The organism is Microbacterium sp. RD1 (assembly GCF_052220165.1).
In the GTDB taxonomy this organism is placed as follows: domain Bacteria; phylum Actinomycetota; class Actinomycetes; order Actinomycetales; family Microbacteriaceae; genus Microbacterium.
The window spans coordinates 1,178,105-1,234,273 of record NZ_JBQPOL010000001.1; the positions used below are offsets into that span (position 1 = coordinate 1,178,105).

General features: G+C 70.4%; 52 protein-coding genes and 1 pseudogene (2 of these 53 only partly in view). 30 read left to right on the forward strand and 23 right to left on the reverse strand.

Features of this window, described 5'->3' with window-relative positions; translation table 11 throughout:
- The 3 genes in view from ACTU3I_RS05680 to ACTU3I_RS05690 are tightly spaced (at most 42 nt apart) and all read left to right on the forward strand, a layout consistent with a single transcriptional unit that may run on beyond the window.
- A protein-coding gene (locus ACTU3I_RS05680; RefSeq protein ID WP_442924684.1) for an oligopeptide/dipeptide ABC transporter ATP-binding protein crosses the window boundary here: on the forward strand, positions 1-202 show its final stretch. Its footprint begins 878 nt before the window's first position; 202 of the gene's 1,080 nt are visible here — the last part of the coding sequence; its start codon lies beyond the left edge, outside the window; its stop codon occupies positions 200-202.
- Positions 199-1,140 (forward strand): carbohydrate kinase family protein, encoded by a 942-nt coding sequence (locus tag ACTU3I_RS05685; protein ID WP_442924685.1) that lies wholly within the window; start codon positions 199-201, stop codon positions 1,138-1,140. The genes ACTU3I_RS05680 and ACTU3I_RS05685 overlap by 4 nt, the downstream gene beginning before the upstream one ends.
- A gap of 42 nt (positions 1,141-1,182) precedes the next feature.
- The gene (locus tag ACTU3I_RS05690) at positions 1,183-1,878 is read left to right on the forward strand and encodes an alpha/beta fold hydrolase (RefSeq protein WP_442924686.1); all 696 of its coding nucleotides are present in this window, start codon (positions 1,183-1,185) and stop codon (positions 1,876-1,878) included.
- 114 nt (positions 1,879-1,992) lie between these two features.
- Here ACTU3I_RS05690 and ACTU3I_RS05695 read toward each other — a convergent pair whose 3' ends face one another.
- From ACTU3I_RS05695 to ACTU3I_RS05715, 5 genes are read right to left on the reverse strand one after another with little or no spacing between them, the layout of a single operon-like run.
- The gene (locus tag ACTU3I_RS05695) at positions 1,993-2,700 is read right to left on the reverse strand and encodes a DJ-1/PfpI family protein (RefSeq protein ID WP_442924687.1); all 708 of its coding nucleotides are present in this window, start codon (positions 2,698-2,700) and stop codon (positions 1,993-1,995) included.
- Between the two features lie 23 nt (positions 2,701-2,723).
- Positions 2,724-3,830 (reverse strand): o-succinylbenzoate synthase, encoded by a 1,107-nt coding sequence (menC, locus tag ACTU3I_RS05700; protein ID WP_442924688.1) that lies wholly within the window; start codon positions 3,828-3,830, stop codon positions 2,724-2,726.
- Positions 3,827-4,693, reverse strand: a complete 867-nt coding sequence (locus ACTU3I_RS05705; RefSeq protein WP_442924689.1) for a hypothetical protein — start codon at positions 4,691-4,693, stop codon at positions 3,827-3,829. Before ACTU3I_RS05705 ends, menC (ACTU3I_RS05700) begins: the two co-directional genes overlap by 4 nt.
- Positions 4,686-5,819 carry a M20/M25/M40 family metallo-hydrolase gene (locus ACTU3I_RS05710; RefSeq protein ID WP_442924690.1) on the reverse strand — a complete coding sequence of 378 codons (1,134 nt, stop codon included), beginning with the start codon at positions 5,817-5,819 and terminating at the stop codon, positions 4,686-4,688. Before ACTU3I_RS05710 ends, ACTU3I_RS05705 begins: the two co-directional genes overlap by 8 nt.
- A gap of 5 nt (positions 5,820-5,824) precedes the next feature.
- Positions 5,825-7,351, reverse strand: a complete 1,527-nt coding sequence (locus ACTU3I_RS05715; protein WP_442924691.1) for an amidohydrolase family protein — start codon at positions 7,349-7,351, stop codon at positions 5,825-5,827.
- A gap of 117 nt (positions 7,352-7,468) precedes the next feature.
- On the opposite strand from ACTU3I_RS05715, the gene ACTU3I_RS05720 reads away from it, so the two are divergent.
- Positions 7,469-8,086: a DJ-1/PfpI family protein gene (locus ACTU3I_RS05720; protein ID WP_442924692.1), complete on the forward strand. Its 618-nt coding sequence runs from the start codon at positions 7,469-7,471 to the stop codon at positions 8,084-8,086.
- On the opposite strand, the gene ACTU3I_RS05725 is transcribed toward ACTU3I_RS05720, so the two are convergent.
- On the reverse strand, positions 8,071-8,592 hold the full coding sequence (locus ACTU3I_RS05725; protein WP_442924693.1) for an Lrp/AsnC family transcriptional regulator: 522 nt from the start codon (positions 8,590-8,592) through the stop codon (positions 8,071-8,073). The genes ACTU3I_RS05720 and ACTU3I_RS05725 overlap by 16 nt on opposite strands.
- A gap of 171 nt (positions 8,593-8,763) precedes the next feature.
- Here ACTU3I_RS05725 and ACTU3I_RS05730 point away from each other — a divergent pair, with 171 nt between their 5' ends.
- The 9 genes from ACTU3I_RS05730 (at position 8,764) to ACTU3I_RS05770 (ending at position 18,115) form a co-directional block, all read left to right on the forward strand.
- A complete protein-coding gene (locus tag ACTU3I_RS05730; protein WP_442924694.1) occupies positions 8,764-9,159 on the forward strand; it encodes a hypothetical protein in 396 nt (131 codons plus the stop codon).
- Positions 9,156-10,271: a thiamine pyrophosphate-dependent enzyme gene (locus ACTU3I_RS05735; protein ID WP_442924695.1), complete on the forward strand. Its 1,116-nt coding sequence runs from the start codon at positions 9,156-9,158 to the stop codon at positions 10,269-10,271. Before ACTU3I_RS05730 ends, ACTU3I_RS05735 begins: the two co-directional genes overlap by 4 nt.
- On the forward strand, positions 10,268-11,281 hold the full coding sequence (locus tag ACTU3I_RS05740; protein WP_442924696.1) for an alpha-ketoacid dehydrogenase subunit beta: 1,014 nt from the start codon (positions 10,268-10,270) through the stop codon (positions 11,279-11,281). The genes ACTU3I_RS05735 and ACTU3I_RS05740 overlap by 4 nt, the downstream gene beginning before the upstream one ends.
- 10 nt (positions 11,282-11,291) lie before the next feature.
- Positions 11,292-12,587, forward strand: coding sequence for a dihydrolipoamide acetyltransferase family protein (locus ACTU3I_RS05745; protein WP_442924697.1), 1,296 nt, complete (start codon positions 11,292-11,294; stop codon positions 12,585-12,587).
- Positions 12,588-12,746: 159 nt separating this feature from the next.
- Entirely contained in the window at positions 12,747-14,243 is a 1,497-nt protein-coding gene (locus tag ACTU3I_RS05750; RefSeq protein WP_442924698.1) for a CoA-acylating methylmalonate-semialdehyde dehydrogenase, read from the forward strand.
- 2 nt (positions 14,244-14,245) lie between these two features.
- On the forward strand, positions 14,246-15,388 hold the full coding sequence (locus ACTU3I_RS05755) for an acyl-CoA dehydrogenase family protein (RefSeq protein WP_442924699.1): 1,143 nt from the start codon (positions 14,246-14,248) through the stop codon (positions 15,386-15,388).
- Positions 15,385-16,425: an enoyl-CoA hydratase/isomerase family protein gene (locus ACTU3I_RS05760; protein ID WP_442924700.1), complete on the forward strand. Its 1,041-nt coding sequence runs from the start codon at positions 15,385-15,387 to the stop codon at positions 16,423-16,425. Before ACTU3I_RS05755 ends, ACTU3I_RS05760 begins: the two co-directional genes overlap by 4 nt.
- Positions 16,425-17,345: a 3-hydroxyisobutyrate dehydrogenase gene (gene mmsB / locus ACTU3I_RS05765; RefSeq protein WP_442924701.1), complete on the forward strand. Its 921-nt coding sequence runs from the start codon at positions 16,425-16,427 to the stop codon at positions 17,343-17,345. Before ACTU3I_RS05760 ends, mmsB begins: the two co-directional genes overlap by 1 nt.
- On the forward strand, positions 17,342-18,115 hold the full coding sequence (locus ACTU3I_RS05770) for an enoyl-CoA hydratase-related protein (protein WP_442924702.1): 774 nt from the start codon (positions 17,342-17,344) through the stop codon (positions 18,113-18,115). Before mmsB ends, ACTU3I_RS05770 begins: the two co-directional genes overlap by 4 nt.
- 4 nt (positions 18,116-18,119) lie before the next feature.
- Here ACTU3I_RS05770 and ACTU3I_RS05775 read toward each other — a convergent pair whose 3' ends face one another.
- Entirely contained in the window at positions 18,120-18,647 is a 528-nt protein-coding gene (locus tag ACTU3I_RS05775) for a MarR family winged helix-turn-helix transcriptional regulator (protein WP_442924703.1), read from the reverse strand.
- 96 nt (positions 18,648-18,743) lie between these two features.
- On the opposite strand from ACTU3I_RS05775, the gene ACTU3I_RS05780 reads away from it, so the two are divergent.
- The 5 genes from ACTU3I_RS05780 (at position 18,744) to pntB (ending at position 25,469) form a co-directional block, all read left to right on the forward strand.
- Positions 18,744-19,520 (forward strand): electron transfer flavoprotein subunit beta/FixA family protein, encoded by a 777-nt coding sequence (locus ACTU3I_RS05780; protein WP_442924704.1) that lies wholly within the window; start codon positions 18,744-18,746, stop codon positions 19,518-19,520.
- Between the two features lie 11 nt (positions 19,521-19,531).
- Positions 19,532-20,512: an electron transfer flavoprotein subunit alpha/FixB family protein gene (locus ACTU3I_RS05785; RefSeq protein ID WP_442924705.1), complete on the forward strand. Its 981-nt coding sequence runs from the start codon at positions 19,532-19,534 to the stop codon at positions 20,510-20,512.
- Between the two features lies 1 nt (position 20,513).
- The gene (locus ACTU3I_RS05790) at positions 20,514-22,268 is read left to right on the forward strand and encodes a cytochrome b/b6 domain-containing protein (protein WP_442924706.1); all 1,755 of its coding nucleotides are present in this window, start codon (positions 20,514-20,516) and stop codon (positions 22,266-22,268) included.
- Positions 22,269-22,524: 256 nt separating this feature from the next.
- Positions 22,525-24,069: a Re/Si-specific NAD(P)(+) transhydrogenase subunit alpha gene (locus tag ACTU3I_RS05795; RefSeq protein WP_442924707.1), complete on the forward strand. Its 1,545-nt coding sequence runs from the start codon at positions 22,525-22,527 to the stop codon at positions 24,067-24,069.
- Positions 24,066-25,469 (forward strand): Re/Si-specific NAD(P)(+) transhydrogenase subunit beta, encoded by a 1,404-nt coding sequence (gene pntB, locus ACTU3I_RS05800; protein ID WP_442924708.1) that lies wholly within the window; start codon positions 24,066-24,068, stop codon positions 25,467-25,469. The genes ACTU3I_RS05795 and pntB overlap by 4 nt, the downstream gene beginning before the upstream one ends.
- A 105-nt stretch (positions 25,470-25,574) precedes the next feature.
- Here pntB and ACTU3I_RS05805 read toward each other — a convergent pair whose 3' ends face one another.
- Genes ACTU3I_RS05805 through ACTU3I_RS05850 form a run of 10 tightly spaced genes read right to left on the reverse strand, consistent with a single transcriptional unit; the run spans position 25,575 to position 40,259 of the window.
- A complete protein-coding gene (locus ACTU3I_RS05805; protein ID WP_442924709.1) occupies positions 25,575-27,203 on the reverse strand; it encodes a PucR family transcriptional regulator in 1,629 nt (542 codons plus the stop codon).
- A gap of 17 nt (positions 27,204-27,220) precedes the next feature.
- Positions 27,221-28,327 carry an o-succinylbenzoate synthase gene (gene menC, locus ACTU3I_RS05810; RefSeq protein ID WP_442924710.1) on the reverse strand — a complete coding sequence of 369 codons (1,107 nt, stop codon included), beginning with the start codon at positions 28,325-28,327 and terminating at the stop codon, positions 27,221-27,223.
- Entirely contained in the window at positions 28,324-29,136 is an 813-nt protein-coding gene (locus tag ACTU3I_RS05815; protein WP_442924711.1) for a GNAT family N-acetyltransferase, read from the reverse strand. The genes menC (ACTU3I_RS05810) and ACTU3I_RS05815 overlap by 4 nt, the downstream gene beginning before the upstream one ends.
- On the reverse strand, positions 29,124-30,269 hold the full coding sequence (locus ACTU3I_RS05820) for a M20 family metallopeptidase (RefSeq protein ID WP_442924712.1): 1,146 nt from the start codon (positions 30,267-30,269) through the stop codon (positions 29,124-29,126). Before ACTU3I_RS05820 ends, ACTU3I_RS05815 begins: the two co-directional genes overlap by 13 nt.
- Positions 30,269-33,628 (reverse strand): serine hydrolase, encoded by a 3,360-nt coding sequence (locus ACTU3I_RS05825; RefSeq protein ID WP_442924713.1) that lies wholly within the window; start codon positions 33,626-33,628, stop codon positions 30,269-30,271. Before ACTU3I_RS05825 ends, ACTU3I_RS05820 begins: the two co-directional genes overlap by 1 nt.
- Before the next feature lie 17 nt (positions 33,629-33,645).
- Positions 33,646-34,395 (reverse strand): ABC transporter ATP-binding protein, encoded by a 750-nt coding sequence (locus ACTU3I_RS05830; protein WP_442924714.1) that lies wholly within the window; start codon positions 34,393-34,395, stop codon positions 33,646-33,648.
- A complete protein-coding gene (locus ACTU3I_RS05835; protein ID WP_442924715.1) occupies positions 34,392-36,206 on the reverse strand; it encodes a dipeptide/oligopeptide/nickel ABC transporter permease/ATP-binding protein in 1,815 nt (604 codons plus the stop codon). The genes ACTU3I_RS05830 and ACTU3I_RS05835 overlap by 4 nt, the downstream gene beginning before the upstream one ends.
- A complete protein-coding gene (locus ACTU3I_RS05840) occupies positions 36,206-37,198 on the reverse strand; it encodes an ABC transporter permease (RefSeq protein WP_442924716.1) in 993 nt (330 codons plus the stop codon). Before ACTU3I_RS05840 ends, ACTU3I_RS05835 begins: the two co-directional genes overlap by 1 nt.
- A gap of 44 nt (positions 37,199-37,242) precedes the next feature.
- Complete coding sequence (locus tag ACTU3I_RS05845) at positions 37,243-38,829, reverse strand: ABC transporter substrate-binding protein (protein ID WP_442924717.1); 1,587 nt, start codon at positions 38,827-38,829, stop codon at positions 37,243-37,245.
- Positions 38,826-40,259 (reverse strand): serine hydrolase domain-containing protein, encoded by a 1,434-nt coding sequence (locus ACTU3I_RS05850; protein WP_442924718.1) that lies wholly within the window; start codon positions 40,257-40,259, stop codon positions 38,826-38,828. The genes ACTU3I_RS05845 and ACTU3I_RS05850 overlap by 4 nt, the downstream gene beginning before the upstream one ends.
- 279 nt (positions 40,260-40,538) lie before the next feature.
- On the opposite strand from ACTU3I_RS05850, the gene ACTU3I_RS05855 reads away from it, so the two are divergent.
- Positions 40,539-40,691: a hypothetical protein gene (locus ACTU3I_RS05855; protein WP_442924719.1), complete on the forward strand. Its 153-nt coding sequence runs from the start codon at positions 40,539-40,541 to the stop codon at positions 40,689-40,691.
- Here ACTU3I_RS05855 and ACTU3I_RS05860 read toward each other — a convergent pair.
- Positions 40,682-41,795: pseudogene (locus tag ACTU3I_RS05860) on the reverse strand (DUF222 domain-containing protein). The gene ACTU3I_RS05855 and the pseudogene ACTU3I_RS05860 overlap by 10 nt on opposite strands.
- 352 nt (positions 41,796-42,147) lie before the next feature.
- On the opposite strand from ACTU3I_RS05860, the gene ACTU3I_RS05865 reads away from it, so the two are divergent.
- From ACTU3I_RS05865 to ACTU3I_RS05900, 8 genes are all read left to right on the forward strand, one after another.
- Positions 42,148-43,344 (forward strand): amino acid deaminase, encoded by a 1,197-nt coding sequence (locus tag ACTU3I_RS05865; RefSeq protein WP_442924720.1) that lies wholly within the window; start codon positions 42,148-42,150, stop codon positions 43,342-43,344.
- A gap of 26 nt (positions 43,345-43,370) precedes the next feature.
- Positions 43,371-44,072 (forward strand): DJ-1/PfpI family protein, encoded by a 702-nt coding sequence (locus ACTU3I_RS05870; RefSeq protein WP_442924721.1) that lies wholly within the window; start codon positions 43,371-43,373, stop codon positions 44,070-44,072.
- Between the two features lie 173 nt (positions 44,073-44,245).
- Positions 44,246-45,604: an ABC transporter substrate-binding protein gene (locus ACTU3I_RS05875; RefSeq protein ID WP_442924722.1), complete on the forward strand. Its 1,359-nt coding sequence runs from the start codon at positions 44,246-44,248 to the stop codon at positions 45,602-45,604.
- Between the two features lie 62 nt (positions 45,605-45,666).
- Positions 45,667-46,617 (forward strand): carbohydrate ABC transporter permease, encoded by a 951-nt coding sequence (locus ACTU3I_RS05880; protein WP_442924723.1) that lies wholly within the window; start codon positions 45,667-45,669, stop codon positions 46,615-46,617.
- Positions 46,614-47,477 carry a carbohydrate ABC transporter permease gene (locus ACTU3I_RS05885; protein ID WP_442924724.1) on the forward strand — a complete coding sequence of 288 codons (864 nt, stop codon included), beginning with the start codon at positions 46,614-46,616 and terminating at the stop codon, positions 47,475-47,477. The genes ACTU3I_RS05880 and ACTU3I_RS05885 overlap by 4 nt, the downstream gene beginning before the upstream one ends.
- Before the next feature lie 46 nt (positions 47,478-47,523).
- Complete coding sequence (locus ACTU3I_RS05890; RefSeq protein ID WP_442924725.1) at positions 47,524-48,150, forward strand: helix-turn-helix domain-containing protein; 627 nt, start codon at positions 47,524-47,526, stop codon at positions 48,148-48,150.
- A 53-nt stretch (positions 48,151-48,203) separates the two neighbouring features.
- On the forward strand, positions 48,204-49,427 hold the full coding sequence (locus ACTU3I_RS05895) for a M20 metallopeptidase family protein (RefSeq protein ID WP_442924726.1): 1,224 nt from the start codon (positions 48,204-48,206) through the stop codon (positions 49,425-49,427).
- 25 nt (positions 49,428-49,452) lie between these two features.
- Positions 49,453-50,319 carry an EamA family transporter gene (locus tag ACTU3I_RS05900; RefSeq protein ID WP_442924727.1) on the forward strand — a complete coding sequence of 289 codons (867 nt, stop codon included), beginning with the start codon at positions 49,453-49,455 and terminating at the stop codon, positions 50,317-50,319.
- A gap of 93 nt (positions 50,320-50,412) precedes the next feature.
- On the opposite strand, the gene ACTU3I_RS05905 is transcribed toward ACTU3I_RS05900, so the two are convergent.
- Genes ACTU3I_RS05905 through ACTU3I_RS05915 form a run of 3 tightly spaced genes read right to left on the reverse strand, consistent with a single transcriptional unit; the run spans position 50,413 to position 52,620 of the window.
- Positions 50,413-50,847, reverse strand: a complete 435-nt coding sequence (locus tag ACTU3I_RS05905; protein ID WP_442924728.1) for a hypothetical protein — start codon at positions 50,845-50,847, stop codon at positions 50,413-50,415.
- Positions 50,848-50,878: 31 nt separating this feature from the next.
- On the reverse strand, positions 50,879-51,532 hold the full coding sequence (locus tag ACTU3I_RS05910; RefSeq protein ID WP_442924729.1) for an NADPH-dependent F420 reductase: 654 nt from the start codon (positions 51,530-51,532) through the stop codon (positions 50,879-50,881).
- Complete coding sequence (locus tag ACTU3I_RS05915; RefSeq protein WP_442924730.1) at positions 51,529-52,620, reverse strand: LLM class flavin-dependent oxidoreductase; 1,092 nt, start codon at positions 52,618-52,620, stop codon at positions 51,529-51,531. The genes ACTU3I_RS05910 and ACTU3I_RS05915 overlap by 4 nt, the downstream gene beginning before the upstream one ends.
- A gap of 37 nt (positions 52,621-52,657) precedes the next feature.
- Here ACTU3I_RS05915 and ACTU3I_RS05920 point away from each other — a divergent pair, with 37 nt between their 5' ends.
- Positions 52,658-53,107, forward strand: coding sequence for a MarR family winged helix-turn-helix transcriptional regulator (locus ACTU3I_RS05920; protein ID WP_442924731.1), 450 nt, complete (start codon positions 52,658-52,660; stop codon positions 53,105-53,107).
- A 143-nt stretch (positions 53,108-53,250) separates the two neighbouring features.
- Positions 53,251-53,883: a TetR/AcrR family transcriptional regulator gene (locus ACTU3I_RS05925; RefSeq protein ID WP_442924732.1), complete on the forward strand. Its 633-nt coding sequence runs from the start codon at positions 53,251-53,253 to the stop codon at positions 53,881-53,883.
- 113 nt (positions 53,884-53,996) lie between these two features.
- Here the strand turns inward: ACTU3I_RS05925 and ACTU3I_RS05930 are convergent, their stop codons facing one another.
- Positions 53,997-55,331, reverse strand: coding sequence for an MFS transporter (locus ACTU3I_RS05930; protein ID WP_442924733.1), 1,335 nt, complete (start codon positions 55,329-55,331; stop codon positions 53,997-53,999).
- Between the two features lie 114 nt (positions 55,332-55,445).
- Positions 55,446-55,844 carry a PaaI family thioesterase gene (locus tag ACTU3I_RS05935; RefSeq protein WP_442924734.1) on the reverse strand — a complete coding sequence of 133 codons (399 nt, stop codon included), beginning with the start codon at positions 55,842-55,844 and terminating at the stop codon, positions 55,446-55,448.
- A gap of 117 nt (positions 55,845-55,961) precedes the next feature.
- On the opposite strand from ACTU3I_RS05935, the gene ACTU3I_RS05940 reads away from it, so the two are divergent.
- Positions 55,962-56,169, forward strand: partial view of a thiolase family protein gene (locus ACTU3I_RS05940; protein ID WP_442924735.1) — the 5' end (the start) only. It continues 983 nt past the right edge of the window; only the first 208 of its 1,191 coding nucleotides appear in the window; its start codon is at positions 55,962-55,964; its stop codon lies beyond the right edge, outside the window.

Sequence of the window (56,169 nt, forward strand, 5' to 3'; positions counted from 1 at the left end):
GCGCGACGGGGTGGGATGTCCGTTCGCCGACCGCTGCCCGTTCGCGCAGCCGAAGTGCGTCGCCACGACGCCGCCGCTGGTGGACGTGGGAAACGGCCGCAAGGTCGCGTGCGTGCGCATCGATGAAATCCCGCCCGCCGACGACGTGCCGGGGCTCGATGAGGTGCCCGCGGCCGTCTCCGACGCCACGGGTGCACCGTGACCCCCACCTCCCCCCGCGTTCTCGTCGTCGGGGAGTCCGTCGCCGACGTGGTCGTCCCGCAGGGGAACGGGAGCCCGCGCACCCACGCCGGCGGGAGCCCCGCCAACGTCGCTCTCGGTCTCGCAAGGCTGGGCGAGAGCGTCACGTTCCTGACGCAACTCGGGGACGACGCCCATGGCGAGCTGCTGCGCGCGCATTTGACGGCGGCGGGCGTCGACCTCGTCGCCGCATCCGCTCTCCGCACCCCCTCGGCGACGGCGCATCTGCAGCCCGACGGTTCGGCGCGGTACGACTTCGACATCGAATGGACCCTCCCCGCGGAGGTCGCGGTCCCCGCGGCCGCGCACCTGCACACCGGCTCGATCGCCGCGCTCCTGACCCCCGGCGCTGACACGGTACGAGCGCTCGCCCGGGGAGCGCGGGAATCGGGCACGGTGAGCGTCGACCCGAACATCCGCGCCGACCTGCTCCCCGACCACGCGGATGCCCTGGCACGCCTCGAGCGTCTCATCGCGGTCGCGGACATCGTCAAGGCCAGCGACGAGGACGTCGCCTGGCTGTATCCCGGCGCTTCCCTGGAGGAGGTCGAGCGCCGCTGGCTCGACCTCGGCGCCGCACTGACGGTGATCACCCGTGGGGGCGAGGGCGCGCGCGCGGCGACCCCGGAGTCGTCTCTGACGGTCGCGCCGGTGCCGGCCACCGTCATCGATACCGTGGGCGCCGGCGACTCGTTCATGGCAGCGCTCCTGGACGGCCTGAACCGCCTCGGCGCCCTGGGCGACCGCCGCCGCGTCCGCGCGGTGCAACCGACGGCGCTCCAGCTCGTGCTGGAACGCAGTGCGCACGCGGCAGCGCTCACCGTGTCGCGGGCGGGCGCCGACCTCCCGACGGACGACGATCTGCGCGCTGCATCCGCCCCCACCTTCCCGTCGGCCTGATCGCCCTGACCGGGCCGCACTCGCACGAAAGGCACAGAAGAGATGAAGTTGTGGACGACCACCGTCGGAGACGGCCCCAAGAGGGCGGCACTCGTGCACGGGATCACTGGAGACGGCGGCACATGGTTCGAGCTGGCGCCGTGGATCGCGGAGCAGGGCTACACCGTGACCCTCGTCGACCAGCGCGGGCACGGCAAGAGCGGGCGCGCAGAAAGCTACACGCCGGAGGAGCTCGCCGATGACCTCGTCGAGACGCTCGGCGAAGGCTTCGACGTCATCGCCGGTCACTCCCTGGGAGGGCGCACGCTGACCATGGCGGTGGACCGGCTGCATCCCCAGCGCGCCATCTACCTCGACCCGGGCTGGGTCATCCCGGAGAACCTCGTGATCACTCCGCCGGTCCACGCGGACGGCTCCTGGTTCCGTCTCGAGGAGCTCGCCGAGATCCTCCCCGGATACAGCCAGGCACACCTCGAACAGGGGCTGCGCTCCGTGCAGGCGTTCGACCTGACGTTCCTCGACGCCCCGACCTTCCCGCTCGCGGCCGTCCTGCCGCCGGATGAGCCGGTCGTGCCCTCGCTCATCATCGCTCCCGACACGTCGCCCCTGGTGCCGGAGTCGCTGCGAGAGCGTCTCACCGCAGGCGGCTACGAGATCCGCCTCATCCCGGGCGCACACCACGACCTGCACATCGTCAACCTCGAGGAGACGAAAGCCGCCCTGCACGGCTGGATCTGAGGGAGCTCTCGTCGCCCCGCGGGTTTGGGGCGGTGAATGTGGTTCGGGGCGCACATCGGTCGCCCCAGAGCACATCCGCCGCCCCGAACCGCGAGCGAGATGCGACCGAGGGGCTTACAGCGCCGCGCCGTCGTCCGCGGCACCGAGGCGCGTCGCCGTCTCCCGGACGACGGCGGCGTAGGTGCTCCGGATCCGCTCGATCGAGTCGCTCACCTGCTGCTGGTCGGCCCCGGGACGCGACGGCGACCCGGCATCGAAAGGCGGATGCGGGTCGTACTCCATCGCCAGCTGCAGCCGGCGGGCGGTGTCGTCGTCGTACACCTCGGCTGCGAGAGCAAGGGCGAAGTCGAGACCGCTCGTGATCCCGCCGCCGGTGATGATGTTGCCGTCGCGGACGATCCTCTCGTTCACGCGGATGACGCCGAGTTCGTCGAGCAGCGGATGCGTCGACCAGTGGGTCGTGGCGCGCTTACCCTGCAGCAGCCCCGCGGCGGCCAGGACGAACGAGCCGGTGCAGACGCTCGTGACATAGCGCGCGCTCGCGGCCTGCTGCTGCACCCACGCGATCACCTCGGGGTCGTTCATCAGGTCGAAGACCCCGAAGCCGCCGGGGATGAGGAGCACGTCGGCCTGCGGCGCAGCGGACAGCGTCGTCGTGGGGACGATCGAGAACTTCGCGTCGGTGCGGACGGGGTCGAGCGTCTTCCACGCGAGCTCGACTGTCGCGTTCGGCAGGCGGGAGAAGAACTGCACGGGGCCGGTGAGGTCGAGCTCGGTGACCTCGGGGAACAGCAGGGCGACGAAACGGACGGGGTCGGTCATGGAGGCATCCGATCTTTCGGGTCTCAGGCGCGGATCAGTTCGGTGTCGACGGTCACGTCCGCCAGGACCTCGGGGATCGGGGTCACCCCGAGCCCAGCCCCGGTCGGCACACGGATGTAGCCGTCCTCCAGCACGAACGGCTCGGTGATGTCGGTTCGGTAGAAGCGGTCGGACGCCGAGATGTCGCCGGGGAGGGTGAACCCGGGGAGGGCGGCGAGAGCGGCGTTGGCTGCGCGCCCGATCCCGGTCTCCAACATGCCGCCGCACCACACCGGCACCCCGAAGGCCCGGCAGAGGTCGTGGATGCGCCGCGCCTCCAGGTAGCCCCCGACGCGGCCCGGTTTGACGTTGATGACCGCCGTCGCTCCCAGCGAGATGGCGTCGGCGGCGGCCTCGGCGGAGACGATCGACTCGTCGAGGCAGATCGGCGTCTGCACGAGCTTCGCGAGCTCGGCGTGCTGGCGGATGTCCTCCTCGCCGAGAGGCTGTTCGATGAGCGTCAGGTGGTACGGGTCGAGGCGGCGCAGGAGCGGCGCGTCACCCAGCGTGTACGCGGTGTTGGCATCGACCTGGAGCCCGAAATCATCCCCGAAGGTCTCCCGCAGCACCCGCACCGGCTCGACGTCCCAGCCCGGCTTGATCTTGATCTTGATGCGCTGGTAGCCGGCTCGCAGGTAGTCGCCGACGGCCTCGACGAGCTGATCGAGCGTGTCCATGATCCCCACCGAGACTCCCGAAGGCACCCGCTCGGCGGTGGCGCCGAGGTACCGTGCGAAGGAGACTCCGGATGCACGCAGCTCCGCGTCGAGCACGGCCATCTCCAGCGCCGACTTCGCCATCCGGTGACCCACCACGCCGGTGAGCACGCGCGCGACATCCTGCGCGGAGATGTCGCCCGCAGACAGCAGGCGGGGGATGAGATAGCGGCGCATGATGTCCTGGGCTCCGGCGGTGTACTCCGACGAATAGACCGGGTCGACGATGGCCGCGCACTCGCCCCAGCCCTCTCCCTCGGTCCCGATGGCCCGGACGAGAAGCGCCTCGCGGTGCACCTGGGTGCCGAACGAGGTGGTGAAGGGCGAGACGAGGGGGAGGACCACCCGTCGTGTCTCGAAGGCGGTGAATCTCATCGGTTCCTCTCCAGGAGATAGCCCGCCTCCCGGCGGAACGTGGTGATACGCCAGTGTCCCGCGCCGACGGTCTCGGACAGGAGACCGGTGACGAGCGAGCGCCACTGCGCCGCGCGCGCGGGCGCTTCGACCCGGAGCGTCTCGTAGTCGTCGGGAAGGCGGATGCTGGCGTCGTCGCCCGCGCGCAGAAGCTCCGTCGCATCCGGCGACCGGAGCGGCTCGTTCCCGACGACCGAGATGAGCTCCGTCCCCGGGACGGCCTCGGGACGCGCTGCGGAGGGCGCCCGGCGGTCGAGCACCCAGCTGAGGACGAGGCGATCCGAGCGCAGGCCGTCGTTGCGGGCATCGGGCATGCCGCCGTAGAAGTCGGGCACATACGCGGAGACGCTTGCGCCCAGCCGCACGAGGTTGAAGTGGGCGTTGCGGGAGATGAGCGGGTCGAAGGTCCAACCGATGTCGCGGATGCCGCGCTCGAGGCACCACGCACGCTGGTGCAGCTTCATCGCCCGCCCGATTCCGCGCCCCGCGTGAGCGGCGGTCACGCCCGCGATGTGTGAGTGGAGGTGCGCGGCGCCAGGCGAGGAGAACGCCACGCACGTGCCGATCGCGGACGCGTCCTCGGTCCAGGCGAGCGTCACGTAGTTGCCCGCGAAGGCGAGGGCACGCGCGAGGTTCGCGTCGATCTGCGATCCGCCCCCGGGCTGGGGCCAGATCTCGCCGATGAGCGTCGACACCTGATGCGCCTCCGCGGCGGACGAGATGGTGCGGATCACCACCCCGGAGGGGTAGGCCGCCTCCGACGCCTCCCGCCACGCGCGCCAGATCACCGACTTCTCCGCCGGCGCGCCGACCACATCAGTCATCCGCGGCTCCTTCGTTCAGACGGCCTGCGCACACCGCCGTCACCAGCGCGCTCAGCAGGCGCGTGCGCGGTACGAGGTCGGCGATGCTCACGTGTTCGTCGCGGGCGTGGGCACCGCCTCCGACGGCGCCGAGACCGTCGAGCACCAGGGCCCCGGCAGCACCGGCGATGTTCCCGTCCGACCCGCCGCCCACCGCCGCCCGCCGCAGCGGCGGGAGCCCGAGCTCGCCCGCGATGACCGATGCAAGGCTGAACAGGGCAGCGGTCGAGCGCTCCTCGAGCGGTGGGCTCGCGAAGAGACGATGGACGCTCACCTGCGCCCGCGGATCGATCGGGGTCAGCTGCGACAGGGCGGCGTCGACGGCGTCGAACGATCGTGTCGTGCGGGCGCGCACATCGACATGAAGGCGGGCCGTCGCGGGCACAGTGTTCGCAGAGGTGCCCGCGGAGAGCACGGTCGGAGTCACCGTGGCGTCGGGGAAACGGGTCGCGATACGCCCGACCGCTGCGATCTGCGATGCGATCTCGATCGTCGCGTTGACGCCCTTCTCCGGCTCGAGCCCGGCATGGGCCGCGCGACCGACCACTTCGACGGCGTACTGCGCGACGCCGCTGCGCGCGGTCTTCACGGCGCCGCCGGGCGCGCTCGCCTCGGTCACGAGGACGACGCCGGCCTCGGCGGCGAGTCGAGTGATGCGCGGCCGCGCCGTCGGGGAGCCGAGCTCCTCGTCTCCGGTGATCAGGATGCGGACGCCCGCGCGGTCGTCCAGGGCCGCCACGGCGTGGAGGATCTGCACGACACCGGCCTTCATGTCGAACGCGCCGGGGCCGTGCGCGTGCACGCCGTCGTCGCTCCACAGCGGCTCCCACGACCCGACCGGCCACACCGTGTCGTGGTGTCCGAGGAGGAGCACACGGGGTGCTCCGCCGAAATCCCACTCCAGGTGCGGCACCCCGTCGACGACGTGTCGCTCGGGCTCGGCTCCGAGAACGCGGGCGCCGAGGGCGGCGACGACCGACGCGCTCCGCTCGAGGGCCACGGGGTCGTCGCTGGGCGATTCGACCTCGACGAGCGTGCGGAGATCGGCGAGGAGCTCTCGCTCGGAGAGCCGGAGGTCCTCGGGCACGACGCTCAGCGCACTTCGCTGCGGATCGCGCGGCCCGGGCGGCGGGTCGGATGCACGTTCCCGTCCTCGACGACGAAGACGCCGCCGACGAGCACGTGCCGGAACCCCGTCGACGGCTTCACCGTCTCGAAGGTCGCGAGGTCCGAGATCGTCTCGGGGTCGAAGACGGTGAGGTCGGCGTCCGCGCCAACCTGCACGCGGCCCTTCCGGCGCATCGCGGGGACGGCGTCGCCGAGGAGATCGGCGGGAATCAGGGTGACGCGGCGCACCGCCTCTGCGAGGCTGAACACCCCGAGGTCGCGCACCATCCATCCGAACAGGCGCGCGAAGCACCCGGCGCTGCGGGGATGCGTCAGCGCGCCGTCGGGCACCGGCCAGGCGTCATGGATACGAGAGCCCGCGGCGGTGAGGGGCATCGCATCGGAGGCGATCGCTCCTCCCTCCAGCGTGAGTCCGCGCAGCAGCATCGCGAACTGCTCGGGGTCATCGGGATCGAGGAAGTCGATGATGCACAGCCCGCCGGGGTCGGTGCGGCGGAGGTATGCCAGGCGTTCGGTATCGGCGATCCGCTCCCCGGTGGGCAGGTACTGGATGGCCCGGGGGGTGATCCCGAGGCGGTGGAGCTGATCGGGCTCGAAGAACGCCGCGCCCACCCCTGTCGAGCCGCGGGGGTACGGGTACCCCTCCGTCGTGATGCTGTTGCCGCGCGACTGAGCGACCTCCACCGCCGTGGCGATGTCGTCGATGCGGCGCAGCGACGTGCTGTTGATGTGGCAGATGTGCAGTGCGGCGCCGGTCCCCGCCGCGGCGGAGATGATCTCCAGCGCGCCATCGAGCGAGGAGCCCGGTTCGATGTTCGACATCTGCCGGGAGTGCGTGAACGCGGGCACGCCGAGTCGCTCGGCCAGGGCGGCGGTGCGGAAGAACTCGTCGCGGCCGGATGCGGGCGAGTAACCCAGCAGCACGCCGATGCCGATCCCGCCCTCACGGACCCCCTGCTCGACCGCCTCGAGGAGCGCGGAGACCTCGTATTCGGTCGCGAGCGTGTTCCACCGCGGTCCGGCCAGCGAGTGCTCGAACAGATGGATCGGCTCGGCGAGCGGCTCGGGAGAGTCGGCATCCGGAAGCCGGACCCCGTCGAGGACGTGCATGCGGGCGAGTCCCCACGACGCGGAGAAGCCGAAGTTGATGGGGCGGCCCTCTGCCTCGGCCCTCTCGTAGACCAGCCCGACCGGAAGCGCGCCCCCCTCCAGCTCCAGCGCGGTGGTGACACCGTCCTGTGCCTGCAAGAGCAGACCGGTGGGGGATTGCGCGTGGCTGTGCAGATCGATGAATCCCGGCGAGACCACCGCCCCGGTGACATCGCGCACGCTGTCGGCAGGCGGGCGCTCGGTGCCGACGTAGACGATCGTGGCGCCCCGGACCCCGACGTTGCGGACGGCGTCGAGGCCCGTCTCGGGGTCGATCACGCGTCCGCCGACGAAAAGGATGTCGCAACGGTCGTCGAGGGGGGAGGCAGCAGCGTCGAGCACGGCATCACCGTACGTGCGCGGCCGTGCGCGCCTCTTGTCGGAATAACCAGAATGGCGTGCGCGCGACTGTCCGGGACGCCAACTCGGGGGCGCCCGCCTCCTGGTACGGTCGCCGTCATGGCAGACACCCGCCGCGTCAGCATGGTCCTTTTCGACGGCTTCGAGCTGCTCGATGCCGTCGGTCCGATCGAGCTCTTCGCCCACGCCGGCGACCGCTACCAGGTGGAGCTCCTCGGTCCGACTCGGCGGACGGTGCGCAGCGGTCAGGGTGTCGAGGTGGCCGTCACCGGCACATACGCGGATGCAGTCGCCGCCGACATCGTGATGGTCCCCGGAGGGAGGGGGACACGCGCGCTCGTGAACGACAGAGAGTTCGTCGAGTGGCTCGCGGAGTTCGGAGCATCCGCGCCGCTGGTCACGTCGGTGTGCACGGGTGCGGCGCTCCTCGCCGCATCCGGACTCCTCGACGGCTATCGCGCGACGACGAACAAAGCGGCCTTCGAATGGGTGCGAACGCAGGGCCCGCACGTGGAGTGGGTCGCGGAGGCGCGTTGGGTCGAAGACCGCAACCGATGGACGTCATCGGGCGTGGCCGCCGGGATGGACATGACCGCCGCCCTGATCGCGCATCTGCACGGCGCCGAGGTGGCCGATCGGGTGACCGACCACATCGAGCTGGAGATCCACCGCGACTCGACGTGGGATCCGTTCGCCAGGCTCTACGGTCTGGCCTGAGGGTCGGCCTCGCCGGGCGCGGGGCTGGCGCGTCCCCAGCCTGCCTCGGCGGTGAGCTTGCGCAGCAGCGGCGCCAGGCGGTAGCGCACCGGCGTGGACACGGTGAACATCGAGGTCGTCTTGCGTACGCCCTCGATCCCCACGATCGCCGTCGTCAGCACCTGCAGGTCTTCGAGGGACGCGATTCCGACGTGAGCGAGGATGTCCTCGCGTCCGGCCTGGATGCGCACCTCGAGCACCTCGGGGAGGGCATGCAGCCCGCGGACCACGGTCGCCATCCGGCGCTGGTCGATCTCGAGGGTGATCAGCGCCTCGACGGCCGCTCCCACCTTGCTGAGGTTGACGATCGGCTGGAATCCCAGCAGCACGCCTTCGTCTTCGAGGCGTCGCAGTCGAAGCTGGATCGTCGTGCGACTCACCCCGAGTTCTGCGGCGAGTTCGGCGATGCCGATACGGGCGTTCTCGGCGAGCTTGCTGATGATCTCGGCGTCCAATCGATCGATCATTGGCATTCCGACCAGCTCCTCGGGGCTTAGTGGGCGATCATCTTTTCAGTCCGCCTAGTTTACCAGATATATCTTGACATGCTGACTCCCAATTCCGAGCATAAGTGTCATTAGAGATAATTCTGCGGTCCGGCGAGCCCGGCCGGAGCCGAAACGACGAGGAGGTTGTCGATGAGCGCTGTCACCCCCGGAGCCGCCGCGATCGACGCCCCCCGCCCGTACACCATCACCGTCACCGCCCGGGGCGACGACGGCGACGTACTGATGCGCCTCGTGTCGGTCTTCCACCGTCGCCAGATCGAGATCCTCCACGTCACGTACTCGCGTGTCGCCGAGATGCGGTGGATGGTGGCAAGCGTTCAGGCGACGCAGGCTCGTCTGCGCACCCTCGCGCTGACGCTGTGGAACACCGTCGGAGTGACCGGCTACGAAGTCTCTCCCGACATCGACTCTTCTCTCGGCGGGGGCGAACCCGCTCTCGACTCTTCACTCGACCGCGGGGGCGAACCCGTTCCCGCTTTTCCTCCTCGACGTCCCACGAAGACATCTCGACAGGAGCTCGTATGACCATGTCCGCTGTCGGACCGGTCCGGCTGATCTCGCCGGCCGCGCCCGAACCGTCCCTCCCTCCCACACAGTTCGTCTCGCCCGAAGGGGAGCTCACCCCGGCCGGTGCCGAGCAGGGCGTCGATGTCGTCCTTGCGCGCCAGCTGTACCGCGACATGGCGCGCGCCCGCCGCTTCGACCGGGAGGCCCTCGCTCTCCAGCGACAGGGCGAGCTCAAGCTCTGGCTGATGTCGTGGGGTCAGGAGGCCGCACAGGTCGGCTCGGCGCGCGCGCTGCGCGACTCCGACCCGATCTTCCCCAGCTATCGCGAGCACGCCGTCGGACTCGTCCGCGGGCTCAGCCCCCGGGAGCTGATGGCGCAGTGGCGCGGGGTCACCCACGCCGGGTGGCAGAGTCTGCAGGCGGCGAAATTCCACATCTACTCGCTCGTCCTCGGCACGCAGACCCTTCACGCCGTCGGGTACGCCCATGGAGTCGCGCTCGAGGGTTCGGACGACGTCGTCGTGGTGTACGTCGGCGACGGCGCGGCCAGCGAAGGCGACGTCAACGAGGCGCTCAACTGGGCGGCCGCGGGATCGCTCCCCATCGTGTTCTTCGTCCAGAACAACCAGTGGGCGATCTCGACGCCCGCCTCTGCGCAGATGGCTGCACCGCTTCACCGCCGCGCAGCCGGGTTCGGCATGCCCGGCTTCCACGTCGACGGCAACGACGCGCTCGCCGTTCACGAGGTCACCCGCCAAGCGGTCGCCCACGCGCGCTCCGGCGCGGGCCCCGCCCTGGTGGAGGCGCAGACGTATCGGCTCGCCGGTCACAGCAGCTCGGACGACCCCAAGCGCTACCGCGAGGACGACGACGTCGCCGCCTGGACGGCGCGCGATCCGCTGACGCGCCTGCGCGTCGTGCTCGAGAACCACGGCACCCCGGCGTCGTGGTTCGAGCGCCTGGACGAGTCGCTCGAGAAGCTCGCCGAGACCACGCGTGCCGAGTGTCGCGCCCTGGAGGCGCCCGAGTTCGACGACCTGTTCGCGGCGGTCTACGCCGAGCCGCACGCGACGCTCGAAGAAGAACGCGTCGAACGTGCCCGCCGCATCGCCGGCATGGAGGGGATGTGAGCGCCCTCGTGCAGGCCGACGCGGCTGTCGGGGCCGACCTCGGTGAACTCACCCTCGCGAAGGCGCTCAACGCAGGGCTTCGCCAAGCCATGGCGGACGACGATCGTGTCGTGCTGATGGGCGAGGACGTGGGCGTGCTCGGCGGGGTCTTCCGCGTGACGGACGGCCTGTCCGCGGAATTCGGCCCCCGCCGGGTGTTCGACACCCCGCTCGCGGAGTCCGGCATCATCGGCACGGCGATCGGGCTCGCCCTGCGCGGCTTCCGCCCGGTATGCGAGATCCAGTTCGACGGCTTCGTGTATCCGGGTTTCGATCAGATCGTCAGCCAGCTCGCCAAGATGCGCGCTCGTTCGGGCGGCAGCATCGCGCTTCCGATCGTGATCCGCATCCCGGCGGGCGGGGGCATCGGCGCCGTGGAGCACCACAGCGAATCGAACGAGACCTACTTCGCGCACACCGCCGGTCTGCGCGTGGTGTCGTGTTCGAACCCGGATGACGCGTACCACATGATCCAGCAGGCCATCCAGTCGGACGACCCCGTCATCTTCTACGAACCCAAGCGCCGCTACTGGGAGAAGGCGCCCGTGATGGCGGTGCCCTCGCGAGCGCTCTCGCAGGCGGCCGTCGTCCGCGAGGGCACCGACTGCACGCTGGTGGCACACGGCCCCTCCGTCGCCACAGCGCTGGCCGCAGCGCGCGCGGCGGAGGAGGACGGCTTCTCGGTCGGGGTCGTCGACCTCCGTTCGATCTCCCCGCTGGACCTGCCGACCCTGCGCGAGTCCGCCCGCCGGACGGGACGCATGGTGGTCGTCCACGAGGCCTCGACCTTCCTCGGGATCGGCGCGGAGATCGCCGCGGCCGTCACGGAGGCCTGCTTCTACGAGCTCGAGGCGCCGGTGCTGCGCGTGGGGGCGTACAACATGCCCTACCCCGCGGCCGAGCACGAGGACGAGTTCCTCCCCGACGTCGATCGTGTCCTGGACGCGGTCGATCGCGCACTGAACTTCTAGGAGGACCCTCATGCCCGTTGTCGAATTCGCCCTTCCGGATGTCGGAGAGGGACTCACCGAGGCGGAGATCCTGTCGTGGCTGGTGTCGGAGGGCGAGGTCGTCAGAGTCAACGACCTGCTCGTGGAGGTCGAGACCGCCAAGGCTGTGGTCGAGCTCCCCTCGCCCGCGGCCGGCACCGTCCTGTCGATCCACGTCGAGGCCGGCACCACCGTGCCGGTCGGCACCGTCATCGTGACCCTGGGTGACCCGAGTGACGTCCTCGCCGAGGCGGCGCCTTCCGGCGGAGCCGACGCTCCGCCCGCAGCTGCCGCGGCGGAGCCCGCTCCGGCCGCTGTCGCCGACGAGGCGAAGCCGCTCGTGCTCGTCGGCACCGGTCCGAGCGCGCCGGCCGCACGCAAGCGCAAGCTCGGAGTATCCGGTAAGGAGTCGCTCTCCACCGAAGTGCCCGACCGGCCGCGCGCCAAGCCGCCCGTCCGCGCCTTGGCCAGGTCGCTCGACATCGACCTCGCCTCCCTTCCCGCCGACGCATCCGGGGTCGTCCATCGCGAGGCTGTCCTCGCGGCGGCAGAGCGGGAGCAGGTGCGCCCCGCGCCGATCGCCTCCGCGGACGAAGACCTTCGCATCCCCGTCCGCGGCGTGCGCAAGGCGACCGCCGAGGCGGTGTCGCGCTCAGCGTTCACCGCTCCCCACGTCACCGAGTGGCTGACGGTCGATGTCACCCCCACGATGGAGCTCGTCGCACGGTTGAAGGCGGATCGGGCGTTCCAAGGCGTGCGGATCAATCCGCTGCTTCTCGTCGCACGCGCCTTCCTCCTCGCCATCCGACGGCACCCCGAGATCAACGCGTCGTGGGATGAGGCGGCGCAGGAGATCGTGCAGTACCGTCACGTCAACCTCGGGATCGCGGCGGCCACGCCGCGCGGGCTCCTCGTTCCGAACATCAAGGCTGCAGACACCCTCGATTTCGTCGGTCTCGCCGGGGAGCTGGGCGAGCTCGTGGAGAACGCCCGATCGGGCCGGACGAGTCCCGCCGCCATGAGCGGGGGCACGATCACGATCACGAACATCGGTGCGCTGGGCGTCGACGCCGGTACTCCGATCCTCAACCCGGGCGAGGCGGCGATCCTCGCATTCGGGGCGATCCGGAAGATGCCGTGGGTGGTGGGGGACGAGATCGTGCCGCGCCAGGTCACGCAGCTGGCGCTGTCGTTCGACCATCGTCTCGTCGATGGCGAGCTGGGCTCCTCGGTGCTGGCCGAGCTCGGCGCCATCCTCGCCGACCCGGCGCGAGCGCTGATCCTGTAGCCCCGCGACTTGCGTGAATCGGCGGCTATTCCGGCGCCGGATGCAGCCGATTCACGCAAGAGAGGGCCGTGCGCGGGCTTGATTAGTTTGAGCGCCAAAGAGATAGTTGTGGTTCAAAATAAAACGTGGTTCAGTGGGAAGAACCCTGGAGGAGATCCGATGAAGGAATTGACCCATTTCGTGGGCGGACAGCATGTCGCGGGCACATCCGGACGATTCGGGGACGTCTACGACCCGTCGACCGGCGAGGTGCAGGCCCGGGTCCCGCTGGCGACCACGGCCGAGGTCGAGGCGGCGATCGCCAACGCCGAGGAGGCGCAGCTGGTCTGGGGCGCGTGGAATCCGCAGCGTCGCGCGCGTGTGCTGCTGAAGTTCCTCGATCTCGTCGCGAAGGACATGGACAACCTCGCCCGCTTGCTCTCCAGCGAGCACGGCAAGACCGTCGACGACGCCAAGGGCGACATCCAGCGCGGTGTCGAGGTCATCGAGTTCGCCGCCGGAGCCCCGCACCTGCTCAAGGGCGAGTTCACCACCGGCGCCGGAACAGGTATCGACGTCCACTCCCTCCGCCAGCCCCTCGGCGTGGTCGCGGGCATCACCCCCTTCAACTTCCCCGCGATGATCCCGCTGTGGAAGATGGGCCCGGCCCTGGCCGCCGGCAACGCGTTCATCCTCAAGCCCAGCGAGCGCGACCCGTCCGTGCCGCTGCGCATCGCCGAGCTCTTCCTCGAGGCGGGGCTTCCCGCGGGCGTGCTCAACGTCGTCAACGGCGACAAGGAATCGGTCGACGCGATCTTGAACGACGATCGCGTGAAGGCCGTCGGATTCGTCGGGTCCACTCCGATCGCGCAGTACATCTACGCGACCGCCGCCGCCAACGGCAAGCGCGCGCAGTGCTTCGGCGGCGCGAAGAACCACATGATCGTGATGCCCGACGCCGACCTCGACCAGGTCGCCGACGCGCTGATCGGCGCCGGATACGGTTCGGCGGGGGAGCGGTGCATGGCGATCTCCGTCGCCGTCCCCGTCGGGGAGGCCACCGCCGAAGCCCTCTCCGCCAAGCTCGCCGAGCGGGTCAAGACGCTCCGGATCGGGCCCGCGCTGGCCGACGGAGTGGACTACGGGCCGCTGGTCAGTCGCGATGCGGTGGACAGGGTCAGCGGATACATCCAGCAGGGCATCGACGAGGGTGCCACCCTCCTCGCCGACGGCCGCGGACACACGGTCGCCGGCTACGAGAACGGGTTCTACCTCGGACCCACCCTGTTCGATCACGTCACTGCCGACATGACGATCTATCGGGAAGAGATCTTCGGACCCGTCCTCATCATCACCCGCGCGGAGACCTACGAGGAGGCACTCGCCCTCGCCAGCGACCACGAGTACGGCAACGGAGTGTCGATCTTCACGCGCGACGGAGATGCCGCCCGCGACTTCTCGACGCGTGTCAACGTGGGAATGGTCGGCGTGAACGTGCCCATTCCCGTCCCGATCGCGTACCACACCTTCGGTGGCTGGAAGCGATCCGGGTTCGGTGACCTCAACCAGCACGGCCCCGACGCGTTCCGGTTCTACACCAAGACCAAGACCGTCACCACCCGCTGGCCGTCCGGCATCAAGGAAGGGGCGAGCTTCGTCATCCCGACGATGCACTGATCATGTACGCACAGATGACCGAGGAGCGCGAAGCCCTCGTGGGCGCCGTCCGCGACTTCGCCGAGTCCGCCCTCGCCCCCCATGCTGCGCAGTGGGATGCCGACAAGCACTTCCCCGTCGACGTGCTGGCCCAAGCGGGCGAGCTCGGGCTCGGCGGTGTGTACGTGAGCGAGGACAACGGCGGCGCGGGGCTGACCCGCCTCGACGCCGTCGCGATCTTCGAGGCGCTCGCCGGCGGCGACACGACGATCGCCGCGTACATCTCCATCCACAACATGGTCGCGTGGATGATCGACACGTTCGGCACGCAGGCGCAGCGTGACACGTGGCTGCCCGGGCTCACCGCCATGACCCAGCTCGGGAGCTACTGCCTGACCGAGCCGGGAGCCGGGTCGGATGCCGCGGCGATCACGACGTCGGCGCGGCGCGACGGCGACGAGTACGTGCTCAACGGCGTGAAGCAGTTCATCTCGGGCGCCGGGTCGTCGGCGGTGTACATCGTGATGGCCCGCACCGGTGCCGCGGGTCCGAGCGGCATCAGCGCGATCCTCGTGCCCGATGGGGCTGCGGGGCTGAGCTTCGGGCCGAACGAGAAGAAGATGGGCTGGAACGCCCAACCGACGCGTCAGGTCATCTTCGATGAGGTGCGCGTTCCCGTGACCAACCGCCTCGGCGAGGAGGGCGACGGCTTCGGCATCGCCATGAAGGGCCTCAACGGCGGGCGGCTCAACATGGGCGCGTGCTCCCTCGGCGGCGCGCAGTGGGCGTTCGAGCGTGCCCGCTCGTACGTGCAGGAACGTTCGGCCTTCGGTGCGCCGCTGGCGGCGAACCAGAGCATCGTGTTCACCCTCGCCGACATGGAGACCCAACTTCAGGCGGCTCGCGCTCTTCTCGAGCGCGGCGCGGCTGCCCTCGACGCCGGCGCACCGGATGCTGCGGCCGCGTGCGCGCTGGCGAAGCGCTTCGCCACCGACGCCTCGTTCGAGGTCGCCAATCAGGCCCTGCAGCTGCACGGCGGCTACGGATACTTGCAGGAGTACGGCATCGAGCGGGTGGTTCGCGACCTGAGGGTGCATCAGATCCTCGAGGGCACGAACGAGATCATGCGCCTCATCGTCGGACGCAGCCTCCTGGGGGCGCGGTGACCGACGAGCCGGACGTCCTCGCGGAGCGCCGCGGGGCGCTCGGCGTCCTGACGCTGAATCGCCCGCGGGCCCTCAACGCGCTCACGCACGACATGGTCCGCGCTCTCACGGCGGCCCTGGCGGAGTGGGAGCATGACGACGCCGTCGCCACGGTGCTGATCACCGGTGCCGGCGAGCGAGGGCTGTGCGCAGGCGGCGACATCGCCGCGCTGTACCGGGATGCCACGCAGGGCGACGGTCGCGCGTCGCGGGAGTTCTGGGCAGATGAGTACCGTCTCAACGCCCGGCTGGCACGGTACCCCAAACCCACCGTCGCCATCCAGGATGGGATCGTGCTCGGCGGCGGGATCGGTATCTCTGCGCACTGCGCCCACCGGGTCGTCACCGAGCGGAGCAGACTGGGTCTGCCCGAGACCGGCATCGGGTTCATCCCCGACGTCGGGGCCACGTGGCTGCTCTCGCACGCCCCCGGCGAGCTCGGCACGGCGGTCGCGCTGACCGCTCGTAGCGTGGGAGCCGGCGACGCCATCGCGCTCGGACTCTCCGACGTCTTCGTCCCCGCCGAGCGGCTGTCCGACCTCGTCGACGCGCTCGAGGCGGAGTCGCCGGCATCCGCCCTCGCGGCCGTCGGGGATCCGGCACCGGACAGCGCGCTCCTGGCCGCGCGGAGCGACATCGACGCGATGTTCGCGGGCGACTCTCTGGGCGAGATCCTCGCGCGATTCTCGGATGTCGCCGGCATCACCCGTGAGGCGCTCGGGCGCGTCTCTCCCATCGCCGCCGCCGTGACGCTCGCGTCGCTGCGTCGGGCTGCCGCGCTCGACGACCTCGAGCAGGCACTCGTGCAGGAGTACCGCGTGTCGGTGCACGCCCTCCACACGCACGACTTCATCGAGGGCGTGCGAGCCCAGATCATCGACAAGGACCGCTCGCCCGCCTGGAGCCCCGCACGTCTCGGCGCCGTCACGCGCGCAGACGTGACGGCGTACTTCGAGCCTCCGCCCGGGGGAGATCTCGCGTTCACGAAGGAGAACTGATGACCACGATCGCTTTTCTCGGCCTCGGCCACATGGGCCTGCCCATGGCGAAGAATCTCGTCGACGCCGGGCACGACGTCTTCGGGTTCGACGTCGTCCCGGCCGCCATCCAGGCCGGCCGAGCGGCGGGCATCGCCGTTGCGGAGACCCCCGCCGAAGCCGTCGCCGAGGCGGAGGTCGTGATCACGATGCTCCCCAGCGGCCGGCACGTCCTCGATGCGTACCGCGGATCCGGAGACGTCGCCGGTCTGCTGTCGGCGGCGCGCCCGGACACGCTCTTCGTCGACTGCTCCACGATCGCCGTCGACGAGTCGCGCGACGCCCACGCCCTCGTCGAGGCCGCCGGCCATCGTGGCCTGGACGCCCCCGTGTCCGGCGGAGTCGTCGGCGCGGAGAACGCGACCCTCGCTTTCATGGTCGGCGGGACCGAGGGGGACTTCCAGACGGCGCTGCCGCTCCTGGAGAAGATGGGTCGCCGGATCGTGCACTGCGGCGGGGCGGGCCTGGGTCAGGCCGCGAAGGTCTGCAACAACATGATCCTCGGCATCTCGCAGATTGCGGTGGCGGAGGCCTTCGTCCTGGGCGAGCGGCTGGGCCTGAGCCACGAGGCGCTGTTCGACGTGGCATCCAACGCCTCTGGGCAGTGCTGGGCGCTGACGACGAACTGCCCGGTGCCCGGGCCCGTCCCCACGAGCCCCGCGAACCGCGACTACCAGCCCGGATTCGCCGGTGCGCTGATGTCGAAGGACCTCGGCTTGGCCGAGGCGGCGATCGGCCTCACCGGCGTCGATGCCAAGATGGGACTGCTCGCCCGCGAGATCTACCGGGAGTACGCCGACGGACCCGGCGCCTCGAAGGACTTCTCCGGGATCATCCAGACCATCCGCGCCGACAGCGCGAGCGGAGGAACCGCACGATGACGTACGACACGATTCTCACCGAGACCACCGGCCGAGTCGGCTGGATCACCCTGAACCGACCGTCCGCCTTGAACGCCCTCAACACCGCGCTCATGCACGAGATCGTCGACGCCGCCGAGGCGTTCGACGCCGATCCCGAGATCGGGGCGATCGTGGTGACGGGTTCGGCCAAGGCGTTCGCTGCAGGCGCCGACATCAAGGAGATGGAAGACAAGTCGACCCTCGACATGATCGTCGGCGACCATTTCGGGGCGTGGGGGCGATTCGCCGCCGTCCGCACCCCGGTGATCGCGGCCGTGGCGGGCTATGCCCTGGGCGGCGGATGCGAGCTCGCCATGATGGCCGACATGATCATCGCCGCCGACACGGCGCGCTTCGGCCAGCCCGAGATCAACCTCGGCGTGATCCCCGGCATCGGCGGCACGCAGCGTCTCGTCCGCGCCCTCGGGTCGTACCGGGCTGCCGACCTGATCCTGACCGGTCGCACGCTCGATGCTGCAGAGGCCGAACGTGCGGGACTCGTGTCCCGCGTCGTGCCCGCCGACCAGCTGCACGACGAGGTCGCCGCGATCGCCGAGACGATTGCGTCAAAATCGATCCCCGCGCTCTACGCCGCCACTGCCGCTCTCGATGCGGCGCTGGAGACGACGCTGGCCGAGGGCCTCAAGTTCGAGCAGCAGGTCTTCGCCGCGCTGTTCTCCGGGGCCGACCAGAAAGAGGGGATGGCTGCCTTCCGAGAGAAGCGCGCGCCCGACTTCCGGCACCGATGACCGTTCAGAGCGGACGCGGTGTCGGCCCCGGGTCGGCGAAATCCCCCGCCGCGCGACGGTATCGTGCAAGGATGCGCACCAATTCGACTTCGTCGTCGTGGGCCATCCCCAGCTCCGCGAACACCGCGTTGAGCGCCAGGGTGGCCTCTTCGACCGTCGTGCGCCCCGCATCCGTGAGCACCAGGACCGCCGCGCGGCCGTCCTCGGGGTGCGGCTCCTTCTCGACCAGCCCGTCGCGGCGCAACCGGTCGACGGTATTGGTCACGCTGGCCGGATGCACCTGCAGACGCCGCACGGCACTGGCCAGGGGAAGTCGACCCTCCCGCGTGAAGGCCAGGAGCCGGAGCATCTCGAAGCGCGCGAACGAGAGCGAGAACGGCTTCAGCGCCCGCTCCACGCTCGCCAGCGCCAGCTGCTGGGCGCGCATGAGCGAGGTCACGGCCGTCATACCCGTCGCCGCGTCCGACCACCCGTGGTCCTCCCACTGGCGCTTCGCCTCGGCGATCGGATCGACCGACAGTCGCTTGGCCATGGCACCTCCCGTCCCTCACCGTACCGGCGGGGCGAGGGCATCCCGCGTCGTGCCCGCCCCGTTTTCCCGTTCACGCCGCACGAAGGAGACCGCTCCGTGAAGATCGCCGTTCTGATCAAAGAAGTTCCCGACACCTATGGTGACCGCAAGCTCAACCTGGAGACGGGCCTGGCCGACCGTGGCGCATCCGAGTCGGTGCTCGACGAGATCGGGGAGCGTGCCCTCGAAGTCGCCCTGACCTACGCCGACGCTCATGCCGGCACCGAGGTCGTCGTGGTGACGGTGGCGCCGGAATCCGCCGTGACCACCGTGCGCAAGGGCTTGGCCATGGGCGCGACCTCGGCCGTGCACGTCGTCGGCGACGCGCTCGTGGGAGCCGATATGTCGCTGACGGCTGAGGTGCTCGCCGCCGCGGTGCGCCGCGTGGACCCCGACCTCGTGATCGCCGGGAACCTCTCCACCGACGGCGTCGGCGGGATCGTGCCGGCGATGATCGCCGAGCATCTCGGCTGGCCGCAGGTGACGGCACTGGCAGCGGTGACGATCTCCGACGACTCCGTGTCCGGATCGCGGGCGTCCGACGCCGGCATCGTCGCGGTGTCGGCGCCGCTTCCCGCCGTGGTCTCGATCACCGAGGCGCTTCCCGAGGCGCGATTCCCGAACTTCAAGGGGATCATGGCCGCCAAGAAGAAGCCGTACGAGACGGTGCCGGTGGCCGACCTCGGAGTGGACCCCGACGACTTCTCCGCGGCGCGCAGCATCCTGGTGTCGGTTTCGGAGCGCCCCGCGCGTGCGGCGGGCGTGAAGATCGTGGACGAGGGCGACGCCGGCGAGAAGCTGGCCGAATACCTGCTGTCGAACAAGCTGGCGTGAGGGAGTAACTGATGACTGATTCGACGATCCTGGTCTGGGTGGAGACCACCGCCGAGGGTGCTCCCGCGCCGACCGCCGCCGGACTGCTCGGTGCCGCGGCAGCCGTGGGCGCCCCCGTGGCGCTCGTGGTGACCGCCCCGGGAACCGGGGACGCGGCCGCCCAGGCCGCCGCCGCGCTCGGCGCCGCCCGCGTGCTCGTGGCGGAGACCGACGCCGTCTCGTCTCAGCTGACCGTGCCGGTCGTGGACGCCCTGGCCGCCGCGGTGGCGCAGGCGCAGCCGGATGCCGTGCTCGTCGCGAACTCCATCGAGGGTCGCGACGCGGCCGGTCGCCTGGCGGCGCGTCTGCGGCTCGCGGTGGCCGCCGATGCCGTCGGTGTCTCGCGTGACGACGAAGGCATCGTCGCGCAGCACTCCGTCTACGGCGGGGCGTACAACACCGTCTCGGCGGCGACCTTCGGGCCGCTCGTGGTCACGGTGCGACAGGGAGCGGTCGACGCCCGGGCCGAGGCGGTTGCCGCGCCCACGATCGAACGGCTGGAGGCGGCCGCATCCGGCTCTGCAGCGGCATCCGTCGACGGGTTCGAGCCCGCCGTCGCGGCGACGACCCGACCGGACCTCCGCGGTGCGGCCAAGGTCGTCTCGGGCGGACGCGGGCTCGGGTCGGCCGAGGGCTTCGCTCTGGCCGAGCAGCTCGCCGATGCGCTGGGCGCAGCAGTGGGCGCCTCGCGTGCCGCCGTCGATGCGGGGTACATCCCGTACGCCGCGCAGGTCGGCCAGACCGGCGTCTCGGTCTCGCCGCAGCTGTATGTCGCGCTGGGCATCTCGGGCGCGATCCAGCACCGCGCGGGCATGCAGACGGCCAAGGCCATCGTCGCGGTCAACAAGGACGCCGACGCTCCGATCTTCGACATCGCCGACTTCGGCGTCGTCGGCGACGTGTTCACCGTCGTGCCGCAGCTGATCGCTGCGCTCGAAGCCCGCAAGGCCTGACATGCCCGGTACCCTTCGTCGCGGCCTCCCTCGCACCCCGGGCGGTGCCCCGTGGCCCCCCGCGGACATCCCCGTTCCCGGTGGCTTCCGCGCGCCGGATGCGGCGCCCGCGCCCGCCTCCGATGCCGCTCCCGCGCCCGCGTCCGCTCCCGGTGTCGCGCCCGCGCCCGCGCCCGGTGCCACGCCCGCGCCCGCCTCCGATTCCGGGTTTGGGGCGGCGGATGTGGTTCGGGGCGACCAGGGTGCGCCCCAAACCACATCGAGCGCCCCGAACGCCGCTGCGGCGGCCTCGGCGGCGCCCGGCGTCACGCTGCGCCGCGGACTGCCGCGCACGCCGGGCGGGGAGCCGTGGCCGCCCGCCGCCGCCGTCGCGGCCGCCACCGTCGCGTCCTCGCCCGCCGCGCCTCCCGCGGTCGCGTCCGCGGGAGGCGCGCCCGCCGGGTCGGTCCCTGCTGGGACTCCCTCGGCGGCGCCCGCCGCCGCATCCGGGGCTGATTCCGGGTTCGGGGCGGCGGATGTGGTTCGGGGCGACCAGGGTGCGCCCCAACGCACATCGAGCGCCCCGAACGGAGCCTCCGCGGCCGCGAGCGAGGCCGTCGCGCTTCGCCGAGGACTGCCGCGTGAGGCCGGCGGCGACCCGTGGCCGCCCGCCAACGCCGTTGGGCGTCGTGTCGTCGAGCCGGTCGCGGCCGGCGACGAGGCGCCGGGGGCCGAAGCTCCCGGACGAGCGGCCGCGGCGCCCGCCGCATCCGTCGTCGTCGCCAGCGGACCGCGGGCGCCGCTGCCCTTCACCCCGACGGTGTACCCCGGAGCGGCCGCGACAGGGCCGCGGGGTCCGCGGCCGGAACCGAAGCGCATCGGGCCGTTCACCCGGGCGCAGTGGGCAGGCATCGTCGTCGTCCTCGGTGGCGGGCTTCTCGTGGCCGCGGCCATGGCGGTCGCCCTGGTCCGGTGGCTGCTGTCGACGCAGTGGGGCTCCGGCTTCCTCGAGGCCTTCCCCGGCGAGTACCACCTGCCGGAGGGCGCGCCCGTGGGCTTCCCGGCCTGGCTGGGATGGCAGCACTTCTTCAACGCCTTCCTGATCGTCCTCATCATCCGCACCGGCCTTCAGGTGCGTGGTGAGAAGCGACCGTCCGCGTTCTGGTCGCCACGGGGCAACTCCAAGCGGAAGATCAGCCTGGCGCTCTGGTTCCACCAGTCGCTCGACATCTTGTGGGTGACCAACGGCGTGGTCTTCATCGTGCTGCTGTTCGTCACGGGGCAGTGGATGCGGATCGTTCCGACGAGCTGGGAGGTCTTCCCCAACGCCCTCAGCGCCGGGCTGCAGTACGTCTCGCTCGATTGGCCCACCGAGAACGGCTGGGTCAACTACAACTCGCTCCAGCAGCTGGCCTACTTCGCCACCGTCTTCGTCGCCGCGCCGCTGGCCGTGGCGACGGGCGTGCGGATGTCGGGCATCTGGCCGGCGAACGCGAAGACGCTCAACCGGCTGTATCCGGTGGAGTGGGCGCGGAAGATCCACTTCCCGGTGATGATCTACTTCGTGCTGTTCATCCTCGCCCACGTGGCACTGGTGTTCGCGACGGGTGCGCTCCGCAACCTCAACCACATGTACGCCGCGCAGGATGCGGTGAACTGGACCGGGTTCTGGATCTTCGTCGTCTCGATCGCCGTCACGATCGGGGCTCTCGTCGCAGCGCGACCGCTGCTCCTCGCCCCCATCGCGCGGCTGTTCGGCACGGTCAGCTCGCGCTAAGCGCCCACTTGCGTGAATCGGCTGCTAAACCCGCGGGTTTAGCAGCCGATTCACGCAAGAGGCGTGCCCCGAGCGTCAGGGGTCGAGCACGGCGACGCTCTTAGCAGGCTCGAAAGATCGCGCGTTCTTTCGTGTGGCCGCCGCCCGAAACGGGCGGATGGGAGCGAGGGCATCGATAGAGTTTCGGGGTTCGGTCGGGGGACCGTGAAGTTCCGCAACTCCCGCCGACCGACCGTCCCACCATCGAGGAGCCGTCATGACGCGCATGGGCATCGTCGCCGAGTCCGCGGGGGAGACCCGCGTGGCCGCGACTCCCGCCACCGTCCGCACGCTGACCGGGCTCGGTTACGACGTCGTCGTGGAGACGGGCGCCGGCGCAGCGTCCTCCTTCCCCGACGCCGCGTACGCCGACGCCGGCGCCGCGGTCGTCGACCGGGCCGTCGCCTGGGTAAGCGACGTGGTCCTGAAGGTCAACGCGCCGACCCCCGCCGAGGTGGCGCTGCTCGCCGACGGCGCGACCCTCATCGCGACGCTGTCGCCGGCGCTGCGGGTGGATGTCCGTGAGTCGCTGCAGACCCGTGGCATCACCGCGCTCGCGCTCGACGCCGTCCCGCGCATCTCGCGCGCGCAGTCGATGGACGTGCTGAGCTCGATGGCGAACATCGCCGGGTATCGCGCCGTCGTGGAGGCCGCGCACGAGTTCGGACGCTTCTTCACCGGGCAGGTCACCGCCGCCGGCAAGGTGCCGCCGGCGACCGTGCTGGTGGCCGGGGCGGGCGTCGCGGGCCTGGCCGCGATCGGCGCCGCGTCGAGCCTCGGCGCGATCGTGCGCGCCACCGACCCTCGCCCCGAGGTGGCCGACCAGGTCAAGTCCATCGGTGGTCAGTACCTCCCCGTGGTCGTCGACGAGGTCATGGAATCGACGGATGGCTACGCCAAGGCGACGAGCGAGGCATACGACGTCGCGGCGGCCCAGCTCTACTCCGACCAGGCACGCGAGGTCGACATCATCATCACCACCGCGCTCATCCCCGGGCGCGCGGCGCCGGTCCTCATCACCGCGGCCGACGTCGCGGCGATGAAGCCCGGCAGCGTCATCGTCGACATGGCGGCGGCACAGGGGGGAAACGTGCAGGGCTCCGTTGCGGGCGAGCGCATCGTCACCGACAACGGCGTCACGATCCTCGGCTACTCCGATCTCGCCTCGCGGCTTCCCACGCAGGCCTCGCAGCTGTTCGGCACGAATCTCGCGAACCTGCTCAAGCTGCTCACGCCCGGCAAGGACGGGCAGCTCGTCATCGACTTCGACGACGTCGTGCAGCGCTCCATCACCGTGGTCCGCGACGGCGAGTCGACCTGGCCGCCGCCGGCGGTCTCGGTGGCGGCCGCGCCGGCCCCGAAGCCGGCGGAGGCCGCGGCAACCGCCCCGTCGAAGGTCAAGAAGCCGATGAGCGCCGCAGCGAAGGGCGGACTCGTCGTGCTCGGCGCGGCGTTGCTGTTCCTGCTCGCCGCCGTCGCCCCCGCGCCGCTCCCGCAGCACATCACCGTGCTGGTCCTCTCGATCGTCGTGGGCTTCTACGTGATCGGGAAGGTGCACCATGCGCTGCACACGCCCCTCATGAGCGTGACCAACGCGATCTCGGGGATCATCGTCGTCGGTGCCATGCTCCAGCTGGCCGTGCCGAACCTCGTCGTGCAGATCCTCGCCGCCGTCGCGGTGCTCCTGGCCTCCATCAACATCTTCGGCGGCTTCGCCGTCACCCGGCGGATGCTCGCCATGTTCTCGAAGGGCGACCGATGACCGCCGCATCCCTCGCAACCGCCGCGTACATCGTCGCCGCGGTCCTGTTCGTGCTGAGCCTGCGCGGACTCAGCACGCACGAGAGCGCCCGCTCGGGCGTCGCCTTCGGCATCGGCGGCATGGTGCTCGCCCTCGTCGCCACGGTGTGGGTCACCGTGCAGAACGCGTGGGGCGACCCGCAGGCCTCCGTCGGACTGATCCTCCTCGTCGTCGCCGTGCTCGTCGGCGGCGCCATCGGCCTGTGGCGTGCCCGACGCGTCGAGATGACGGGGATGCCGGAGCTCATCGCGCTGCTGCACTCGTTCGTCGGTCTTGCCGCCGTGCTCGTCGGATGGAACGGCGCGCTCAACGAGCCGCACCTGACCGGCGCCCTCCGCGACATCCACCACGCCGAGGTGTTCATCGGCGTGTTCATCGGGGCGGTGACCTTCACCGGCTCGATCGTGGCGTTCCTGAAACTGTCTGCGCGCATCTCCTCCAAACCCCTCGTGCTGCCGGGGAAGAACATCCTCAACGTCGGCGCCCTCGTCGCCTTCGTCGCGCTGACGGTCTGGTACGTGATCACGCCAGCGCTCGGCCTCCTCATCGCCGTGACGGTGCTCGCGCTGGCCCTCGGATGGCACCTGGTGGCCTCGATCGGCGGCGGCGACATGCCGGTGGTCGTCTCGATGCTGAACAGCTACTCCGGGTGGGCGGCCGCCGCGGCCGGCTTCCTGCTGAACAACGACCTCCTGATCGTGACCGGCGCCCTCGTCGGCTCGTCGGGTGCCTACCTGTCGTACATCATGTGCAAGGCCATGAACCGCTCCTTCCTCTCGGTGATCGCCGGCGGGTTCGGCATCGAGGCCCCGCGCAAGGACGGCGAGGAAGAGGTGGGCGAGCACCGGGAGATCGACGCCGTGGGCGCCGCGGAGCTCCTCACGGCCGCATCCACCGTCGTCATCACCCCGGGGTACGGGATGGCCGTGGCCCAGGCCCAGTATCCGGTCGCCGAGCTCGTGCAGCGCCTGCGGGAGAAGGGCGTGGACGTGCGTTTCGGCATCCATCCCGTCGCCGGGCGCCTGCCGGGGCACATGAACGTGCTGCTGGCCGAGGCGAAGGTGCCCTACGACATCGTGCTGGAGATGGACGAGGTGAACGACGACCTCGCCGACACCGATGTGGTGCTGGTGATCGGCGCGAACGACACCGTCAACCCGGCCGCCGCCGAGGATCCCAGCTCGCCCATCGCGGGGATGCCGGTGCTGCGGGTGTGGGAGGCGAACAACGTCATCGTGTTCAAGCGCTCGATGGCGTCGGGCTACGCGGGCGTGCAGAATCCGCTGTTCTTCCGTGACAACGCCGCGATGCTCTTCGGCGACGCCAAGGCCAAGGTCGAGGAGATCCTCCGCCAGTTGTGACCTCGCGCTTCCTCGCGCCGCGGATTCGGAGATGGGTCGCGGATTCGGATGCCCCAGTGCGAGGCATCCGAATCAGCCGGCATCGTCCGAATCTGCGGGCGGCGCTCAGTCGCGGCGGATCCGCAGCTGCAGCATGGCCGCGAAGCGCGTGTCGCCGTCGGTGAGGTCGATCTCGCCCACCTCCGCGACTCGCCGCAGGCGGTAGCGGAAGGTGTTCGGGTGCAGGAACGTCGCCGCCGCCGCTGCCGGCACGTCGCCGAAGTTGTCGAGCCAGGCCGCCAGCGTGTTCACCAGCTCGGAGCCGGTGCGCCGGTCGTAGTCGACGAGTCGCGCGAGGAAGCCGGATGCGGTCTCCCCGCGGGAGGCGCGGAGGTCGCGCAGCTCGAGGAGGAGCGACTCGGTCTCGACATCGGCCATGCGCGCCACGCGCCGTGTCCCGGCGCGGGTCGTGAGCACGCGCAGCACCCGCCGAGCCTCGGCACGCGAAGCGGCGATGCCGGCGACGTCGTCGGCGGCGTGCCCGATGGCCACGACGGCCGGGATGCGGCCGCTGATGCGCCGTACGAAGTCCTCGGACAGTGCGGCCGACCGGTCCTCCGCGGCGGCGTCGGCCACGGGGATGATGCCGTAGGCGGTGTCGGCGACGAAGGCGACGGCCGCTCCCGGCTGCACCGCGGAGAGGTGCATGGTGAGCGCGTCGAGGAGAAGCTCCCGCGCGGCCATCCGCTCCTGATCCGCCTGCTCGGATGCGTCGCCGTCCTCGTCGGGCAGGGCTGCGGCGGCGATCACCGACACCCGTCGGCCCGCGAGCCCCAGGCGGCTGAGCGCATCGCGCGCCTCCGGACCGCCCTCGACCGCACGACTGACGAGCTCCGCCCGCAGGCGCCGCTCGGCGTCGGCGCCGGCGCGCACGCGCAGGAGGTGCAGGGCGACGAGGGTCTCGGCCTCCCGGAGCGTCGCGGCCCGCTCCGGGGTGACCGGGCCGTCCATCGCGGCCCAGATGGAGCCCAGCACCTCGTCCCCCGCGCGAACGGCGATCGCCACGCGTTGCTGGGTCACGACCTCGTCCATCTCGATGGGATCGACGACGACGGGACGGTCGCTCTGGTACAGGTCGCGGAACACGCCGCGCTCGACGAGCACCTGCGCGTAGCGATCGGGCACCTGCCGGCCGATGATCGTCTCGATGCGGGAGGCGTCGGCTTCGTCCTGCCGCCCCGAGAACGCCAGCACGCGAGAGGAGCGGTCCTCGATCGTGACGGGGGCATCCAGCAGAGCAGAGATCGCGTTCGCCACGGCGAAGAGATCGCCGGCGGGGATCCCGTCGAGCGATTCCGCCTGAGTGTGGCCGATGTCGTCCTCGGCGAGCATGGATCGCAGCAGCGCGGCCAGCTGCGTCCACGTGGCGCCGCGCGCGAGCCCCAGGATCGCGACGCCCGCATCGTCAGCGGCGCGCCGCACGTCGTCTGTCAGGTCGACGGGGGAGCGCACGATCACCGCGATGCCGCCGTTGCGCCCGGCTCCGGTCAGCAGCGGCGCGAGAGCATCGGGCGTGTGCACGCCCACGGCGAGCACGAGGGAGTTCTCCGGGTAGACGGGCTCGTCGACAGGGTCGTGGATCACGACGCCGCCCACCGGACGATCCGCGGGGATCCGCCCGTGCACGACCTCGAGGAGGGTGGAGCCGAGGTCGGCGAGAAGGCGTCCCCACGACGATCGTGCTCCTTGACCCATAACCGGGAGCGTAGCTCTCAGACGGCCACCCACTCCACGGACGTCGTGAGCTCGTCGAGGATCTCCGGGATCGGCGTGACGCCCAGCCCCGGTCCCTGAGGAACCGACATGTACCCGTCGGTGATCACGAACGGCTCCGTCAGGTCGACGCGGTAGAACCGGTCGCTCGCCGACACGTCGCCGGGGAGGGTGAACCCGGGAAGCGCGGCCAGGGCGACGTTGGCGGCCCGGCCGATCCCCGACTCGACCATTCCGCCGCACCACACCGGCACCCCGTGGGCGGCGGCGAGGTCGTGGATGCGACGGGCCTCGAGGTATCCGCCGACGCGCCCGGGCTTGATGTTGATGATGCTCGTCGCGCCCAGGCGGATGGCAGCGGCCGCCGACTGCGCCGACGTTATCGTCTCGTCGAGGCAGATGGGGGTCTTGACGATCCTGGCGAGGTCGGCGTGCCCCAGCATGTCCTCCTCCTCGAGCGGCTGTTCGATGAGGAGCAGTCCGAATTCGTCGAGCCGCGCGAGATGCTGCGCATCGCGCAGGGTGTACGCGGTGTTCGCGTCGACCTGCAGCGGGACGTCGTCGCCGAAGCGCTCGCGAACGGCGCGGACGACATCGATGTCCCATCCCGGCTCGATCTTGAGCTTGATGCGGACGTAGCCCTCGTCGAGGTACGCTCCCACGGCGTCGAGGAGACGCGGGATCTCGTCCATGATGCCGACCGAGACGCCCGAGGGCACGCGGTCGTGCACGGCGCCGAGCTCTCGTGCGAACGAGCGCCCTTCCGCGCGCAGCTCCGCGTCCAGCAGCGCCATCTCCACCGCGGCCTTCGCCATGCGGTGTCCTTTGAACGGATGCAGCACCTCCGCCACCTCGTGCGCCCCCGACAGGCGCGCGGCGCCGAGCGCCGGCAGGAAGATGCGCGTGAGGACGTCGACGGCGGCGTCGGTGTACTCCGGAGAGTAGACCGGCGTGGGCAGCGTCACGCACTCGCCCCAGCCCTCCGCGGCATCCGTCACCGCCCTGATCAGCAAGATGTCGCGCGAGGTCTGCGTGCCGAACGACGTCCGGAACGGGGAGACGAGCGGCATCGCCACCCGCCTGAGCTCGAAGCCCTCGATGTTCACGATTTCTCGTCTCCCGCCTGCTGGATGAGATAGCCCGTCGCTCGGTCGAACCCGACGACTCGCCCGCCGGCGTCGAGCAGCTCGGTCATCCGCGCGCGCACGGTGCGACGCCAGCTCTGCGCGAGCGGCGGATCTTCGTGCCGGATGGCGACGATGTCGGGGGGCACCTCGACGCTCACGACGCCCGCGCCCGTCGGGTCGACGCGGCGGGGGGAACCGGCAGCGGCGGCGCGGGCCTCCTCGCTGAGGAGCTGCCAGCGCACCAGGAGCCGGTCGGTCTCGTCGTCGGTGTTCACGCCGTCCTCGATCTCGCCGTAGAAGTTCGGCAGGTACTCCACGGGGAGGGCCCCCAGCTTCACGATGTTGAAGTAGGCGTTGCGGGAGACCAGCGGGTCGAACGTCCACTCGATGGTGTCGATGCCGTGCTGCAGCGCCCAGGCACGCTGATGCAGCTTCAGTGCGTACCCCACCGAGCGGCCCGCGTACGCGGGGGAGACGCCGGCGATATGGCTGTGCAGCGCGTGCCGGCCGGGGTCGGAGTGGAAGCCGATCGCCACGCCGACGAGCTCCACGCCGGAGAACGCGCCGGCGATGTAGTTGCCCGCTTTGCTGAGCGCCCGCAGCAACTCGGTCGGGACGGGCGGGTTCTGGGCGCTGCGTGCCCAGATGTCCGAGAGCAGCCGCACGGATGCGGCTTGATCGGCCACGGACGTCAGCTCGCGTACCGACACGGTCGCGCCGGCGGCCGCACGCTCGGCGTCGTGCAGGGCGGTACCCACCAGGGGGTCTGCCTGGATCACGCGTGCCATGGGTCGTCCTCTCTCAGGATGTCGGCGATGAGCTCGCGCAGCAGCCTCGTGCGGGGCTCCAGCTCTGCGACGACGACGTGCTCATGCTCGGCGTGGGCTCCGTCGCCGACCGCTCCGAGACCGTCGAGCGTGGGAACACCCATCCCGGCGGTGAAGTTGCCGTCACTCGCCCCTCCCACGGCGATGCCCCGCGGTGCGGGGAGCCCCAGACGCTCGGCGACGCGGCCGGCGCGGGCGAACAGCTCGGCGGAGGACGCCTCTTCCAACGGTGGCCGGTTGATGCCGCCGGCGACTCGGATCCGGGTCCCTTCGACGGCCGGAGCGTAGCTCCGCACGGCGCGATCGACGCGTTCGAGCTCGGCGGAGGTGCGTGCGCGCACGTCCACCCACAGTCGCGCCGCGGCGGGCACCGTGTTCGTCGTGGTGCCGGACTCCGCGAGCGTCGGGGTGACGGTCGTTCCCTCGGTCGCGGACCCGAGGGCGGCGATCGCGAGCGTCAGAGTGGCGAGCTCGACGGTGGTGTTCGCTCCCCGCTCCGGCTCGAGCCCCGCGTGGGCGGCCCGGCCCTCGACGGCGATCTCGTACAGGGAGACTCCCTTGCGTGCCGTCTTGAGTGCGCCGTCGGCCGACGCCTCCAGCACGAGCGCGGCCCGCGCACCCTCCGCCTCGGTCTCGATGAGCGAGCGGGAGCTCGGCGACCCGAGCTCCTCGTCACCGGTCACGAGGAGTGTCACCCCGGCGCGGTCGGGCAGGTCGGCGAGCGCGTGCAGCGCCATGGCCAGTCCCGCCTTCATGTCGAAGCATCCGGGTCCGGTGACGACCCCGTCCATCACGGCGAAGGGGCGACGCTCCAGGGTGCCGAGCGGCCACACCGTGTCGTGATGGGCGACCAGGAGCACGCGCACCGGCCCCCCGAAGCGCCACACGACGTGCGAGCGCCCGTCGCGGAGCACGCGCTGCGGCGTCGCGCCGAGGATGCGTGCGCCGAGCTCGGCGACCAGATCGGCCGAGCGGGCCACCGCGGGGAGATCGGTCGACGGCGACTCCCGCTCGACGAGACGACGGAGGGTGTCGAGAAGCTGCTCCTGCGTGATCGACGCAGCGGCCTCGGCGACGGGCTGGGCGGGTTCCATCAGACGCTGCTCGAGACCTTCGGCGTCGCGCGCGCGCCGAAGTGGAGGTACTTCTCCCCGCCCTCGAGCGCGTAGAAGGTGGCCGTCATCCACGTCTGCGCGCCGGGCTCGCGCAGCGCGAACACGCCCTCGCGCATCGGCGTCAGCGGATACTCGTCGACGGGGTCGGCGACGACCTCGGCGAGCGGTCCGAGCACCGTCGTGCGCAGGAGCGGCCCGTCGGCGCCCTGGAGGACCTCTTCGCGCACCGAGGCTCGCTCGTAGACGCCCAGGTACGGGGTGATGTCGACCTCGACGGCCTCGGCCGGCGGTTGCACCGGATGCTTCATGTCCAGCCCCGACAGCTCGGCGAAGATCTCGCGGTAGAGCTCCTCGTACAGATCGCGAGCGTGGCCGCCGTTGGTGAGGAGCGTCACGGCGACGCCGGACTCCTGATGGATCCGCAGGAACGCCGCCTGCCCGATCGTGTTGCCGTCGTGGCCGTACAGGCGGTCGCCGTTCCAGTCGAAGCGGATCCAGCCGAGGCCCCACGAGTCACCGAGCACCTGCTTGTCGGGCACTTCCACGTGGAATGCCCGCATGTCAGCGACGCTCTCTTCGCTGAGGAGGCGCTCGCCGGTGGCGGTGAGTCCGTTCGACAGGTGCAGCCGGGCGAACGCCAGGACATCGGCGGCGCGCGCGGTGATGAGGCCGGCGGGGCCGACCGAGCGCGGCAGCGCCCACGCCGGCGTGACGACCTGCTGACCGCCATCTTCGACGTGGCCCACCGCCGCGGCGAAGAGGATCGCCTCCTCGGGAAGCGTCACGGTGTGGGTGAGGCCGAGCGGAGCGAACAGCTGCTCGCGCATCGCGGTGTCCCAGATGCTTCCGGTGACGACCTCGATGATGCGCCCGAGCATGCTGAAGCCGGAGTTGCAGTACGACCAGGTCGCCCCGAGCGGGTGATTCTGCGCGGCATCCGAGAGGAGACCGACGTACTTCTCCAGGCAATCGTCGCCCCGCCCGGTGTCGGTGAAGATGTCGCCGTCGATGCCGCTGGTGTGCGTGAGAAGGTGGCGAACTGTCACGCCCCGCGTCAATTCGTCGTTGGCGAGCCGCAGACCCGGGAGAATCGCGTGCACCGGAGTGTCGAGAGTGAAGTGGCCCTGCTCGATCAGGCGCATGATCACGGTCGCCGTCCACACCTTCGAGATCGACCCGATCTGGAACACCGCGTCGGGAGCCACCCGCGCCGATCCCTCCGGCAGGTTCTTGTTGAGGGTGCCGGTTCCGACCACGACCTGGTCATCCGAGCCGTCGGGGGAGTAGCGGAGGATGCCGAGCTGCGCCCCCGGGACGCCGTGGCGTGCCGCGAGCACGTCGAGGCGCTTCTGCCAGTGGGCGGCGTCGATCGCGGCAGGGCGCGGCCCGGCGCTGGAGCCGGCGTAGCGCTCGACCCACTCGACGACGCGGCGGGCGTAGTCCAGGCGATGGCTGGGGGTTCCCAGCAGCGGGAAGACGTGGCTGCCGCCCGGGTAGACGACGAGCTGCGTGGGCACACCCTGCTCACGCAGGGCGTAATGCCACTGCTGCGCCTGACCGAGGGGGCAGCGCAGATCCTTCTCGCCGTGCAGCACGAGGGTCGGAGTCGTCACGTTCTCGACCGCCGTGAGGGGCGACATCTCGGCCAGACGGTCGCGGTCCTCGCTCTTCCAGGGCAGGGCCCCGATCTCGAAGATGCTCAGCAGGTGCGCGTCGTCGCTCGAGCCGCCCATGCTGGTGAGGTCCGACACGACGCCGCCGGCGACGGCCGCGGCGAATCGATCGTCGTGCCCGGTGAGATATGCCGTCATGTATCCGCCGTAGCTGTACCCGGTCACGGCGAGCCGCTTCGGGTCGGCGAGGCCCTCGGCGACGAGCTCGTCGATCGGCTGCAGGAAGTCATCGGCGTCCGCGACGCCCCACGCTCCGCGGACGCCGCGCCAGAAGTCCTGACCGTACCCGTCGCTTCCGCGCGGGTTGATCAGAAGGATGCTCCAGCCACGAGCGACCAGCTCCTGGTGGAACACGTGCATCTCATCGACGGCGGCGTTCCAGGCGTTGTGCGGACCGCCGTGGATGTCGACGAGAAGGGGAGTCGGACCGGTGACCGCGGGGTCGCGGACGATCCAGCCCTGAACGACGGTGCCGTCATCGATCGTGAACTCGCGCGACTCGCGGACGAACAGCTCGGCGCCGTCGGGTGCGTAGCCGTGCGAGGTCAGCACGACGGACGCGCCGGTCGTGAGATCGAGTCGCACGATCTCACCGAAAGACGTCGGTGTCGACAGGGCGAGGGCCGCGGTGTCGCCGGCGACCGAAAGACCGCTCACGACGTCTCCGTCGGCGCCGAACACCAGACGCGGGGCACCGCCGGAGAGCGGCACGGCGTACAGGTGCGTGCATCCGCGGTCGCGAATGGCGAACAGCACGTCGCCGGCGGCGGTGACCTGCGGGATCGCGCCGGGATATGCGGGAGCTCCCGGCATCACGTTGCGGTCGAGGGGGGCCGAGAGATCGGCGACCGCGCCGGTGGACGGATCGACGGTGTACAGGCTCGCGAAGCCCTCCGGGTCGCCGGTCCAGCCGATGACGATCAGCGTGGAGCCGTCGGGAGAGTACGACACCGTCGCCGCGTAGCCTTCGGCGAACGCCACGAGGCGAGGTGCAGCGGCGTGATCGGTGGCCGAGACGACGTGCACCGCGGAGTGGAACGTCAGATCGTCGACGCCGGTGGGCTTGGTGCTGTAGGCGATCGTCTCGCCGTCGGGGGAGAACGCCGGGCTCACGGCATCCGCGTCGCCGTCGGTGATCTGCACGACCGCGCCGGTGGCGAGATCCAGCAGATGCAGCTGCGCGTGCACATCGCGCACCAGCCATGCCCCGTCGACCATGTAATCGATGCCGTCGGTGACGAGCGGTGCGGTGTCACGGGCGGCGCGATCATCGGCGCTCTCTCCCGCAGGCGCCGACGGGTCGACAGGGGCGGAGAAGACGATCGACGTGCCGTCGGGACTCCATACGGCGGGCCCGGCGCCCAGAGGAAGGTGCGTGCGCTGCCGCGCCTCGCCACCGGAGACCGGGAGGGTCCACAGCTGTCCGTCCCGCAGGAACGCCAGCGTCTCCCCGTCGGGGGAGAAGACCGGGGCGACATCGCTCGTGCCCTGTGTGAGCTGTCGGGCGTCACCCTCCGTCGCCACCCACAGCGAGCTCGTCGCGCGGTCGTCGGCGGCGTCGACGCCGCCGAGCACGTACACCGTGCGGCGGCCGTCGGGAGACAGCGCCGGCTGGCTCGGGATGGTGAGGGCCGGGGTGTCGTCGATGCGCATTCTGCGGGTCACAGCGTGCTCCTTCGCGGTCAGGGGGTGAAGTGAACGGGACGGGGGATGGCGGCCAGCAGCTCGCGCGTGTACTCGTCGCGCGGGTCGCCGAGGACCTCGGCGGTCGGCCCCTCTTCGACGAGGTGCCCGTCGCGCATGACCGCCACGCGCGCGGCGACGTAGCGGACGACGGCGAGGTTGTGCGAGATGAACAGCATCGACAGGCCGAGTTCGGCCTGGAGCTCGCGGATGAGGTTCAAGATCGCGCCCTGGATGAGCACGTCGAGCGAGGAGGTGATCTCATCGGCGATGAGCACGCGCGGGCGCCCGGCGAGTGCCCGCGCGATCGCGACGCGCTGGCGCTGTCCGCCGGAGAGCCGAGCGGGGTAGCTGCCGGCACGCTCAGGATCGAGGTGAACCAGCTTCATCAGCCGCGACACCTCTGCGGCGCGGTCGCGCCGACTCATCCCCGACGGCATGATCTCGGCGATGCTCTCCCCGAGCGTCATGCGCGGGTCCAGAGACGAGTACGGGTCCTGGAACACCATCTGCAGCGGCCGGGGACCGCGATGCGGCACCGGTCGCCCCGCGACGGTGATGCGGCCGGCCGACAGCGGGACGAGTCCGACCGCCGCGCGGGCGAGAGTCGACTTGCCCGATCCGGACTCGCCGACGACCCCGACCACGGAGCCTTCGGGCACGGTGAGGTTGACGTCCTCCACGGCCGTCATGGCGGACCGCCCGATGCCGTACTTGATCGTGACGTCTTCGAAACGCAGCTCGCTCATGGTGTGCTCACCTCGGCGTCTTCCCTGGTCTGTCCGCCGGATGTGACGGCGTCGTCGGCGGCGGGGAGCCGGCCGGTTGCCGCAGCATCCGCCAGTGTGGCCAGCGGACGGTCCAACGGCGTCGCCATGTGGGGAACGGCGGCCAGCAGCGCCCGCGTGTACGGGTGCGTCGCCCGCGAGAGGTCGTCGGCGGCGAGCTCCTCGACGATCTCGCCGGCGTACATGACCAAGACGCGGTCGCAGAGCTCGGCGATGACGGAGATGTCGTGGCTGATGAAGAGGATCGAGGCGCCCTCCTCCTCGCGGATCGCCCGCAGGAGGTCGAGCACCTGCCGCTGCACCGTCACATCGAGGGCGGTCGTCGGCTCGTCGGCGATGATGAGGCGCGGTGTCACCATCAGGCCCATGCCGATCATGGCCCGCTGGCGCATGCCGCCGGAGAACTCGTACGGGTACTGCCGCACGCGCCGGTCGGGATCGGTGATGCGGACGGCGGCCATGCGGTCGGCAGCGAGGCGGAGGGCCTCGCGCTTGGTCAGCCCGGCGTGCTCCGTGGCGACCTCGGCGAGCTGCTCGCCCATCCGCATCGAGGGGTTGAAGGACGACATCGGGTCCTGGAAGACCATCGCGAGCGACGTGCCGAGGAGGCGCCGGAGCTTGCCCTTGCTCGTGCCGAGAAGGTCCGTGCCGAGGAAGCGGAGTCTCGTCGCCTCGACGACGCCAGGGTCGGGCACGAGCTGGGCGATGGCGAGCGATGTCATCGACTTGCCCGACCCCGACTCCCCGACGATGCCGACGATCTCACCGGCGCGAACCGAGAACGTGACGCCGCGGACCGCGCGGACGGGCTCTGTCGCACCCGGCAGGGTGACGCGCAGGTCTTCGACCTCCAGCACGGTGTCGTCGGGGGCGATGCCCCCGACGGCGGGGGTGGGCGCCGCGGCGGTGCGCAGCAGCGTCTTGCGCCAGGCGCGGGGCCCGAGGAACAGCTCGTCGCCGATGCCGAGGCTGCGCGCCGCGGACTCGCCCGTGAGGTTGAACGCGAGACCGGCGATCACGATCGCGGCACCCGGGACGAGGGCTGCGAGCGGGTTGATGTAGATACCGCGGACGCCGTCCATCATGAGACGGCCCCAGTCGTACTCGGGCGGCTGGACGCCGAGGCCGAGGAAGGACAGCCCGGCGAAGGCCAGCAGCGCGCCGCCGGCGCCGACGGTGGCGTTGACGATGAGGGGCTCGCCGATGTTGGGGAGCACATGGCGGGTGAGGACGCGGAACCGACCGAGACCCCCGACGCGAGCGGCGGCGACGAAGTCGCGTGCCTCGATGCCGGCGATGAGGTTCTGGCACAGGCGCGCGAACGAGGGTGCGCCGGCGAGGCCGATCGCGAAGACGGCGGCCGTGGAGTTGCTGCCGAAGATGGCGGCGAAGAACAGCGCGAGCAGCAGACCCGGGAAGGCGACCGCGATGCCGGTGAACCAGGTCACGGCGCGGCCGAACACGCGGCCGAGCAGGAGCGGTGCGGCGCCGAGGATGAGCCCGGCGGTGACCGACACCAGGGTGGCCAGGAGTGCCAGCACGACCGACAGGCGCGTGGCGACGAGGGTACGCAGCAGGAGGTCGCGACCGAGGTTGTCGGTGCCGACGGGGTGCTCGGCCGAGGGACCGGCCAGCAGATCGCCGGTGTCGGTGGCATCCGCCTGGCTGCCCCAGAGGATCGGGGCGAAGATCGCGGTGAGGATCACCAGCGCCAGGAGCACCAGCGCTGTGATGCCGAGGGGGGTTCGGAGCATCTTCCGGAGCGCGCGCATCAGCTGTCCGCCACTGTCGATTGGGGGTTGAGAATGGCGAGCACCACGTCGACCAGGGTGTTCACCAGAAGGACGCCGACGCCGTAGACGAGCACGGTGCCCTGCACGAGGGGGTAGTCCTTGGTCTGGATGGAGCTGACGATCGTCGTGCCGAGCCCCGGCCACGCGAACACGGTCTCGACCAGCACGGTGCCGGCGATGAGCCCGCTCAGAAGCAGCCCGCCGAGGGTGAGGGTCGCGGTGATGGCGTTGGGGAGCACGTGACGGAAGTTGATGCGGAACGCTTTCAGGCGTTTGGCCTGCGCCGTACGGACGAAGTCGCTGTCGAGCACCGCCAGCACTTCCACGCGCACGATCCGGGCCAGGACCGCCGCAGGGCCCAGGGCGAGCGCCAGCACGGGGAGGATGTACGACTCCGGTCCTGACCTGCCCGCCACGGGAAGCCAGCCGAGCTGCACGCCGAAGACCGCCACCAGGGCGACGCCGAGGAGGAACTCGGGAATCGAACCGAGGAAGACGCTGAACGAGGTGAAGCCGAGTTCGAGACCACGGTCGCGCCCGCGCTGCGTGGCGATGGCGACCGCGACGCCGATGGGGATCGCGATGAGGATCGCCACGAGGAAGGCCAGCACCGCGAGAGTGAGGGTCGCCGGGAGCCGCTGCGCGATGGTCTGCGCGACGGGGAGCTGCGAGCCGATCGAGACCCCCATGTGTCCGGTGAACAGGCCTCCGATGTAGTCGAAGTACTGCTGCCACAGGGGGTTGTTGAGTCCCAGCGACTCCCTCCGCGCGGCCACGACCTCTGCCGAGGCGTTCGGGCCCATGGCCGCGCGGATGGGGTCACCGGGGACCAGGTGGATCATCAGGAAGGAGGCCGTGATCAGCACCCACAGCGACACCAGCAGGCGCCCCATACGGCGTACCGCGAAGCGGGCCCACCGGTGATCGGTGTAGCGCGCGGACTGCGCCAGCCGGACTGTGGCCGTGGTCATGGTTCTCGCCTCCTGTTGTCGATCCGTCGCCTGGTCGGGGGAGCTCAGCCGAGCAGGCGGATGCTGGTCGGCTGCGGCTCTCCCAGCCACTCGAACTCGGCGCCGTTCCCGAACATGCGGATCGGGTTGTTGGCGAAGGGCACGACGTCCGCGGCCTGGTAGAGCGCGGTCTCCGCCTCCTGCCACTTCGGGCAGCTCTCCGAGCCCTCCAGCTGCAGCGCCTCGGCGACGGCGGCCTGGTAGTCGGCGTTGTCGATGTGGGCGAAGTTGGTTCCGTCGGGGGCGGGCGTTCCGGAGAGGAAGCCCATCATCTGGTCGGGGTTGTTCACGTTGACCGAGGCCCACGAGATGTCCCAGTCGCCCGTGCCGAAGAGTGCCTCGACGAGCACAGTGTCGTCCTGCTGCTTGCCCTCGACCTCGACGCCGATCTCCTGCCAGGCGCTCATCGCCAACTCGGCCGCGGCCGCGGCCGAGGCGCCGAGCGAGTTGTCGTAGAGGAACAGCAGGCTCAGGCGCGTGCCGTCCTTCTCCCGCACGCCGTCGGCCCCGGGAACCCAGCCGGCCGCGTCGAGGGCGGCGTTCGCCGCTTCCACGTCGTACGCCGGGAGCGATCCGCTGACCGCGTCGTACGAGCAGCCGCCGGGTTGCACGAGCGCGAGTGCGGTCGCGGGCCCGCCGTTGCCGGCGGTCATCACCGACGCGAGCTCTTCGAGGTCGACGGCCTGGGTGAGCGCCATCCGCACCGCGGGGTCGCTCGTCGGGTGGCCCTCGGCCTGGTTGTACCACTGCTCGCCGGCGACCTCGGTGGCCTCCCGCGAGAACAGGTCGGCCGAGAGGATGCGCTCCGCGTCGGGGCCGCTGATCTGGGCGGCGTTGGCCTCACCCGACAGCAGCAGGTTGGCGGCGGTGGTCTCGTCGGTGACGACGCGGACGTTGACGGTGGCCGGGATGCCCGGCTCGTCGACGGTCGCGCCATCCGGACCCCACGCGTACTCCTCACGCAACTCGAACGTGTAGTGGTCGTTCTGGACGGCCTCGGTGAGGGCGTAGGGCCCGGTGCCGAGGGTCGAGTCGGCGAGGACACTGCGGTCTTCCAGGCCCGCCTCGCAGATCATCGGGAGGCTCGCGAGGCCCTGCAGCAGGAAGGGCGCCGGGTCGGTGAGGGTGAGCGTGACGGTGCTTCCCTCCGCGGCCGCGGAGACGCCGAAGGGGAGGAACGCGCCGAGCAGGGCGCTCTGGTTCTCGGGGTCGGCGATGAAGTTGAGGTTGTCTGCGGCGGTCTGCGCCGTGAAGTCGGAGCCGTCGCTGCAGGTGATGCCGTCCTGAATGGTCAGCGTCGCAGAGAGGCCGTCGGTGCTCCAGTCCGAGGCCAACTGGCTGAGGATCTCACCGTCGGCGTTGACCGAGACGAGGGAGTCGTAGGCGAACTTGCTCAGGGCGAACAGCGCACTCCCGGCCGACATCTGCGGGTCGAGGGCCCCCGGGTCGGCGGGGAGGATCTGGGTGAAGGTGCCGCCTTCGACGGGGGCACCGTCGCCGGAGCCGGAATCTCCGCCGGAACACCCGGCGAGGGTGAGGGCGAGCGCGCCCGCAGCGGCGACCGCTGCGAGGGCAGTGCGAGTGGATGTCATTGCGTTTCCTCCTGGTGTGCGATCGGGTGGGTGGTGCGAGTCTCTTCGTCGGTTGCGCGGGCGATCGCCCGGCCGTAGTGCACGTAGGCCGCGCGCCCCTCGGCGTCGGGGGCGAGGAAGGCGAAGACCGGATGCATGCCGCTGGTCGCTTCGCGCTGGATGAGGGAGTCGTCCTCGAAGGCGACGAGCTCGTGACGGCTGACCTGCTGGCCCAGTTCGACGAGGAAGCCCTTCGGATGCTGCTCGAGCCAGATGCGGCCGTCGTCCTCCTGGGACACGGTCATGTCGACGAGCGAATTGGAGTAGACCCCCACGAACGCGGACGCGTCGACGGCACCGGGATCGGCAGCGGGGACGAGCGCGCCGGGGAGCTCGACGCCCGCGAGCTCCCGCAGGATCGCGTCGCCGAGGTCGGCGAAGAGCCCCATGCCGTCGCCGCCGTTGGTGAGCAGAACGACCGCGACTCCGGAGTCGGGAACGAGCCGGAGGAACGACGACTGGCCGATGGTGTTCCCGTCGTGACCGATCGCCCGGGAGTCGTCGGTGGCGATCTCCCACCCGAGACCCCAGGCCACTCCCATCCCGGTCAGGGTGGGCAGGGTCACCTCGGTCTGACGCATCGCACGGGCAGAGGCTGCCGAGAGCACGACGGCACCGTCGGATGCGACGCCGTCGTCGAGGTGCATCCGCGCGAATCCCGCGAGGTCCCGCGCGGTCATGGCGAGCATGGACCCGGCTGGTCCGTTCGATCGCGCGAGCGCCCACATCGGGGCGGGTGTCTCCACGCCGTCCTCGCCGGGACCCACGTGGCCCACCGCGGCGCGGTGGAGGATCGCCTCGTATGGACTCGGCGACACACGCTCGAGGCCGAGCGGTGCGGCGAGGTGGTCGAGCACCGCCTGCTCCCACGTCTTCTCACGCAACCGCTCCACGAGCCGGCCGAGCACGATGTAGCCGGCGTTGTTGTACGAGAAGAATGCGCCGGGCGGGAAGATCTGCGCGTCATCGGCGAGCGTCGCGACGTACCTTTCGACAGCGTCGTCGCCGCGCCCGGTGTCGGTGAAGATGTCGCCTTCGAAGCCGGCCTGGTGGCTGAGCAGCTGCCGGACGGTGATGGCTGCGGCGGCGGACTCGTCGGCCAGCGCGAACTCGGGCAGGTACGTGCGGACCGTTCTGTCGAGCTCGACGAGACCGTCGTCCACGAGCTGCATCACGAGGGTGGCGGTCCACACCTTGGTGATCGAGCCGATCTGGAAGACGGAGTCGGTGGTGGCCGATACACCGGTCGCGGTGCTCAGCACGCCGATTGCAGCGTCGACGATCTCGTCGCCGATGACGACGGCGATCGCCGCGCCCGGGACGCCCCTCGCGGCGGCGCGCACGGCCAGCTCGGACTGCAGAACGTCGGAATCGGTCCACCGCGTAGGCATGGCCTCACTTTAGGGAGCGCCGTGCGCCGTCATTTCGTCCCCGCGCACACAATCACAGTCCCGAGTTCGTTCCCACGAACGAACAATGCCTGCTCCGGCTGCGCTTCGCGCCCAGCGTGCGGGGTGGGACAGCTAGAACGGCGGCGGTTCGTCGTCGGGGATGAACATCACTCTGGGTGGCGGTTCGTCCACGTACGTATGGCCCAACGGGCTGTGGAATTCGAGGGTGCCGTCGGCGTGTTGGGAGGCGGTCCAGGCGGTTTCGGTCTTGAGCGTGTGGTGCCGGACGCAGAGGCTCGCGAGGTTCCCGTTCTCCGTCGCGCCGCCGTCGTGGTGTTCGTGGGTGTGGTCCTTCTGGCAGCGGTGCGCGGGGATGCGGCATCCGTATCCGCGGCAGCGGCGATCGCGGGCGTTGACGAGTCTCACCTGTGATGCGGCGGGGGTGTACCGGTCGACGGCGGTGACGATCCCGGTGATCGGGTCGCAGAACACGCGGTCCCACCCCGGCGCACCCCCCCCGCGAGCCGTGTTGCGGTATCCGGATCTACGGGAACGCGACCGTTGAGCATCGCCCCGGACGAGATGACCCCGGTGAGTAGCGGTGCGGGGATGGTGACCTGCACGTGCCCCACCACCCCATCCAAGCTGCTGTCCCCGGTGGGATCGATCGTCGGCGTCGCGCACAGCAGCATGTCCGCGACCAGGTCGGCCGAGATCTGCGCGGTGGTGCGGACATCGTCGACGACAGCGGATTCGTCGACGTCGTCGTCGGTGGTCGTTGCGAGGGGTTCGGGTGTTCGCGATGCGGCCGTTGCTTCCCTCCGACGTGCGGCGCGTTCGGTGTTCGCGGTGTCCCGGATGATCTTCGCTTGCTGACGGATCCGGTCGCGGATGGCGTAGGCGAGAGTGGAGGGCAGGAGGACTTGCAGCAGACTCATCCCGTCGTCGAGGTCCGTCACACTGATCGATCGTTTCGTCACTGCCTCTGCATGCCGTTCGGTCATGGATGTCGGGTCGATGATCTCGGCGAGCTCGCGGGCGTATGCGTCGGTTCGTCCCGGGGTCTCGCCCACCGCGAACTCCAGCACCGTCTCCTCCCACGCCCCGGCGCACTCCGTCATCGTCCAACCTGGCGCCTGCCTGCGCGATCACCGTGGCGTGCTTCTGGGAGATCCGTCCCTCTCCCATCACCTCGACGGTGCGGGGGAATCGGGTCACGAGAGTGTGGGCGTCGGAGAGCTCTCGCTGCGCGCTCCGGTCGGGGATGCGCGACGCGAACGCTATCTCCGCCGCGACCGACCGGATAGGCATCTCCCGCTCCGCGGACACTGACCGGAACGCGTCCATCTGGGTGAGGGCTTCGGTGAGGAGCGCGGCGAGGTGACGGATCCGGCTGGCCTGCGCTTTCGCGATGACCACATCATCCGACAGCATCCCGGCCAGGCTCGCCCGCATCCGGATCGCCTGCTCGGCGTCTATCGGGGTGTGGGTCGGGAACGTGTCCATGCCTCCCACGATAAGGAGGGCCACCGACATCGCCCGGTGCCCGTTTCGGCACGGGATTCATTCTGTGGACAGGGATTTTTCGAGCCGGGTTGTGCAGGAAGAGTGTGGTCCGCCGGGCCCTTCGACACCCTCGGGGACTGGCTCGGCCGCGCGCGGCTGCGCGGCTGCTCCGGCCGCTGATCGAGCGCAGCGAGACGAGCATCGCACCGACGCAGTAGCCGGCGAGTTCATCTCTGTGTAAGAGTGTCATTTCAGTGAAAACGCGATCACCTCGATGACCACGCCCGAGCAAAGGACCCTCTGTGAAGCTTGCGACGACGACCCTGGGCGACGGTGCCAAGCGCGCCGCCCTCCTCCAGACGTGATGGCCGCGGGGAGGAGCGTGCGGGAGGAGCCCACGCTTCTGGGTGTCCAGCACAAGTCCGTGCCGTCGTCCCTCTGGGGCCTTTCGACTGATCAGGCGAGGGCTCGGGAGTACACCGTCGACCAGTTCGCCACGCCGCTGCTGACGCTGGATCGCGCGGCACTCGATCACAACATGGCACGGATGATCCAGTGGGCCGACGGCGCTGGTGTGCATCTCGCGCCGCACGGCAAGACCACGATGGCGCCGCAGCTGTGGAGACGGTTCGTCGACGCGGGGGCGTGGGGCATCACGGTGGCGACGGCGTGGCAGGCGCAGGTCGCCGTCGCGTCGGGGATCGGGCGGATCCTGATCGCGAACGAGGTCGTCGATCCCGTCGGTACGCGAGCGCTCGCGAGAGCCACCGATGACGGCGCGGAGATCTACTGCTGGGTCGACTCGGTCGACGCCGTACGGGCTGTGGCTGCGGAGGCGGGGATGAGGCCGATCAGGGTCCTGGTGGAGCGCGGACGCCCCGGCGGCCGCACGGGCGCCCGCTCCCTGGATGAGGCGATGCGCGTCGCGGATGCGGTGCGAGCAGAGCCGCGGCTGCGGCTCTGCGGCGTCTCGGGGTTCGAGTGGACCTACGGCCCGGATCGCTCGGCCGGCTCTCGGAGCGCGGTCGTGGACTTCCTCCGCGACATGGCGGCGCTGATGGCGCGGCTGGACTCCGACGGCGCATTCTCCGCCAGGCCCATCGTGTCAGCCGGCGGCAGTGTGTGGTTCGACGAGGTCGCTCGGCAGTTCGCCCAGTGGGAGGACCGCGCGGACATCATCGTGCGCTCGGGCTGTGTGCAGGCGAGCGACAGCGGCTACTTCGCCGAGCACTCGCCCTTCGCGAACGGTCCGGATCCGCTCGTGGCGGCGCTCACCGTTCGGGCGAGCGTGCTGTCGCTCCCTGACCCCGGTGTCGCCATCCTCGACGCGGGCAAGCGCGATCTCTCCGAGGATCTCGGCGGCCCCCGTGTTCTCGACGTGGCCGGCGCGGAGATCGAGCGGATGAACGACCAGCATTCCTGGATGCGGTTCCCGGCCGATCAGGCCGTCGTCGTGGGCCAGGTGGTCCGCCTCGGCGTCTCCCACCCGTGCACGACGTTCGACCGCTGGCGGCTCATCCCGGAGACGCGCACGTCCGATGACGGGACGATCGTCGGCTACATCCGCACGCTGTTCTGACCATGCCCCACCTCGAAGGAGACCCCATGACCGGCTCGATCCAGATCGGGATCGTCGTTTTCCCCGACATGACGCAGCTCGACGCGACCGGGCCGCTCCAGGTCTTCTCGGCCGTGCCGGGCGTGACGGTACACCTGCTGTGGAAAGATCTCACCCCGGTTCCCACGGACTCGGTCATGGTGATCACGCCGACGACGACGTTCGCCGATGCTCCGCAGCTCGACGTGGTCTGCGTTCCGGGCGGCTACGGGACCGATGACCTCGTGAACGACCGCGAGGTCGTGGCGTTCCTGCAGCGGCAGGCGGATGGCGCCCGCTACGTGACGAGCGTCTGCACCGGCGCCCTCGTCCTGGGTGCCGCCGGACTTCTCCGCGGGTACCGGGCGGCGACGCACTGGACCGCCATGGACGTCCTGGACATCTTCGGCGCGACGCCGACTCCTCAGCGCGTCGTGATCGACCGCAACCGGGTCACCGGTGGCGGCGTGACCGCCGGCATCGATTTCGCGCTCGCCCTCGTCGCCGAGATCTTCGACAGGCCCGCCGCCGAGGCCGTGCAACTGCGACTGGAGTACGATCCCCGGCCGCCCTTCACGGCCGGGTCGCCCGACACCGCGCCGGCCGACGTGGTGGAGCGGTACCTCCAGCGGATCGCCCCCCACAAGGCGCGGCGACGGGAGGCCGTCGAGCGCGCCGCGGCCCGGCTGGCTGAAGACGCGACCGCGTGATGCCGTCATCCCTTTGATCGGGGGGTCGCGATGCTTGCGCAGTTCATCTGAGTGGAATACATTCAGCTCAGTGAATATCGGTGGAGGAGCCTGACCCACCGGTTCCCCGGTGCCGACGACGGCAGCGGGCAGCACGGACCATCCGCGTGTCCGTCCGAGAGGAAGCAGCGAAGATGCCCCACACCCGAACCACGACGATCCTTCGAGCCGGCGCCGTTCTCGGCGCTCTCGGGCTCACCGGAGGGCTGGCCGTCAGTTGTTCCGCGCCCGCGGCGGAAGACTCGAAGGAGATCAACGTCCTTCTGGTGAACAACCAGACGCAGACGCGCCTCTCCGAGATCACGGCCGACACCTTCACGGCAGAGACCGGCATCAAGGTGAACTTCACCCTGCTGGCCGAGAACGACCTGCGCGACAAGGTCACCCAGGAGGTGTCTAGCCAGGCAGGCCAGTACGACGTCGTCAACATCGGCAGCTATGAGATGCCGATCTTCGCCGACAACGGCTGGCTCGCGCCGCTGGATGAATACGTGCTCGATGACGAGGAGTACAACCAGGACGGGATCCTCCCGAGCATGCGACAGCTGACGCTCGGTTCCGACGGCAAGATCTACGGCGAGCCGCTCGAGGGCGAGTCGTCCTTCCTCATGTACAACAAGCAGATCTTCGCCGACGCGGGCGTCACGATCTCCGAGAACCCGACGTGGTCCGAGGTGGTCGAGGTCGCCGCGCAGCTGAAGGCCGCGAACCCCGACATCACACCGATCTGCGTCCGCGGTCTTCCCGGGTGGGGCCAGATGGGCTCGTCCCTGACCACCGTGGTCAACACCTTCGGCGGCACCTGGTTCGACGAGGACTGGAACGCGCAGCTGACCGCGCCGGAGTTCGTCGAGGCGACGGAGTTCTACGTGTCGATGCTGCAGAACTACGGCCCCGCGGGTGCGGCGCAGGTGGGCGTCTTCGAGTGCTTCACCACCTTCGGCGAGGGCACGGTGGGGATGTGGTACGACACCACCAACGCACCGATCTACCTCGAGACCGAGGGCTCGGCGATGAAGGGCAACATCGGCTACGTCGCAGCGCCGGTGGAGAAGACGGATGCCTCGGGATGGCTGTTCCACTGGGGGCTGTCGATCGAGGCGGCGAGCACCAACAAAGACAGCGCCGCCGCGTTCATCAAATGGGCCACCAGCGAGGAGTTCGACCAGCTGATCGCCGACACCTACGGCTGGGAAGCGGCTCCTCCGGGCCGCCGCGCCTCGCTCTACGAGAACCCCGACTACCTCGCCGCGGGCGCCGCATTCGTGCCGGCCGTGCAGTACGCGCTGGACAACGCCGACCCGGCCGACCCGGGCCTGCAGCCTCGGCCCACTCTCGGCATCCAGTACGTCGCGATCCCTGAGTTCGCGCAGCTGGGCGACCGGGTGACCGAGGAGATCGCCTCCGCCATCGCTGGTCAGCAGACCGTCGAGCAGGCCCTCGAGAAGGCGCAGGTCCTCGCCGAAGAGGTCGGCGAGAAATACCAGGGCTGACGTCGGATGCACCGGTGGCGGCGCCGCACTCCTCGCGGCGCCGCCACCGCCGGAGGAGAACCATGACCCACATCCTGAGCCGAGATCGCGTCGTCGAGGAGCGCTCGGCGGCCTCGGAGGACGCACGGCGCCGGGAGCGCCGCCGGGGCTGGGCCGCGCGCACCCCGCTGCTGCCGGCGCTCCTCTTCGTCGTCGCTCTGACGCAGATCCCGTTCGTCATCACGCTCGTCATCAGCTTCACGAACTGGAACGCGCTGTACCCGCGCGACATCCGCTTCGTCGGCATCGACAACTTCATCGCGACCTTCGTCGACGAGCGGCTCCGCGGTGCCGTGGTCGTCTCGGTCGTCCTGACCGTGGGTGTCGTGCTGGTGTGCCTCGTCCTGGGGATGATCGGCGCGCTGCTCCTGGACCGGCACTTTCCGGGACGGGGACTCGTGCGCACTCTGGTGATCGCGCCCTTCCTGTTCGTGCCGGTGGCGACCGCTCTGATGTGGAAGCACGTCATCACGAACCCGGAGTTCGGCCTGGTGAACGGCATGCTGACCGTTCTGTTCGGCGCCGGGGCGCCGCAGCCCGACTGGGTGTCGATCATGCCGCTCGTCGTCATCGGATCGGCCCTGGTCTGGCAGTGGACGCCCTTCGTGCTGCTCATCCTCCTGGCCGGATTGCAGAGCCGGCCGCTCGACGTACGAGAGGCCGCGCAGATCGACGGCGCGAACGCCTGGCAGATGTTCCGGTACATGACCCTGCCGCACCTTCGGCGGTACCTCGAGCTCGCCGCCCTGCTCTGCTCTCTCTTCGTCGTGCAGAGCTACGACGCGGTCAGCACCATCACCGCCGGGTCGCTGGGCACCGCGAACATGCCCTACGTCATCTACCAGGGCTTCTTCCGCGGACAGGAGTACGGCCAGACCGCGGCGAGCGGCGTCGTCATCGTCTTCGCGACGCTCTATCTCACGGTGCTGCTGCTGCGCACCGTGTCGAGCCTGCTCTCAGAGGAGAAGTCATGATCGCCGACGCCATCCGCGTCCGCTCGCCGCGACGCCGGGGGAGCGCCGCGCGGCTGACGCTCGGACTCCTGGCGTGGCTTTTCGCAGTGGTGTTCGTCGCGCCGCTGGTGTGGATCCTGCTCACGAGCTTTCACGGCGAATCGGATGCGGTCGGCAATCCGCCCAAGTTCGCCGCACCGCTCACCCTGGACAACTACGCCGACCTCTTCACGGGCGGGGCCTCGTCGAGCCTGTGGTCGGCGATCGGCAACTCCGTCGTGGCAAGCCTCGGCTCGACCCTGCTCGTGCTGATCCTCGCGGTTCCGGCGGCGTACGCCCTGTCCATCCGCCCCGTCCGCAAGTGGCGCAACGTGATGATGTTCTTCCTCTCGACACGGATGCTGCCCGTCGTCGGCGGTCTGCTGCCGATCTACCTCATCGCCCGCAACGTGGGTCTGCTCGACAACATCCTCGTTCTCGTGATCCTCTACGCCGGCATGAATCTCCCGATCGCGATCTGGATGATGCGGTCGTTCCTGCAGGAGGTCCCGGTCGCGGTCCTCGAGGCCGCCGCCATCGACGGGGCACCCCTCCGATCGATCCTGTGGCGTGTCGTCCTTCCACTCACGGCCCCCGGCATCGCCGCGACCTCGCTCATCTGCTTCATCTTCAGCTGGCAGGAGTTCCTGCTCGCCCGATCGCTCACGGCGCTGCGCGCCGGCACGGCGCCGATCTTCCTGTCGTCGATGGTGTCCGCGCAGGGCGGCTTCGTCGCCCACCTCGCGGCGGCGGCGATGATCATCTCGCTCCCCGTGCTGATCGCGGGCATCGCCGCCCAGGACCGTCTCGTGCAGGGATTGTCGCTCGGCGCCGTGAAGTAGGCCTCGCCGCAGCGCGAGGGGTGAGATGGTCTGAGAGGATCGGCGCATGATCGATACTCCCGGTGGTGGCTCGGCCGACGGTTCCGCACGCGATGCGTCGCCGGCGGATGGTCGCGGGCCGATCGTGCCGACACCCGAGCAGCTCGGGGCCATGTTCGCCTCGCTGCGCTCGCTTCGCGGGCTCACCTTGGCGGAGGTGGCGTCGATCGCCGGCATCAGCGTCGGGCACCTCAGCCAGCTGGAGCGCGGCATCGGGAACCCCTCGTATGCGACCCTCGTCGGGCTCTCGACCGCGCTGGGCGTCCCGGTGGGGTCGTTCTTCGCCGTCGCGAGCGGGAGCGGCCTCGTACGGGCCGATGCGCGCTCCACTCTTCGCGTCGCATCCAGCGACTACATGATCGAACTGCTGACGCCGAACACGTCCGGCAGGCTCGGGGCGTACCTCGCCCACCTTCCGCCTCACTGGAGCGGTGAGGACGTCCATCTCGTTCACGAGGGCGAGGAGTGGTGCATGACGCTGGAGGGGACCGTTCAGCTGCACCTCGACGACGAGACCCACGAGCTGCGCGTGGGGGACGCGTTCACGTGGAACGCCACGCGAACGCACTGGTGGAGCAACGCCACGTCCACCCCGGCCCAGGTGCTGACGGTGATGACTCCGCCCTCCTTCTGACGACGGCGCGCGAGCGCTTGCGAAGTTCATTGCTGTGGAATAGATTCATATCAGTGAACTCTCTCTCGGTCGGCCCCCCTGCTCGCTCCCCGCACGCCGGTGCGGGCCCGATACCGCGTCCGCAGGCCGTCGCCGGCGATCTCGTGGCTCTGCGCCGGCGCCTGCACCGCATCCCCGAAGTGGGTCTACATCTGCCGCTGACGCAGGCGGCCATCCTCGACGAGCTGGCGGGTCTCCCGCTCGAGATCTCGACCGGCAAGGGCCTGTCGTCGATCACCGCGGTGCTGCGCGGTGCGGGGGCGGGGCCGACGGTGCTCCTGCGCGCCGACATGGACGGTCTCCCGGTCGCCGAGCTCGCGCCCGTCGCCTTCGCGTCGACGAACGGTGCGATGCACGCCTGCGGTCATGACCTCCACCTCGCCGCGTTGGTCGGCGCGCTGCGCATCCTGAGCGACCGGCGTTCCGCGTTCGACGGCACGGTCGTCGCCATGTTCCAGCCGGGCGAGGAGGGGCACGACGGCGCGCGTGCCATGCTCGACGAAGGAGTGCTCGCCGCCGCCGGGCGGCCCGTGGCGTCGTACGGGATCCACGTCTTCTCGCACCTGGACAGCGGCGTCTTCTCCTGCCGAGCCGGCGTGATGATGGGCAGCATCCTCAACCTCGAGCTCCGTTTCCGGGGCCGAGGTGGCCACGCCGCTCGGCCCGCCGACGCCCGGAACCCCATCCTGGCCGCATCGCTCGCGGTGCAGGCCGTGCAGGGCTGGGTCACGCAGTCGTCGTCGCCCTCCGACCCCGTCGTCGCCACGGTCGGCGCCTTCCTCGCCGGGGACGCTCCGAACGTCATCCCCGACGACGCGATCCTGCGCCTCAGCATCCGCGCCGTCACGTCGGAGCGCGCGGGGCAGGTCGAGGAGGGCGTGGTCGGCGTCGCGCGCTCGGTCGCCGCGGGCTACGGGATCGAGGTGGACGTGGACCGGGGTGTCCATCTGCCCCCGACGCGCTCGGATGCGGCGGAGTCCGAGCGCGTGCGGCGAGTCGTCACCGCCCTCTTCGGCGCCGACCGATTCCGCGAGCTCGCCCGACCGGAGATGATCGCCGAGGACTTCTCATACGTGCTCGACGAGACCGGGGGTGCGTTCGTGTTCGTGGGCGCCGGCGGCGCGACCCCGGACCGGGAGTCCAACCATTCGCCGAGGGCGGAGTTCGATGACGGCCCCCTCCTGGACGCCGCCCGGATGCTCGCCGCGCTCGCCGAGAGCCGGCTCGCCGATGGCTGACGCCGCGCCCCGGAGGGGCTGAGCCATGCCGCCGCGTCACGCGCTCCTCGCTCTCCTCGTCGTCCTCATCTGGGGGACGAACTTCCTCGTCATCGACATCGGGCTCGCCGATGTCCCGCCGCTGCTGTTCCTCGCCCTCCGCTTCGCACTGGTCGTCTTTCCCGCGATCCTGTTCATCCCGCCGCCGCGGATGGCGCGGCGCGACATCGTGCTGATCGGCTCGTTCCTCAGCCTGGGACAGTTCGCGCTGCTCTATATCGCGCTCGCTCTCGGACTTCCTCCCGGTCTGACGTCCGTCTTGCATCAAGCGCAGGTGCTCCTGACGGTGCTCGTCGGAGCGTTCCTGCTGCGCGAACGCCCCACGCGGCGACAGCTCCTGGGCATCCTCGTCGGTACCGCCGGTCTCGCCGTCGTCGTCGCGGGGCGCGGGGACGACGCGCCGTGGCTGGCGGTGGTGATCCTCGCCGGGGCGTCGTTGTGCTGGGCGATCGGCAACGTCCTGACCCGCCGCGCAGGCTCCACCGCCGGACTCTCCCTGGTGGTGTGGTCGGGCATCGTCGTGCCCGTCCCCGCGCTCGTGCTGTCGCTCGTCATCGATTCGCCGGCCGTGGTGTGGGAGTCGCTGGGGAGCCTGTCGGTCGCCGCCATCCTGTCGACGCTCTTCGCCGTCGTGCTGTCGTCCTTCGTCGGCTACGGGATCTGGAGCTACCTGCTGGGGCGCTACCCGTCGTCGGCCGTCGTGCCGTGGGCGCTGCTCCTGCCCGTGGTCGGCATCGTGGCGGCATGGGCCGTGCAGCACGAGGCGCCCACAACCGGGACGCTCATCGGCGGAGCGGTGCTCCTCGTCGGACTCGGCGTCGCCATCACCGGCCGGCGTGAGGCCGTCCGGTGACCTCCTCCCGCGACAGGCGGGCACCCCACACCCTCGCCGTCGTCGACAGCATCCGCACCGCGACCGCCGTCGCGGCCGATCGGGAGACGGCGATCAGGTGGCGGCGCGCGTGACCAGCTCCGTCACGGCCTTCTCGACCGCGGGCGTCCAGCGGATCACGGCGAAGCCGATGGGCCAGAAGTCGCCGTCGTCCAACTGCGCCCTGTCCTCGAAGCCGATCGTGGCGTAGCGCGCCTTGAATTTGCCCGCCGGTTGGAGGAAGACGACGATCTTGCCTTCCTCGTTCGCGAATCCCGGCATGCCGTAATAGGTCTTCGGAACGAGTTGCGGTGCCACCGCATTGACCACGTCGCGCAGTCCCTCAGCGAGCGGGCGGTCGCTGTCGTCGAGGCCGTCGATCGCGTCCTGCAGCGCCTTCTCGCCCGCTGCGCGGTTCTTCCCCGCCTTCGCCTGCGCGCGCAACTCCTTCGCGCGGTCCTTGACCGCCTGTCGCTCCTCCGCGGTGAGCCCGTCGTCCTGCCCGGCCATGGCCGTCTCCTCTCGTCGTACGGGAGTCACGCTACGCGGCGGCAGGAGCTCGGTCTTCTCGATTCCTGACCAGTTCGCGAAGCTCTTCTGCGCCGACGTGGGCGCCGAAGGCGGATGCCCCGGGCTGCAGCCGCTTGCCGTCCGCGAGGGCCCCCACGACGACCGGGTCGAATCCGAGCCGGTCGACGATCTCCGCCGCCGCGGCGATGTCGTCCGCGCGGTCGCCCGCGATCGCCACGCCGATGCGGTCCGCCGCCCCGGGCGAGCGGGCGCCGTCCTGCAGGTCGTGGTAGCCGACGTGATTGAACGCCTTCACGACGCGGGAGTCGTTCAAGAACTCCTGCACCAGCTCGCTTGTCGAGACTGCGGATGCGGTGAACTCGGGGCGATCGCCGTCGGTCTCACGCCAGTGGTTCATGGCATCAAGCACCAGCTTCCCCGCCAGCGCGTCCGCGGGAAGCGTCCGGTACTTGCCCAGCGGCACCGCGAGGATGACGGCGTCCGCCTCCGCGGCGGCACGTTCGGGATCGACGGCGATCGCTCCCGGGGCGAAGACCTCCACGGTCAGCGCGATGCGCTCCGGGCTCCCCGAGCCGGCGACGAGCACGCGATACCCGGCGGCGAGAGCGAGCCGTGCCAGGACCATGCCGACCTTTCCCGCGCCGAGGATGCCGACGGTCGTCATCGCCGCGCCTCCGCCGCCGCATCCGCGATCGGCTGCGACGCCAAAAGCTCGCGCACCCGCGGCAACACGGTCGTCCCGAGCAGCTCGATCGATCGTGCGCGAGCCTCCCGCGGGAGGTGCAGCACGTCGTACTTGAGGTCGAAACGCGAGAGTGAGAGGTCGCGCGCCGAACGGGCGATGCGCTGTGCCACCGTCTCGGGAGATCCGATGTACAGCGCGCCCGACTCGACCTCGCGGAGGAAGCGCTCCTCGGTAGGTTCGTAGAACCCGCGCTCGCGAGCCAGTTGCTCGACGACGGGCCTCCAGTGCTGCCACCACACGGCGCGAGCCTCCTCGTCGGTGTCGGCGACGAGTCCGGGGGAGTGCTGCCCGACAGGGAGCGCCGGACGGCCGAACTGCGCGAGAGCCCGGTGATACAGCGCCACGTGGTCGGCGAAGCGCTGCGGCTGGCCGCCGATGATCGCGATCATGAGCGGCAGCCCGTGCTGGGCGGCGCGGATGACGGACGCGGGACTTCCGCCGACCCCGATCCACGTGGGGATGCCGCCCTCGCGCATGCGGGGCTGCAGACGCGCATCGACCAGCGGCGATCGAAAGCGACCGCTCCACGTCACGCGCTCCTCGCGCTGGAGGCGGAGGAAGAGATCGAGCTTCTCTTCGAACAGTTCCTCGTACTGCGCGAGGTCGAACCCGAACAGCGGAAAGGAGTCGACTGCCGAGCCGCGCCCGAGCACGATCTCGGCGCGTCCGCCGGAGATCGCGTCGACGGTGGCGAACGCCTGATACATCCGCACCGGGTCGTTCGTGCTGAGGACCGTCACCGCCGTGCCGAGGCGGATACGAGACGTCGCCTGTGCGGCGGCGGCGAGGAGGACGGGCGTCGCGGAGTCGGTGTTGCCCTCGCGGTAGTGCTCGCCGACGTTGAAGACGTCGAGCCCGGATGCTTCGGCGAGCTGCGCCTCTTCGACGAGCAATCTGACCGTCTCGGCATCGGAGAGTACCCGGCCGTGGGACGTGGCCACCTCGCCGAACGAGTCCAGCCCCATCTGGATCCCGCGCTGCGCAGAGGTCATTGACGTGTCAATCATGCGTCTATAGTAGACACGTCAACGAGAGGGAGGCATCGTGAGGCCGAGAAGACTCACCGCCGACGAGCTCCGCGTCTGGCGGGACTACACCGAGACGGCCGAGATCGTCCGTTCGCGCCTGACCAGCCGGATGCTCGCGGAGTCGTCCCTCTCACCGGGCGATTACGGTGTGCTCCTCGCGCTGAGCGAGGCCGGTGGCAAGCGCCTCCGCTCCTCCGAGCTCGCCGCAGTGGTGGGGTGGGAGCGCAGCCGACTGTCCCACCAGCTCGGGCGGATGGAGAAACGCGGGCTCGTCGCGCGCGAGGAGTGCCTCGATGACAACCGCGGCGCATACGTCGTGCTCACCGATGCCGGGGCGACGGCGTTTCGCCGCGGATCGGTCCCCCACCTTCGCGCCGTCCGAGAAACGTTCCTCGATGCCCTCACCCCCGAGCAGCTCGCCGCGGTCGCCGACGTCACCGCGGCGCTGCGCGCCCATCTCGGCTAGCCCGCTCCGGCGTCGACGCGGAGTTCGGGGCGCTCGTTGTGCTTTGGGGCGACCGATGAGCGCCCCGAAGCACATCCGGCGCCCCGATCGGGACGCCGCGCCGCTCCGTGCCGGCGCGGGGGTGGCGATGACAGACTGGGGACATGACCTCTTCCGCCCCCGCCGCAGCGCCGGCGCGCCGCGGTCGGCCCGGATACGACCGCGACGGCGTGCTGGCCGTGGCGGTGCAGCTGTTCAACGAGCAGGGCTATGACGCGACGTCGGTGTCCGATCTCGCGTCGCGCCTCGGGCTGACGAAGTCGGCCCTGTACCACCACTTCTCCTCGAAGGAGCAGCTGCTGGCCGTGGCGCTCGACTCGGCGCTGGGGAGCCTGGAGGCGGTGCTCGACGAGCCGGATGCCACGCAGGGCGCGGCGTTCGACCGGCTTCGGCACGTCATCCGCGGCGCGGCCGAGGTCCTCGTCGCGCAGCTGCCGTCGGTGACGCTGCTGCTGCGTGTCCGCGGCAACAGCGCTGTCGAACAGGACGCGCTCGAGCGACGGCGCCTGTTCGACCAGCGGGTCACCCGCCTCGTGGCGGAGGCCCAGCGCGAGGGCGATGTGCGCACCGACGTCGACGCAGCGGTGGTCGCGCGCCTCATCTTCGGCATGATCAATTCGGTCGTGGAGTGGTACCGCCCGGGCGGACCCGTCGACGGCGGACGTCTCGCCCACGACATCCTCACCGTGGCGCTCGACGGCCTCACGACGAACGCCTCGACCCGGCACCGCGCGTAGGCGGTACCGCGCCGAGGCATCCGAAACCGGCGCCGGCTCCGGGACCCGGCACCGCGCGGAGCGGTACCGCGCCGAGGCATCCGCAACCGGCGCCGGGTCGAGGCGCTCCGCCGTCAGGCGTGCAGGTCGATGCCCTTGGGCTCCTTGATGAGCGACACCGCCACGAGTGACACGACGGCCGCCACGGCGATGTACGCGCCGATCGTCCAGGACATGCCTGTTGCGCGCAGGAGCGCCTCGGCGATCATCGGCGCGAACGCCCCGCCGAGGATGGCGCCGAGGGCATAACCGATCGAGACGCCCGAGTAGCGCACGTTGGCGGGGAACATCTCCGCGTACAGCGCCGCCTGCGGCCCGTACGACAGCCCGAGGCCGATCGTCATGACGAACAGCGCCACGAAGTACCAGACGATGTTCGCGGTGTCGATGAGGAACCACATCGGCACGGCCCACACCGCCAGGATCAGGTAGCCGATCTGGAACGTACGCACCCGCCCGAGCCGGTCGGAGAGGCGCCCGCCCCACAGCGTGAACGCGAGCCACCCGAACGATGCGAGCGTCGTGGCCAGGAGCACCGTCGGGCGGTCCATGCCCAGGGATGTCACGGCATAGGTCGCGAAGAAGGCGATCAGCAGGTATCCGGCGGCGTTGTTCGCGATGAACACGAGAGCGGTCAGGACGACCTGACGCCAGTTCTTGCGGAACAGCTGGCCGAGCGGGGCCGAGGACTCCTTGCGGCGCTTGAGCAGGTCGGCGAAGACCGGGCTCTCCTCGACGGCACGGCGGATGAGGTAGCCGACGGCGATCAGCACGATCGAGAACAGGAACGGGATGCGCCAGCCCCACTCGAGGAAGGCCTCGGCCGACATGCTGGAGGTGAGGATCCACAGCGTCGCGGTGGCGAGGATCATGCCCACCGGCACGCCGATCTGCGGGTACGCGCCGAAGTAGCCGCGCCGGTTCTTCGGGGCGTGCTCGACGGACATCAGCGCCGCACCGCCCCACTCGCCGCCCGCGGAGAAGCCCTGCAGGATGCGCAGCAGGATCAGCAGGATCGGGGCGCCGATCCCGATCTGCGCGTAGGTGGGCAGCACGCCGATGAGTGCGGTGGAGGCGCCCATCAGGATGAGGGTGAGCACGAGCATGCGCTTGCGCCCGAGCCGGTCGCCGAGGTGCCCGGCGATGATGGCGCCCAGCGGGCGGAAGAGGAACGAGATGCCGATCGTCGCGAAGGACAGCACCTGTGCGAGGCCGGGATTCGACTCCGCCAGTGGCGCGAGGAAGAGGGGTGCGAGCACCAGACCGGCGGCCTGCGCATAGATGAAGAAGTCGTACCACTCGATCGAGGTGCCGACAAGAGTGCCTGCGAGGACCTTCCGCTCCTCCCGCGTGACCGCCTTCGGGCGGTCGGGGGCCGTGTGGTCGCGCTCGTGCGTGGGAGACGCCATGGATGAACTCCATCGTTCGGGGGGAACGGTCAGGGCAGATTCCTGACCGATCGGTAAGTATAGCGCGCACGGCGAGCGCGCGGCATCCCCCTCCGGATGCGGCGCCAGTCGTCGTCAGTCGCTGTCGACGAGAAGGTTCGTGATCCGCGCCGTCGCCACCCGTCGCCCCTGTTCGTCCTCGATGCGCACCTCGTAGGTGGCGGCACGGCGACCGCGGTGCAGCGGAGTCGCCGTCGCGATGATGGTCCCCTCGCGCGCGCCCCGGTGGTGGGTGATGTTGAGGTCGACGCCCACGCACACCCGTCCGAGCGTGCTGGCGTGGATCATGGCCGCCCACGAGCCGGTGGCCTCCGCCAGTGCGGCGCTCGCCCCGCCGTGCAGGCGCCCGAGCGACTGGGTGTTGCCGGCGACCGGCATGCTCGCGACCACCCGCTCCGGCGATTGCTCGGAGATCTCGATGCCCAGTTTCACGTCGAGATCACCTGGTTCGATGCGCCACAGCGGTTCGCTCATCCGCCCATCATGACGGATGCCGACGCCCGCCTTGCCATCCCCGGCGGCCTTTGACATGATTACTGAACGATCGGTCTGAAAAGGCGGATCCCCAGCGATGTCGCGGAGAGGACGAGGATGACCGACGCTTTCCTCGTCGGCGGCGTACGTACGCCGGTCGGCCGCTACGGCGGCGCCCTGGCGGGCGTCCGGCCCGACGATCTGGCCGCGCTCGTGGTGCGCGAGACCGTGACGCGCACCGGCATCCCCGGCGAGGCCGTCGAGGACATCTACTTCGGCGCTGCCAACCAGGCCGGTGAAGACAACCGCAACGTCGCTCGCATGG

Bases quoted from the DNA above. Each gene is read 5' to 3' on its own strand.
- ACTU3I_RS05690 (WP_442924686.1), top strand. From the start codon at position 1,183: ATGAAGTTGTGGACGACCACCGTCGGAGACGGCCCCAAGAGGGCGGCA.
- ACTU3I_RS05695 (WP_442924687.1), bottom strand. From the start codon at position 2,700: ATGACCGACCCCGTCCGTTTCGTCGCCCTGCTGTTCCCCGAGGTCACC.
- menC (WP_442924688.1), bottom strand. From the start codon at position 3,830: ATGAGATTCACCGCCTTCGAGACACGACGGGTGGTCCTCCCCCTCGTC.
- ACTU3I_RS05705 (WP_442924689.1), bottom strand. From the start codon at position 4,693: ATGACTGATGTGGTCGGCGCGCCGGCGGAGAAGTCGGTGATCTGGCGC.
- ACTU3I_RS05720 (WP_442924692.1), top strand. From the start codon at position 7,469: ATGGCAGACACCCGCCGCGTCAGCATGGTCCTTTTCGACGGCTTCGAG.
- ACTU3I_RS05725 (WP_442924693.1), bottom strand. From the start codon at position 8,592: ATGATCGATCGATTGGACGCCGAGATCATCAGCAAGCTCGCCGAGAAC.
- ACTU3I_RS05730 (WP_442924694.1), top strand. From the start codon at position 8,764: ATGAGCGCTGTCACCCCCGGAGCCGCCGCGATCGACGCCCCCCGCCCG.
- ACTU3I_RS05735 (WP_442924695.1), top strand. From the start codon at position 9,156: ATGACCATGTCCGCTGTCGGACCGGTCCGGCTGATCTCGCCGGCCGCG.
- ACTU3I_RS05745 (WP_442924697.1), top strand. From the start codon at position 11,292: ATGCCCGTTGTCGAATTCGCCCTTCCGGATGTCGGAGAGGGACTCACC.
- ACTU3I_RS05750 (WP_442924698.1), top strand. From the start codon at position 12,747: ATGAAGGAATTGACCCATTTCGTGGGCGGACAGCATGTCGCGGGCACA.
- ACTU3I_RS05755 (WP_442924699.1), top strand. From the start codon at position 14,246: ATGTACGCACAGATGACCGAGGAGCGCGAAGCCCTCGTGGGCGCCGTC.
- mmsB (WP_442924701.1), top strand. From the start codon at position 16,425: ATGACCACGATCGCTTTTCTCGGCCTCGGCCACATGGGCCTGCCCATG.
- ACTU3I_RS05770 (WP_442924702.1), top strand. From the start codon at position 17,342: ATGACGTACGACACGATTCTCACCGAGACCACCGGCCGAGTCGGCTGG.
- ACTU3I_RS05775 (WP_442924703.1), bottom strand. From the start codon at position 18,647: ATGGCCAAGCGACTGTCGGTCGATCCGATCGCCGAGGCGAAGCGCCAG.
- ACTU3I_RS05785 (WP_442924705.1), top strand. From the start codon at position 19,532: ATGACTGATTCGACGATCCTGGTCTGGGTGGAGACCACCGCCGAGGGT.
- ACTU3I_RS05790 (WP_442924706.1), top strand. From the start codon at position 20,514: ATGCCCGGTACCCTTCGTCGCGGCCTCCCTCGCACCCCGGGCGGTGCC.
- ACTU3I_RS05795 (WP_442924707.1), top strand. From the start codon at position 22,525: ATGACGCGCATGGGCATCGTCGCCGAGTCCGCGGGGGAGACCCGCGTG.
- pntB (WP_442924708.1), top strand. From the start codon at position 24,066: ATGACCGCCGCATCCCTCGCAACCGCCGCGTACATCGTCGCCGCGGTC.
- ACTU3I_RS05805 (WP_442924709.1), bottom strand. From the start codon at position 27,203: ATGGGTCAAGGAGCACGATCGTCGTGGGGACGCCTTCTCGCCGACCTC.
- ACTU3I_RS05815 (WP_442924711.1), bottom strand. From the start codon at position 29,136: ATGGCACGCGTGATCCAGGCAGACCCCCTGGTGGGTACCGCCCTGCAC.
- ACTU3I_RS05820 (WP_442924712.1), bottom strand. From the start codon at position 30,269: ATGGAACCCGCCCAGCCCGTCGCCGAGGCCGCTGCGTCGATCACGCAG.
- ACTU3I_RS05830 (WP_442924714.1), bottom strand. From the start codon at position 34,395: ATGAGCGAGCTGCGTTTCGAAGACGTCACGATCAAGTACGGCATCGGG.
- ACTU3I_RS05835 (WP_442924715.1), bottom strand. From the start codon at position 36,206: ATGCGCGCGCTCCGGAAGATGCTCCGAACCCCCCTCGGCATCACAGCG.
- ACTU3I_RS05840 (WP_442924716.1), bottom strand. From the start codon at position 37,198: ATGACCACGGCCACAGTCCGGCTGGCGCAGTCCGCGCGCTACACCGAT.
- ACTU3I_RS05845 (WP_442924717.1), bottom strand. From the start codon at position 38,829: ATGACATCCACTCGCACTGCCCTCGCAGCGGTCGCCGCTGCGGGCGCG.
- ACTU3I_RS05850 (WP_442924718.1), bottom strand. From the start codon at position 40,259: ATGCCTACGCGGTGGACCGATTCCGACGTTCTGCAGTCCGAGCTGGCC.
- ACTU3I_RS05870 (WP_442924721.1), top strand. From the start codon at position 43,371: ATGACCGGCTCGATCCAGATCGGGATCGTCGTTTTCCCCGACATGACG.
- ACTU3I_RS05875 (WP_442924722.1), top strand. From the start codon at position 44,246: ATGCCCCACACCCGAACCACGACGATCCTTCGAGCCGGCGCCGTTCTC.
- ACTU3I_RS05880 (WP_442924723.1), top strand. From the start codon at position 45,667: ATGACCCACATCCTGAGCCGAGATCGCGTCGTCGAGGAGCGCTCGGCG.
- ACTU3I_RS05885 (WP_442924724.1), top strand. From the start codon at position 46,614: ATGATCGCCGACGCCATCCGCGTCCGCTCGCCGCGACGCCGGGGGAGC.
- ACTU3I_RS05890 (WP_442924725.1), top strand. From the start codon at position 47,524: ATGATCGATACTCCCGGTGGTGGCTCGGCCGACGGTTCCGCACGCGAT.
- ACTU3I_RS05900 (WP_442924727.1), top strand. From the start codon at position 49,453: ATGCCGCCGCGTCACGCGCTCCTCGCTCTCCTCGTCGTCCTCATCTGG.
- ACTU3I_RS05905 (WP_442924728.1), bottom strand. From the start codon at position 50,847: ATGGCCGGGCAGGACGACGGGCTCACCGCGGAGGAGCGACAGGCGGTC.
- ACTU3I_RS05910 (WP_442924729.1), bottom strand. From the start codon at position 51,532: ATGACGACCGTCGGCATCCTCGGCGCGGGAAAGGTCGGCATGGTCCTG.
- ACTU3I_RS05915 (WP_442924730.1), bottom strand. From the start codon at position 52,620: ATGATTGACACGTCAATGACCTCTGCGCAGCGCGGGATCCAGATGGGG.
- ACTU3I_RS05925 (WP_442924732.1), top strand. From the start codon at position 53,251: ATGACCTCTTCCGCCCCCGCCGCAGCGCCGGCGCGCCGCGGTCGGCCC.
- ACTU3I_RS05930 (WP_442924733.1), bottom strand. From the start codon at position 55,331: ATGGCGTCTCCCACGCACGAGCGCGACCACACGGCCCCCGACCGCCCG.
- ACTU3I_RS05935 (WP_442924734.1), bottom strand. From the start codon at position 55,844: ATGAGCGAACCGCTGTGGCGCATCGAACCAGGTGATCTCGACGTGAAA.